Source organism: Paenibacillus cremeus, assembly GCF_007786445.1.
Lineage (GTDB): Bacteria > Bacillota > Bacilli > Paenibacillales > NBRC-103111 > Paenibacillus_G > Paenibacillus_G cremeus.
In genome coordinates this window covers 1-57671 of record NZ_VNJI01000006.1, presented here as the reverse complement: position 1 = coordinate 57671, position 57671 = coordinate 1, and the positions used below count along the sequence as shown (strand labels likewise).

The following is a 57671-nucleotide window of genomic DNA, read 5'->3' as shown; positions in this document are numbered from 1 at the left end:
TATGGTCGATGCCGATCGCGAGTCGTTGATTCGATGCCGCCGCCAAGAGGGCGCTCAGATACTCATACACTTCTCTACGGGACCAGCTGAACGTCCGTGCAGGGCCGCCGCCCGGCGCTATTCGTCGGACATTTCCCTCCTGATCCAGCTCGACCACTTGGATTCCAGACGTCCGCTCATCCGGCTCTCCCCGGCCCGAATAATCAATCCCGATGTAGCGGTCAAACAGCATACCGGTCCCCTTTCCTATTCCCACCCATTGTAATTTAATAGCCCCTGAATAGCAAAAAAAGCCCCTAAATGAATAGGGGCTCTGCTACCTGCTTAATTGCGGATCAGATAATCGAATGCGCCTAGGGCCGCATTGGCACCGGATCCCATAGAAATGATGATCTGCTTATAAGGGCTATTGGTGCAGTCGCCTGCTGCAAACACACCCGGTACGGTCGTTGCGCCGTGCCGATCTACGACGATCTCACCAAAGCGAGAACGTTCCAGCGTGCCTTCCAACCAGTCGGTATTCGGTACCAGACCGATCTGAACAAACACGCCCTGCAGCTCGACATGATGCTCCTCTTCCGTCTCACGGTCGATGTACGTAATGCCGTCGACTTTGTCCGTGCCGGTGATCTCCTTCGTCTGAACGTTCTTGTGAACTGTCACATTCGGGAGACTGTAGAGCCGCTTTTGCAGTACCGCATCGGCCTTGAGCTCCGGCATGAATTCCAGCACCGTTACGTGCTTCACGATACCGGCCAAATCAATGGCCGCTTCGATGCCGGAGTTGCCGCCGCCGATCACCGCTACGTGCTTCCCTGCAAACAGGGGACCGTCACAGTGAGGGCAGTAGGCGACGCCTTTGTTTTTGAATTCTGCTTCTCCGGGAACGCCCACGTTACGCCAGCGCGCACCGGTGGAGATAATCACCGTCTTACTCTTCAGCACGGCTCCGCTCTCGAGTTCGACCTCGATAAGCTCCTTCTTCTCCAAGCGCTTCGCACGCTGGAGCTTCATCACGTCAATGCCGTATTCCTTGACATGCTCTTCAAGACTGGCCACCAGCTTCGGACCTTCGGTGTATTTCACACTGATGAAGTTCTCGATGCCCATCGTATCCATGACCTGGCCGCCGAACCGATCAGCGACTATCCCGGTGCGAATGCCTTTGCGTGCGGCATAGATCGCCGCGCTCGCGCCGGCAGGACCGCCACCGACAACAAGCACGTCAAACGGCTCCTTCTCCTCCAGCTCGGATGCGTCCGGACCGGTTCCCAGCTTGGCGAGGATCTCCTCCAGCGACATGCGGCCGCTGCCGAAGAACTCGCCATTGAGGTATACCGAAGGTACCGCCATGACGTTCTTGCTCTCCACCTCAGCCTTGTACGCCGCACCATCAATCATGGTATGCGAAATACCTGGGTTCAGAACGCTCATGGCATTCAATGCCTGAACGACATCTGGGCAGTTGTGGCAGCTTAAGCTGACGTAAGTCTCGAAGCGATATTCGCCGCGGATACGCTTGACTTGATCGATGAGCTCCTGCTCCACCTTAGGAGGCCTGCCGCTTGCTTGCAGCAGGGCCAGCACTAAGGATGTGAACTCATGTCCCAAAGGGACACCGGCAAACACGATTCCTGTGTTTTCGCCCGCACGGTCCACAGTGAAGCTCGGTGTCCGGGACAATTCCGTTCGCTCCACCGTGATTCTGGAAGATAAGCCGGCGATTTCATCCACCAGCGCCAGCATTTCATGGGATACGGCATCGGACCCCGCACTCACTTTGATCTGCACATCGCCTTCCATGAGCTGCAGGTACTGACTTAGTTGTGTTCTAATATCTGCGTCCAGTGCCATAATCGTTCCCTCCGTTCCTTACTTAGATCTTGCCTACCAGATCAAGGCTCGGCTTCAGCGTTGCAGAACCTTCTTGCCATTTGGCAGGGCAAACTTCGCCTGGGTTGTTCCGAACATATTGAGCAGCCTTAACTTTATTGACGAGAGTGCTTGCATCGCGGCCGATGCCGCCTGCATTGATTTCAACCGTTTGAATCACGCCGTCCGGGTCGATGATGAACGTACCGCGATCTGCCAGACCGTCAGCTTCGATCAACACGTCGAAATTGCGGGAGATCGTATGGGACGGGTCACCAATCATGATGTAAGTAATTTTGCCGATGGTCGCGGAGCTGTCATGCCAAGCTTTATGTGTGAAGTGAGTGTCCGTGGAAACGGAGTATACTTCTACGCCAAGGCTCTTCAAAGTTTCGTATTGGTTTTGCAGGTCTTCCAGCTCAGTTGGGCAAACGAACGTGAAGTCCGCAGGGTAGAAGCATACTACGCTCCACTTTCCTTTGAAATCCGCTTCCGAAACATCGATGAACTTGCCGTTTTGGTAAGCTGCTGCTTTAAATGGTTTTACTTCTGTTCCGATGAGAGACATACTAAATTTCCTCCTTAGATTGGGGTTCTGTTTGCTTATGTAAATATAATAAAGCACACCGTCAGCTCCGTCATGAAGCTAAAATGAAGATCTCATGAAGGTCTGATGAAGATCTTACACTCTTACAGTATGAACTATATTCCATTTTATCATGATGAAACATTGCAAGCAAAGTAAAACGGCCCTCGATTCCCTGCAATTTCGGGACGAAGGCCGCTAAATTTATTTTTAGATTGGCTAGATCGCGGATTGCAGTTCTCTGCTCAGACCTAGTGCTTGCGATGTTGCCTTGTTGATTTCGTTAATCAGCTCAGGCTTCTTCATCAAGGACACGCCGTACGACGGAATCATTTCTTTGAGCTTTGGCTCCCATGCTTTTACTTGCTGCGGGAAGCATTTCTGGATCAATTCCAGCATAACGGAAACAGCTGTAGAAGCACCTGGAGAAGCGCCGAGCAAGGCTGCGATCGAGCCATCGGCGTCACTGACGACTTCCGTACCGAATTGGAGCGTTCCTTTTCCAGCGGCCGTATCTTTAATGACCTGAACGCGCTGGCCTGCGACTAGCAAATCCCAATCCTCGCTCTTCGCGTTCGGAACAAACTGCCGCAAATCTTCCATGCGCTTTTCTTTCGACAACATCACTTGCTGGATCAAATATCTCGTCAGCGACATGTTCTTTGCGCCTGCCGCGAGCATCGTGAAGACATTATTCGGCTTCACGGAGCCGATCAAATCGAACATCGAGCCGGTTTTCAAGAACTTCGGAGAGAAGCCCGCAAACGGTCCAAATAACAGCGATCTCTTGTTATCGATATAACGGGTATCCAAATGCGGCACCGACATCGGAGGTGCACCTACCGGAGCTTTGCCGTAGACTTTGGCATTATGCTGCTCTACAACCTCCGGATTATTGCACACCATGAACAGACCACTGACCGGGAAACCGCCGATATTTCGGCCTTCTGGGATACCGGACTTTTGCAGTAGTGGCAAGCTTCCGCCGCCTCCGCCGATAAAGACAAATTTGGCCGTATGGCGTTCGACTGTGCCGTTCTCGAGATTTCGCACCTTCAATTGCCATTTGCCATCGCTGGTCCGTTTAATATCATCTACACTATGCTTGTACTTGACTTCCACTTGTTTCTTCTTCAAGTGGTTGAACAAGATCCGCGTTAAAGCACCAAAGTTGACATCCGTTCCGGAGTCGATTCGCGTTGCTGCGATCGGTTCATTTAGTTCGCGGTCCTGCATCACGAGCGGAATCCATTCCATCAGCTTGCTCGGGTCATCGGAAAATTCCATCCCTTGAAAAAGGGGATTGCTTGCCATAGCTTCATAACGTTTCTTGAGAAACGCGACATTCTTTTCCCCTTGAACTAAGCTCATGTGGGGCAATGGCATAATAAAGTCCTGAGGATTGCTAATCTGCTTGCTGTTTACAAGATACGACCAGAACTGTCTGGAAACCTGAAACTGCTCGTTAATCTTGATCGCTTTGCTTATATCGACCGATCCGTCCGGCTTCTCGTCCGTGTAGTTCAGCTCGCACAGAGCTGCATGGCCCGTCCCCGCATTGTTCCATTCGTTTGAGCTTTCCTCTCCTGCGGTTGCCAATTTCTCAAACACGCTGATTTTCCAGTCCGGCACTAGTTCCTTCAACATGGCCCCTAAAGTCGCACTCATAATCCCGGCGCCAATTAAGATAACGTCTGTTTGGTTTTGTCTGTCACTCATTTTTACCGTCCCTTACATACTAATATTTGAATATAGAGATATCTGAGTATCTCACTCACATTAATAGATTAAGATATTAACTATTATATGATAGTTAGGAGCTATTTTAAAGACGGTAAATTTCTGGGCTGACAGACTTGCTAAGAAGTGTGAGCCAAACCACAAAATCCCGCGTTACAGAACCAGCTGTGGAACAGGACAGCGTTCACTTTCAGTTTGCCCGCTGCAATGGCGTTGATAAGCGCGGGAAATTCGGCCAACTCCCTCGCACAATTCCATCCGATGAGGCATCCATTTATTTACAGACTTTATTGGAGCCCAAAACATCTTTTTTAAATTTAGCTTGCACATACTACAAACTACGTACCAAGGGTGCCTAGAGGTGAGACGTGTGTGGAAAGTCAAACAACGATACCGTCGAATACGCTTTGATTTGACGGAGACGGAGGGTAAAGAAAGTAGTCATTCACATTCACTATCTGTGGGTGGGCTTATCCTGATTGGGATTGGCGGAATTATTGGGGCCGGGTTCTTCTTAGGCTGCGGCCTCCCCATTCGAACGGCCGGACCAGGCGTACTCATCGCCTTCATGCTTGGGGGACTGATCACGGCTCAGGTCACTGGGGCTCTGACATCGATTGCAGTAGCTCATCCAGTAAGGGGTGGGTTCCAAGTGTTTCCGCAAATGTACTTAGGGTCTTTTGCGGGATATCTCCAAGGCTGGACGTACTACTTAGCAAGCATACTAACGATTTCTAGCGAAGCGGTGGCCATGGCGATTTTCACCCAATTGTGGTTGCCGCGGGTACCTACCCTTCTGCTCTCCGGGTGCTACGCCCTGCTGATCATAGCGATCAACGCGTTCGGAGTGAATAGCTTTAAGCGAATTGAGTCCGTGATGAGTGTGGTCAAAATCGGCGCTATCGTCGGATTTATTGTATACGCCGTGCTGATGCTGTTCGCCGATTTCGGGCAGAGCCACGGCTCCGGGCTCTCTTTTTACCACTCGGGTGGAAAAGGAAGCTTCTTGCCCCATGGATGGGGAGGAGTGCTGCAAAGCATGCTGATTGTGCTGTTCTCCTATGCTGGTATTGGCGTATTCGCCGCCGCTGCGCCCGAAACCGGACGTCCCCGTGATATCGAGACGGCTGCCATCTGGACCCTGTCTTTGCTGAGCTGTCTGTATCTGGTCTCGATTACGCTGCTTTTATGGCTAGTCCCTTGGAAGAGCATCAGTACGTCCGAGAGCCCTTTTGTGATGGTCTTTCAAGCTAACGGACTCCATTGGCTTTCGGTTGTGCTTAACGGCATCATTCTGATCGCCGCTTTTAGTGTCATGGCAGGCGCGCTGTACTCAGCAAACCAGATCATCGTGGCCCTCGGTCAAAACAGGCAAGCTCCAAAACAAGTGGCTACTCTGTCTCAAACCGGTACTCCATGGGTTAGCCTTTTGGTAAGTACCGTTTTAATCGCCATTTTTCTGGTATGCTCCACCGTTCTACCGGCCAACGTATACAATTTTCTAATCAGCGCCTCCAGCTACTTAACGATTCTTAATTACATCTTCATACTATGGACGTTTGTGAAATGGCGGCAAAAAACAACGGAGGATGATCAATTCATCTCTAAGCTTACGTTCGGTCAGCCGGTCTCCACGTATGTGACGATGCTTGCGCTGGTTGGTCTCGGCCTTTTTGCATTGGCTCAACAGGACCAACGCATGGGCTTTTATGTTGCGGTATTGCTTGGTCTACTCTTGACCGTGGTTTATTTCCTCTGGGTTCGTAAAGCCCATTGATGCCGGTACGCCGTACCGAATCAGCATCTGTTTCACCTTTTCAAGGGGATCTTGATTGTGAAGGGATCCCCGGATATACCGCCCTCTCCCTCTCCTAATGATTCAAAATACTGTCCTCGAGCATCGCAAATTTATCTCCATATTCCTTGATAATATGCTTCTCACCCCAGTCGCACAGCGCATGCAAAATGGGCTCCAAGCTGTGGCCGTACTCGCTAAGCTCATACTCGACCTTCGGCGGCACCTGATTATAGACGATCCGATGGACGATGCCGTCCTCCTCCAGCTCTCTTAGCTGCTGGGTCAGCATTTTTTGCGTAATGCCGGGCATTAGACGCTTCAAGTCACTCGTTCGCTTCTTCCCGCGTATCAAATGGCACAAAATCACACATTTCCACTTCCCGCCGATCACTTCTAGCGTCGCCTCTACGCTAATGTTGTACTTCTTTTTTACTGCCCCTTCGTTTGTCATCACGTTTCCCCCTTTGCTTCATGTATGGGAACTTTTTAGTACCTATATCACAAAAAAGTACGTACTATTAAAACTCCACCTTATCCTTCATAATAGCATTCACCGGCCGGAGATCATAATAAAGCATTCAGGAGAGGAATACCATGGCACTCAATACTCGAAAAAGCATTTTGGCACTACTGGCCTTGGCTGTTAGTGCCTTCGCCATCGGAACAACGGAGTTTATCAGCGTCGGCCTGCTGCCGCTCATTGCTGAAGACCTTCATATATCGGTTACCACCTCCGGTTTAACCGTAACATTATACGCCTTAGGCGTGACCTTCGGGGCTCCGATCTTAACGTCGCTCACCTCCCGGATGTCCCGTAAAACGCTGCTGCTCTGGATCATGGTCGTGTTCATCGCGGGAAATCTTCTCGCAGGGGTGGCGAACGGAATTGCCATGCTGCTCATCGCGCGCGTCATCTCCGCCCTGGCCCACGGGGTGTTTATGTCGATTGGCTCCACCATTGCCGCCGACCTCGTTCCCGAGCATCGCCGAGCCAGTGCCATCTCCATCATGTTCTCGGGGCTGACCGTGGCGACCGTGACCGGCGTTCCACTCGGTACCTTTATTGGTGGGCAGCTGGGCTGGCGGGCCGCTTTTATCGCGATCGTCGTGGTTGGCATTATCGCCTTCCTGGTCAATCTGACGCTCATTTCCGGCGCTAATTTACGCCAAGGCACGCCCATGCGCCTGACGGATCAGGCGAAGGTCGTGACGAACGTCCGCATGCTGCCCGCCTTTGCCATTACGGCTCTTGGCTATGGAGGAACCTTCGTCGTGTTTTCCTATTTGTCACCGCTGCTGCACCAAATCACAGGGTTCGCTGAAAACACGGTGGCGCTCATTCTGCTCGTTTACGGCATTGCCATCGCCATCGGCAATGTAATCGGGGGCAAAGCGGCGAATCGCAAGCCAGTCACAGCGCTGTTCTATATGTTTGTGATTCAAGCGGTCGTTTTGTTCGCGCTGTTGTTCACAGCACCATATAAGGCTGCTGGGCTGATCACCATCTTTTTCATGGGTTTATTCGCCTTTATGAACGTCCCTGGTCTTCAGGTGTACGTTGTGATGCTTGCGGAGCGACTGGCCCCCCAGGCCAAAGATGTCGTCTCTGCCGTCAATATCGCCGCGTTTAACGCCGGCATTGCGATCGGCTCTTACTTGGGCGGCGTCATCACCGACTCCATGGGGCTGATTCATACCACCTGGGTCGGTGCGTTGATGGTACTCGGAGCCGCGGCGCTGACGGCAAGGGAGAAAGCTTTGGAAGGCCGCTCGGCGGCAACTAAGTCTGTCCAATCGAATCCCCTGCTGGGATAAAAAATGACTCTACACATTTAGGAGGTATACTCACATGATTAAACATTTACAAGATACCGTACGGTTGCACAATGGAGTGAATATGCCGGGGGTTGGCCTTGGCGTTTTCAAAGAGAAGAAGGGGCTTTACTGATTCAAGCCGTTAAATCCGCGATTGCCCACGGGTACCGAAGCATCGATACGGCCGCCATTTATGGGAACGAAACCGGCGTCGGCCAAGGCATTCGTGAAGCGATGCAGGAGAATGGCATTTCCAGAGATCAGTTGTTCGTCACCTCCAAGGTGTGGAACTCCGATTTGGGGTACGAATCCACCTTGGCAGCCTATGAAACGAGCCTGAGCAAGCTGGGCCTCGACTATCTCGATCTGTACCTAATCCATTGGCCGGTGAAGGGGAAGTATAAAGAGGCTTGGCGCGCGCTCGAAACGCTGTACAAGGATGGTCGGGTCAAGGCGATCGGCGTCAGCAACTTCCAAATCCACCATCTAGAAGACGTGATCAACGACGCGGAGATCAAGCCGATGGTGAATCAGGTGGAATTCCACCCGCGCTTAACGCAGAAGGAGCTGCTTTCCTTCACCCAAGCCCATGACATCCAGCTGGAGGCTTGGTCCCCGCTGATGCAAGGCGAACTGCTGGACAACCCTGATCTGCTCGAGCTGGCGGCGAAATACGGCAAATCCGTAGCGCAAATCATTCTCCGCTGGGACCTCCAGCATGGCGTCGTCACGATCCCGAAATCGACGACCCCGCATCGAATCATCGAGAACGCCGCTTTGTTCGATTTCGAGCTAAGCGCGGCCGATATGGAGCGAATTGATGCACTGAATCAACATCTGCGCGTCGGTCCCGATCCGGACAATTTTGTCTAAAAAAACATGAAAAAAGCCGCTTCCCTCTTTGGGTTGCGGCTTTATTGTATCATTTTATTCAAACACTGGAATGGCCTCTGCATACGATTCTTCAAGCTTCCCGCTGGTGTAATAGATCATACGCTTTTGCATGTCCACGTCGTAAAACCGCACCCTGCTTCCGCCATGTCCGCTTGCTCCAAAATACATGGTTTGGTTATTAGTTATGCTTGTCCGATAGGACACCACTCCGGCATCGAGTAAGGCCTGAAACACTCTAGCCAGCAAGATGGTCGTCCCAATCGAGCCCGGCGGAGAAAGAACCACCCAGCGTTTATCCTGCTCCGGCTGATAGGTGTTCTCAACCAATGTGAAATTGAGTTTCTTCTGTAAAAATCAATCGCCTCATCATACTCCTTGACCGCTTAAGCGATGTGTATAATGGACTGAACCATGGATTGGTTTCCAATTCGTAATGATTAATTAGGGCTATTGTAACTTAACATTAGCGTAGACTAAAATAGTCGTTGACTTAAACCATGGTTTAAGTCGTATCATAATTCTTGTCGGCAGGGAAAGATACTGGAGGTCTCCAAATGAAGTATTGTTCCATCAGCGAAGCTTCAGCTAAATTCAATATTCCGGAATCTACGATCCGTTATTATGAAAAAAAAGGACTACTCCCCCTAATCGAGCGTGATGAGAACGGTAGGCGGTTATTTTCAGAAAACCAAATGGCGTTACTCGAAACCGTGATTTGTTTAAAAAACACGCACATGCCCATAAGCGGTATTAAGCAGTACATGGATTGGATTATTGAAGGGGATCAAACCATTGAACTCCGACTGGAAATGATGAACAATCACAAGCAAGCGGTGCTAGCTGAAATTGCGTTGATGACGGAATCCTTAAAAAGGATTGACTTTAAAATTACACGTTATCAAAACCGAAACTATAATGGAGAAGAGGGACTGGAATGAAACTTTCAGGGAATACAATACTCATTACAGGCGGAAGCACTGGCATCGGATTGGCTTTTGCAGAACGTTTTATCAAAGCCGGGAATCAAGTTATCGTTACGGGACGACGAGAACATGTACTCCAACAGGCAAAAGAAAAACTCCCTAGCCTGATCACCCGGGTAAGTGATTTGAATGTGGAAGCCGAGCGTATAGCCCTGTTTGATTGGGTAACCGAGAACTATCCTGAGGTAAATGTGTTAGTTAATAATGCCGGGATCCAACAACGCTTCCACACGTTAAAAGCGGATGCCAAGACCAACTGGGGGTACTTTAATCAAGAGATTACAACCAACATTGAAGCGCCCTTCCATCTTTCGATGCTGTTCGCACCGTATTTTACAACTAAAGAAGACGCGGCCATCATTAACGTGACCTCGGGGTTAGCTTTTACACCGCTTGCTATTGCTCCGATCTATTCCGCGACGAAAGCGGCGCTTCATTCGTTTACCGTGAGTCTAAGACACCAGCTATCTGCCACGTCCGTGGAAGTCATTGAAGTCGCTCCTCCGGCCGTAAATACCGACTTAGGCGGAGCAGGATTGCATACGCATGGGGAACCACTGGATGACTTCGCAGATGGCATTTTTCAAGGGCTGGAAGAGGGCAAACCGGAAATTGGATACGGTACGTCCGTGGGCCGCTTACGCATGTCACGAGATGAAGTCGATGAGCATGTAACCAACATGTATAAAGCATTGAAGAGTGCGATTGAATAACATGAAAACGGCTGGCAAGGATGATCCTTGATTCAGCCGTTTTGTTTGCAATTTAAAATTTTTAAAGCCTACGGTGTTGAATCTCCATCCACTTCTCCTTCAAGGCTTGCAAATCTTCTACGAAAAACCTTAATAAATTGGGCCGCCTTCTTACGGCAAGCGGATGATAGGTGAAGCTGATTGGCGTACCCTGAAATTCAAACCAACTGCCTCGTAGTTCCTTGACACTGGCGCTCTCCTGATCTGGGAATACGGCTTCTGCTACGACATCGCCAAATCCGAACAATACAAGCGGCTTCTTCTGAAAAAGCTGCAGCTCTAGATGTGGAAGACATGCCGCTCTAGCTTCAGGCTTATTGTAGGCACGAATCGGCCGACATTTCAGCAAAAAAGTGACATAAACATCGGCTGCATCTATCCCCGCCTCCCTCATGCCAAGCTGGAGTGTTTCTCGGGTACCGCACAGAAACGAATTGCCTTGCCGATCCTCCCGAGCTCCGGGATTATCCAGAATCATCATGATCGAGGCTTCTGGATTTCCCTCCCCCCAGACGACTCCGCCTTTGCAATATGGATTCGTTCAGGCGTGTCATAGATGTTCGCTATTATTTCGAATTTATCTGTGTTTGCCACAAAGACCACTCCGATTTGGTTTAGTAGCAATTTGTACATTAAACCGCTTGCTATTATTTATGGTAAGGTTCTCCCCGGTTGATCTTGAACGCACGGTACACCTGCTCCACCAGCACCAGCCGCATCAGCTGATGCGGCAAGGTCATGCGCCCGAAGCTGAGCTTCAGCTCCGCGCGGGCCAACACCTCGGGGGCCAGCCCTAGCGAGCCCCCGATCACAAACGCCACGTGGCTGCGCCCATACGTGGCCAGCCCGGCAAGCCGCTCCGCGAGTTCCTCGCTCGAGAGCGGCTTGCCGTCAATCGCGAGGGCGACGACGTACGCGCCCTCCCGAACCTGCGCGAGGATGCGTTCCCCCTCGCGAAACCGCACCTGCGCCTCCTCAGCGGCGCTCATCGTCTCCGGTGCCTTCTCGTCCGGCACCTCCACCACCTGCACCTTGGCATACGGGCCAAGGCGCTTCACATACTCGGCGATCCCCTGAACCAGGTACGCCTCCTTCAGCTTTCCTACCGCGATGATGGTAATATGCATCGACATCCAACTCCCCTTCCGCATGCAAAAAGAGGCACCCTACGCTCCAACCGAGCACAGGCCTGCCTCCCTGCCATCGTATTAAACCACCAAAAACCGTCCCGGCTCCGAGCACCGCTCACAATGCGCGGGCGGCTCCCAGGCGCTAAAATGCACATCTGCCAAATCCACGATATCCGGCGCGTCCTCAAACTCATCGACAAATTGGTCAATAGCCAATTCTAAGTGTTCCTTACAAACAACGTGCATATATGGATAAGACCCCTTTTAATCGTTTCATTTCACCTATATCCCTAGTCTACCCAACTGTTCCAGTCCTAAATCCCAGCTCCTGAACTGTAGGCCTGTAGCTTACTTATCCTTCAGCTCGCTAAGCGACACCTGAACCGTCGTTTTCTTCGACCCGCGGTAAAAAGTGACCGCCAGCTTCTCCCCAACCTTCTTGCTGCCGTAAATGTACTTGCGCAGCGCCAGCGTGCTGTCCACCGGCTTGCCATCGAGCTCCACGATCACATCGCTGGTTTTAAGGCCCGCATCCTTCGCCGGACCGAGCACATCGAGCACGACGATCCCTTTTTTCACCTCGGCGGGCAGCTTCAAGCTTTCCGTACCGGCGGTGAACGACTGCAAATCCTGCGTGACCACGCCAATGTACGGGCGCTTCACCTTATGATCGGTCAGCAGTGCATCAATAACGACCTTGACCTGATTGATCGGAATCGCAAAGCCTAAGCCTTCGATCCCCGTATCGGCCACCTTCAGCGTGTTGATCCCGACCACCTTGCCGTCCAGATTCACGAGTGCGCCGCCGCTGTTGCCCTGATTGATCGCCGCGTCCGTCTGGATGACGTCCATCTCCCAGTCCAGCTCGCCCTCACGTCCGAGCGACACCGGAATCGTGCGCTTCGGCCAGCTAATAATCCCCTTGGTCACCGTGGGCGCATAGCCCAGCCCGAGCGGGTTGCCGACCGCGATCGCCGTCTCGCCCGCCTTGAGAGCGTCGGAGTCGCCGAACTCCGCGATCTGCTTCAGCCCGGCCCCATCCGTCTCCAGGACCGCCAGATCGGTAATCTGATCCCGCCCGATCAGCGTGGCCTTGCGGCGCTCGCCCGTGATCGTGATCACGTCCAGCTGGGTGAACCCTTCGACCACATGATTATTGGTCACAATCCGCACCTTATCGCCCGCCCGAGCAAAAATAACGCCCGAGCCAAGCCCCATCGTGCCACCCCCGCGGGCGGGCTCCTTTTCGCCTTCCTTCTTCGAGCCGAGAATGCTGACCACCGCAGGAGAAATTTTCTCCGCCGCGCTCACCACCGAATCGCTCATGAGCCGCTCGGAGCCGACCATACCGGAAGCGACGCTGCTCCCCGTGGAAGGCGCCATGGTAGCCAGCGCTTGCGGCTCGACCGATGCTTTCCGTCCTTCTCCTCCGCTAAACACGAGGAACAGCGCAGCCGTCAGCGCAGCGCCCCCGATGGCGGGAAGCAGCCAGGGCGGGAGCCGATCGGGAAAACGGCGAGGCATCCGCCAGGATTCCCGGCGCGAAACCCGCGTGGAATAAAAATCGTCGTCAAACAAACTCACGTCCGCCACCCCCTTCGCTCCCAGGCTGGAGCAATCCAGCCCCCGTAGTACAAGCCTATCCTGCCTATTGTACCCGATAAACTAGCAATCTGAAAAACTAAAATCTTCATCCACTTAGGAATGTTTTGCAGCTTGCTAGACTAGAATAGAAACATAGCCCGTAAACCACCCAATCCCATACACCCGAAAGGATGGCCCCGCCCATGAATACGAACGTCAATATGAATCGCGTGCATTCCCCGCTGGAGGAAATCGAATGGATCGGCAAGCTCGCCGACCTCAAGGAAGGTCACTACCAGCACGCCCTGCTGCTTAGCGCCGTCATCGAGCTCCTGATTGAAAAAGGCATCATCACCGCGCACGAGCTGGCCAGCAAAGCGCACGCCCTGGAGAGCGAGGATGCTGCTGCGACAGCTGGATTTTTTCCCAGCTTCGATCGGACTTAAGACTAAGATTCATCCAGACGATCCCACGCCGTTGACCGGTCATGGTATGTATCCATCAGCTTCGCCCGATGATCGTCCGGCGCCAGCTTATCATCGACTACGTTAGACACCGTCAGCCTGGCCAACTCCATCAGGTTATGGTCCCGGCTTAAATGCGCGAGATACACCCGCTTCGTCCGTTCGGTCATTACATCGACGAGACCTTCGCCTGCCGCCTCATTGGACAAGTGCCCCAAATCGCTCAGAATGCGCCGCTTAATGTTCCAAGGGTACTTGCCCATACGCAGCATCTCAATGTCATGGTTCGATTCTAGCACGAGCACGTCGCTGTCCTGAATCTTCTCCTTCACCTTGGAGCTCATATAGCCCAGATCGGTCGCCAGACTCAGCTTTTGCTCCCCCTCATAAAAGCAGTACCCCACCGGCTCCGCCGCATCGTGCGAGATGCCGTACGACTCCACCTGCAGTGACCCGAACTCGAGGATTTCCCCGGTCTGCATTACACAGCGGTTCGCCTCAACAATCTCGCCGATCTGCTTATCCAGCGCCTCCCATGTCTTCTCGTTCGCATAGACAGGAAGGTCGAACTTGCGCGCCACCGCACCCAGCCCTTTGATATGATCCGCATGCTCGTGCGTCACCAGAATCGCATCCAGGTCCGCCGCCGACATGCCCCGCTCCTTCAGCAGCTGCTCCACCTTCTTGGCGCTGAGGCCCGCATCGATGAGCACCTTGCCCTCGTCCGTGGCCACCACCATGGCGTTCCCCGTGGAACCGCTGGACAGTACGCTAAACTTTATGCCCATCTCCCTAACTCCCAACCCCTTACTTTTTGTTTTTCTGCGGCTCTTCCACCGCACCGTTGAACGCATGCACGAAGTACGAATCGCCGTTGCTCAGCGACACCCTCCACGAAGGCCACATGTTCAGCGTTTGCGAGTTATACACCTGTCCGTGATACCCAAGCTGAACGCCCGTAATGACCGCGCCCTGCGGAAGGAAGTTCTCAATCAAGCTGCGCAGTGCAATATACGCCGAAATGACCTTCTGCTCCTTCTGGTCCCCCTCCGGCTGCACCTCCACATACCCCTGTCGGTAAGTGCTGACCAGCCCAGCTTTCTCCTGCAGCTCCACCTGCACCTCGAACATCGGCAGCCTCCCGTACATTTGATGAAAAATATACGTCCCATTCACGCTCGTCATCGGATCCCATTGGTACATATCGATTTTCGGAATCCCCGTCTTGCTCAGCACGTCTTTAAAAGAGCCCTTAGTAATCAGCGGATCAAATTTGAACGGCTTTTGCAGCGGAATTGGCTTGCCCGGCGTCAGGTTCTCATCGAACTTCGCCACGATCTCCTTCAGCTTTGGCACATCCTTCGGGATTTCTGCCGGCACTTGAATGTTTTTGCTTTTGAGCAGCCGCTGAATCTCCTCCGCCGCACCGCTCGGGTTCGCCTCCAGATCGAGCAGATCCGAACGGCTGGACCACAGCTGGATGCCGAGCACGGCGTTCAGCAGCAAGAAAGACAGAATCAATATCGTCTTCGCCCGGCCCCAATCCATCGCTGCGTCCCCCTCACTCTAAAAATTCGTACGTACCATCCCGCAATTCGACCGCCCAAGCCGGCACCAGCTCCATCGTTTTTTCCATGACAATCGGCCGGTACGCCGGAAACACACCGTAAAACTGCGTTTTCTGCAAGCTGAACTGCTTCAGCTTCTCATCCAGCTGCTCGCCGCCGGCAAGCTGTACTTCATTGCGGGTCACATTCCGCACCTCCGGGGTCATAATAGAACGCTCAAAGTTCGATACAAGCCCCTTTTGCAGCGAGATGCGTATATATCCGATCGTATCGCTCCGCGGATTAATGATCGGGAACGACTGATAATACTGCCGAAAAACAAACGCCTGATTGCCCAACAGCAGCCGCTGCGGCACCTTTTGAACCCCATAGGTCCCGTTCCATCCCCCATGCTGGTTGATGAATTGGACGGCTGACACCAGGTTCCCCAGCAGGTCGATGCGACTATCCGCCGCCGGCGCCACCGGGTCAGAGTACGTCATCCAGTGCGGCTCGTTCTTCAGCTGCAGTCCCCGCTTCCCGTCGGTATAAATCTCCGAGCCGTCCCGCTCCGTCAAATTCCGGGTAATCGCCGGATCCACGAAAAAGGTTCGTTTCATCTGGTCCACGGTAAACTGCGTATAGCCCATTTTGAAGCCCGTCATCGCAAGCGGCTTTAGCGGCAAATAGTAGTCGCCCGGCGTCACTTTATACGGAATAAAATCCGGACTGACCGCCACAAACTTCTCGATATCCTTGACGGTAAAATCGGCCTTCTGAGCCTCATACACCGTGCTCGCCGTATCCGTAAACAGAATCGTGCGCACCTCGTTCGTATCCTTGGCAAAAATCCAAATGCGTGTAATTAGGTCATTCTCGCTGGGCAGGTCGGACTTGATTTGCATGACCCGCTGCAGCACATTGAGCGGCAACCCGTCGCGGAACCGCACTTCTACACCCTGCTGCTTATTGCGGATTTCATCCCAATTCAGCCCCAATGCGGTAGTCGTCGTTTTGCGAAAGCCCTCGAGGTAATACCGCTGCTTGACCGTATCCCATATCTCATTATATTTAGCCGTGTTCGGGTAGACGACCGTATGCTGCTCCTTGCCCAGATGCAGCACCACTTGATCCGGGAACAGCATATCCTCCAAAGCCGCCTGCGTACCCAGCCGCTCGGTCTTCACGTACTCCTCAGGGGACACCGGATCAAACTTCGGATAGCTGTAAGCCAGCAAATAGCTTTGCAGCAGACTGAGCAGCACGAGCAGCGACAATACAGCTGTTTTCAGCTTCTCAATCATCCGGCCGCCTCCTCTTGATTATACGGAAGTGTAAACGTCACCCGTGTCCCCGCTCCCAGCTCAGAGTCCAAGTGAACCGTGCCGCCGTGCGCCTTTACTATTTCCCGGGCAATCGAAAGTCCTAGACCTGTACCACCCATATTACGCGAACGGGCTTTATCCACCCGGTAAAAACGTTCAAAAATACGGCTCAAGTCCTTCTTTGGAATGCCGATTCCATTATCCTGTACGGAAATTTCAAGCAATGGAGATTCCGAGTATCCGGTTTGATCCCCGCTATGCGCTCTAGCGACCAATCCAGCATGGATCCGTATCGACCCGCCCTCCGGCGTATATTTAATCGCGTTGGACACGAGATTGTCCAGCACCTGATCAATCCGGTCGCGATCCAGCATAATCTCCTTCATGCCCGGCACAACCTCGATGTCGATGGTAATCGCTCGCTGCTCCAGCTGGAATGAGAAGCGGTCCGCCACCTCATCCAGCATCTCTGCTACATCGGTCGACTCCTTGCTGATAATCGCCTGCTTGGAGTCCAGTCGCGACAGCTGCAGCAGGTCGGTAACGAGCCGGATCATCCGATCCGTTTCGTTCCGTGCTACGCTCACGAACTTGCCCGCCAGCTGCGGCTCCTCCAGCGCGCCATCCTCCAGCGCCTCGAGGTAGCTCTTGATCGTCGTCAGCGGCGTGCGCAGCTCGTGCGAGACGTTGGCGACGAACTCGCGCCGCGACTGCTCCAGCTTCTCCTGGCCGGTGACGTCCTGCAGCACGGCGATCGTCCCGCCGGAGCCGGAGCCGGAGCCAGCGCCTTTGCCTTTACTGCTGTGAATGCCGGTGAACGTCACCCGCACAAACAGCGGCTCCTCCTCGGCCTCATGGTACAGCTGCAGCATCGTCGTTTTGTCAGCGTCGCTCTCCAGCTCTGGATCCAACGCCTCGCTTCCAACGGAAGCCGCTTTCCCTTTTGCCGATGCGTTCGCTGCCCTAGGTGTAATGCCTAGCAGTGCACCCAGCGGCATGCCCAGCGTCGTCTCCTCATTGACCTGCAAAATCTGCTTCGCCCGCCGATTTATGAGAATGACGCGTCCCCGGTCATCCGCCGCAATTAGCCCGTCATTCATGTTGGACAGGATGGACCCCAGTTTATCCTTCTCCTCTTCATTGAGCGATAGAGCCTCTCTCAGACGCTCCATCATGAAGTTAAACGTGTTGGCCAGCTGCCCGATTTCATCATTACCTAACACGCGTACCTGCTCGTCGAACCGGCCTTCCGCCACCGCCGTCGCCTGCTTCGTGATCGCTTTGATCGGTTTCGTAATCGTCGCCGACAGGATAACCCCCAGCAGCGCGGTCATCACCAGGGCGATCAGCGTACCGGTAATCAAGAACCGGCTGATCCGATTCATCGTGTCGTACACTTCCTCCATCGAGGAAATGATGTACACCGCGCCGTACACCTTGACCCCCGAGCCGATCGGTTTGGCAATAACGACCTTACGGACGCCATCCAAATCCGTGAACATCCGCTGATTGTCCTTGATCCCTTGGAGCGCACGCGTGACCTCGGTCTGCGTATTCTTGCTTCCAACCACCGACTGATTCCGATCCAGCGAGGTGGTCAGCACGACCCCGTTCGCATCGATGACTTGAATCTCCGCTTTGCTAATGACGAACAAGCTGTTGACGAACTGATTCAAATCCTCGTACGATTTCTTGCTTTCGGCGTTCTTGTTGTCCTGATTTTCAATCAGATAGGTCTCCGCATACTGCGCGAGCAGCTGCGCCTGTTTATTCCGATTATCGATAAAATCATTCTTCAGCGAGCTCTCCAGCGTCCGGATAAAATACACCCCGATCAGCTGCATCGCAATCAGGATCAATAGGACGTAGATAATGATCAGCTTCGCTTGAATGGATTGAAAAAAACGAATCCACTTCATCCCCATGGGCATCGCCTCAGTAGCTTCCGGAGGCGGTTTTGGCGCTCTTCATCATGTAGCCGAGCCCTCTCCGGGTAATGATGTATTCCGGGCGGCTCGGGTCGTCCTCGAGCTTCTCCCGCAGCCTGCGAATCGTCACGTCGACCGTGCGCACATCGCCGAAATATTCAAACCCCCAGACCGCCTGCAGCAAATGCTCCCGCGTCATCACTTTGCCGCTGTTCTTGGCCATATACTGCACCAGCTCAAATTCCCGATGCGTCAAGTCGAGCGGCTCGTCTTCCTTGTACACCACATACATATCGCTGTCGATAAACAGGCTCTGAATCCGGATCCCTTGCCGCGGCTCGTCCTCAGTAGACGCCTGCGTATTTGCCGACGGTGCCGGCTTCGTATGTCGGCGCAGATGCGCCTTCACGCGTGCCAGCAGCTCCCGGGTGCCGAACGGCTTGGTCACGTAGTCATCCGCACCCAGCTCGAGGCCCAGCACCTTGTCAATCTCGTTATCCTTCGCCGTCAGCATAATAATTGGCGTATCCAGCTTCATCCGCACCTCGCGGCACACGTCCATGCCGTCCTTGACGGGCAGCATCAGATCGAGCAGGATCAGGTCCGGCTCCTCCGAATAGGCCAGGTCAACCGCTTTCCCGCCGTCATAGGCGCAAATGACCTCGTGGCCCTCTTTTTCCAAGTTGAATTTCAATATATCCGCAATCGGTTGTTCATCGTCGACGACGAGTATTTTGGCCATAGCTCCATCCACCGATCCTTTGTTTTAACATCCAATCCTCCTACTATTTTACCACATCCTGAAGTAAAAAGAGACACAGAAGCGCAGTATCCCTGCATCTTCCATGCCCCTTATCTGTAGCAATTTTTATATCCATCGGATCAAACTTACTACGTTTTTAACGATTCAAATATTTTAACGGATTATCCGGCGCACCATTCTTCTGCACTTCAAAATGCAGGTGAACTCCCGTTGAATCCCCGGTGCTGCCCATAATGCCAATACTCTCGCCTTTTTCTACAATCTTGCCCACGCTTGTATTGATTTGGCTCAGGTGCCCGTACAACGTTCTATATCCGTTCATATGATCGATAATAATATGATTGCCGTAATCGCTCTTGTACCCGGTATAGACGACCTTGCCGTTATCTGCGGCCATAATATTGCGGTTACCTGCCAAATCGACACCCTTGTGGAACGCCCCCCAACGGGTTCCGAACGTACTCGTAATCGTTGCGCCGACGACAGGCCAAGCGAACTTGCCTGATCCTTCTCCCAGCACAACCTTTGTTCCTCGCTTCACGACAGCCTTTACCGGATCCTGGGTGATATTCTCATCCAGCACCTTTTCTTCTTCCAAAAGCCCATTGACCTTTGTCAGCTCTACAGTCACTTTCTTCATCCCGTTTTTCCCCGGGGAGATGACCTGCGTTACACCTACACGCATGCTGGCGTCTTGCTGATATTCAGTATCGTATTGAATCTCTTGATTCTCTACGACCTTCTCTACCGTACGTACCGCCAGTGTCGGCTGAAGCACAGTCAAGTCGAGCTGCTGACCTACTTTAATCATATCGTTATTAATCGAAGGATTGTTCTGATAAATGACCTGCTTTGGAATATCGAGCTTTTTGGCGATACAGGACACGCAATCGCCTTGCTCCACTGTATATTTAGTCGGCTGTACGTCGCCGGTTTCGAGCTTCTTCTGGACATCCTCCGGCTTATTCAGCTCCGATGCTTCGATAGGGACTTCCTTCATCTCCACCTTCTGGACGAAATCCGCCTTCAGAAGCTCTGATTCCGCAACCGTGTTGGCTGGAGCCGCCGAAGCCGACAAAATGCCGACCTTACCGGATTCTTTCTTCTTTTGCAAGGAGGCTACAGCCTCGGATTTGATCTGATCCAGCACTTTTTGAGCGGTACTATTATCCTTTAAAATCCCCATCGGCTTGCCATCGACCATCAGCTGCACACCAACCGGGTGAGCGGAAAAATAGCCGTTCAGCTTGTCGAGCACCACTTCATCGTTAGTTTTAACCATGAAAGCCTTTTCACGTGTGAATTCGATCTTCGGTGCCTGGACGGCCATTTGGACATCAGCAGAGCTTTGGGCAAGCTTCTGTTTCATCGCTTCCTTATACTGCTCTACTTTGCCTTCATCGGATACCGAACCAACGTCTTGGCCGTTCACAATCACGTGATAGTAATCTACCATATTCGCATGAACGTAGTGATTGCCGGCCCACACAACGGCGGTAATGACACCCAGGGTTGTAACCGATTTGGCGATGACCCATTTTTTCAACAGGAGTTGCGACTTCATACCTTCATATGTAAATTTAACGCGTTCTTTTGGGACCGCCGGGAGTGCCGGTTGTTGTTCCTTATTTTCAGACGTGACCTCAGACGGCTTCGAACGAAGCTTACTTAGCACGCTCTTCATTCGATCCGTTATTGTATTAAAATTCATTGTGTTCTCCTTTTAAGTCGTTTTTTGCCGCATTCGAAAATCAGCCTGACCCTACCCTTGTAATTGAGGATGCTGGTTTTCCCTCGCCGGTTGGCGCATCTCTATGAATCTAGCAGCCAATCCAGCCTTGAGACACCCTTTTTCTGGTGTGAAAAAAGTGCACGCTTGTTTAGCGGGCATCTCGCAGGTTCTTACGATGTGCACATAAAAACACCTAAAAATAGGAATCTCACCCTATAAAGGTAAGCACCTTCAACCAATTTACCACAAAAAGTCTACTTTTTTCAACAAAATTGTATACTACCACACACTATGAAAGTAGAAACATGTCGGTCGTGTGAAGGCAGACTATGGAAAGAAACACAAAAACCGCCGATAGACACCAATGTGTCTTCTCAGCGGCTTGACCACAAATATTTTATTAAGGCGCTTGAATCAGCCCCTGCAGCTCCGTATATTCCTCCGGCTTCAAATATTGCTTGAGGATTTGATCCAGCTCTTTGAGCTCCGCTACGGTAATGCCATCCTCTAAGATTAGCGAAATTTTTTGAATCTCCGCCTGCGGTACACGTGACATCAGCACAGAGAACACCTTCGCTTTATTCGCATCTGACAGCTGCTCCTTCTTCTTGGCAAAGTCCTCGCTGGAAATGATCACTCTCCGGTCTTCCGCTTGCGAGCTGCTGCCCTGCGAAGTGGACTGGCGGCTCCAGACGGCTACAGCATCCTCCGGCGGCCTCTTCTCTCCGTCCGTACCTTTGCTTCCCGGTGCGGTCGGCTCGCTCCCATCCTTCTGCTCCTTGGTTCCCGTCTCGGAAGACGGGGTCGTCGTAGTCGCGGATACGGCCACATCCTTCTGCGGCGCCTTTCCACTCCACATTCCGGAGGTCACGGAACTGAACTGCGAGGTAAACCGCCCGACGAACTGGTTCCAATCGATCTTCTGGCCGGCTGGCCGCTGAATATGGTATTGATCGAGCAATAAGTCCACATAAGTGTTTACCGCCGCAAATGTCATTACCACACAGCAAACGGATGTGATGACCGCAGTCAGCACCAGCCTCATCATCCATGTCAACCATTTCATGTCTCGTCCCAGCTCCCTTTGCTGCCACAAACCGTACTCCCAGCGTGTGGCTGATAGTCGGTTGTCACACTATGCACGATATTGAGCAGCAGCTCTGCCCTGCTGAATCTCTCTTCATAGTATTGACCTAATTCTGGCAAACCAACCGGGGTAGAACGACAAAAAAGCCCCCGCTTCCGCATCAAGCTACGGAAATCAGGGGCTGTTCTACATCCTATTAATAAATCGGCTTCACCAAGTTCGTTTGCTCACGGTTACGACCGACCGAGAAGATCGCGATTGGAATACCCGTCAGCTCAGCTACGCGCTCAACATAGCGTCTTGCGTTCTCCGGCAGATCCTCAAGCTTGCGTACTCCCGACAGATCCTCGTTCCAGCCTGGAAGCTCTTCGTATACCGCTTCGCATTCCGCCAGCTGATTCAAGCTAGCCGGATAATGCTTAATAATTTCCCCGCGGAATTTGTAGGCGGTACAAATTTTGACCGTTTCCAGTCCAGCCAACACGTCGAGGGAGTTCAAGGACAAGCCTGTAATCCCGCTTACCCGACGAGCATGGCGTACAACGACACTGTCGAACCAGCCGACACGGCGTGGTCTGCCAGTAACCGTACCATACTCATGGCCTTTCTCACGAATCCAGTCACCGGTTTCATTGTTCTGCTCCGTAGGGAAAGGACCGTCGCCCACGCGAGTCGTATAAGACTTGGCAACACCGATAATTTGCTTAATCTTCGTCGGGCCTACGCCGGAACCGATACAAACGCCGCCAGCCGAAGGGTTGGACGATGTAACGTATGGGTATGTGCCTTGGTCGATGTCGAGCATAACGCCTTGAGCGCCCTCGAACAGTACTTTTTTGCCCTCGTCGATCAGGTCATTCAATACTACCGAAGTATCGGTTACATATGGACGAATGTTCTCCGCATAGCCGAGGTATTCCTCGATGATCGAATCCGCATCCAGCCCCTTGGAGCCGTACACTTGCTCGATAACGACGTTCTTCTCCGCGACAACTTGACGAACCTTGCGCTTGAACTCCTCTGCGTCCATTAAATCCGCGATCCGAATCCCGCTTCTTGCCGCCTTATCCATATAGCACGGACCGATCCCTTTGCGAGTCGTTCCGATCTTGTTGTCACCCTTGCGTTCCTCTTCCAAGCCGTCCAGCAGCAAATGATATGGCATAATGACATGAGCACGATCGCTGATCCGCAGATTGCTCGTCGAAAATCCGTTTTCATGAATATAATTAATTTCATCCAGCAGCGCGCCCGGATTAATAACCATCCCGTTCCCGATGACGCACACTTTATCTCCATAGAAAATGCCCGATGGAATCATCGTCAGCTTATACTTTTTATCGTTGATAATAATTGTATGCCCTGCATTGTTCCCGCCCTGATAACGAGCAACGACATCTGCAGACTCCGCCAAGAAATCCGTAATTTTCCCTTTACCTTCGTCTCCCCATTGGGTTCCGACAACCACTACCGTTGACATGTTCCACTTACCCCCGTGAGGTGTTAACCACCTGAGATTCGCCCTTTACCTTGAAGAAAGCGAAAGAGCGCCATGCACCATGAATAGTTTAGCAGTACACCGTAGTAAAGTCAATAAAAAACGAACAATACACAGCGCCTAATGTGCATCGTTCGGAAATCATTCATATGTATGCCGCGTACGGCGTCCTTCCGTTCGGAAAAACAACCGCCGCTCCGCATATTGCTTTCATTAAGCTTGTTAACAATGTTCCCCGTGCAACAGCTGTCCATGCATCGGCAGGCAGATTAACGCGCCATCGCCATTTCTTGATGCACCCGATCCAGGCCGACGAACTTATTGTAGTTTTTCAAAAAGGCTAGCTCAACCGTACCGACCGGACCATTCCGCTGCTTGGCAATGATGATCTCGATGATGTTCTTCTTCTCCGACTCTTTATCATAGTAGTCATCCCGGTACAGGAACGCTACAATGTCGGCATCCTGCTCGATCGAACCGGACTCCCGAAGGTCAGACATCATCGGACGTTTGTCTTGACGCTGCTCCACACCCCGGCTGAGCTGTGACAAGGCGATAACCGGCACGTTCAGCTCACGCGCGATTTGCTTCAGCGTACGGGAAATTTCCGAGACTTCCTGTTGACGGTTGTCGCCTTTGCCGCGGCCGTGAATCAGCTGAAGGTAATCGATCAGAATCATTCCGAGACCCTTTTCCTTCTTCAATCGGCGGCACTTCGCGCGAATATCGGCTACTGTTACCGAAGGCGAATCGTCGATATAGATGTTGGCCTCTGATAGCGATCCGATCGCCATCGTCAGCTTCTCCCAGTCGTCCGGCTCAAGAAAGCCCGTCCGCATGCGCCCTGCATCTACATTGGCCTCCGCACAGATCATACGCTGTACCAGCTGTGCCGCGCCCATCTCGAGACTGAAGATGGCTACCGTTTCCTTCTCCCTCACGCCTATGTTCTGAGCGATGTTCAGGGCGAAGGCGGTCTTCCCTACGGAAGGACGGGCAGCTACGATGATTAAGTCGGAGCGCTGGAAGCCCGACGTCATTTTATCCAGATCGGTGAAGCCGGAGCGCACCCCGGTCGTACTCCCCTTCTGATTAAAGAGTGATTCGACCTTATCGAACACCTCCATCAGCACATCCTTGATGGCGATGAAGCCCGAGCCGGAGCGCGCCTGCGAAATCTCCATGATCCGCGCCTCGGCATCGCTTAGGAGTGTCCCGACCTCATCCTCGCCGGCATACCCGTTCGTGACGATCTGCGTCGCGGCTCGAATCAATCGGCGTTGAATCGATTTCTCTTCCACGATCTGCGCGTAATAATCGACGTTAGCTGCCGTTGGCACAGCATTGGCCAGCTCCGACAGGTAGCTGATCCCGCCTACCTCTTCGAGCTGCTTCTTGTCCTGCAGCCGCGCGGTCAGCGTCACCAGGTCGACCGGTTCATTCGCTTCAGCGATCTCGATCATCGCTTCATAAATAAATCGATGCGCTGGACGATAAAAGTCTTCGACCAACACCCTTTCCATGGCCGTGACTAACGCGTCGCCATCCAGCAAAATCGCACCGAGCACCGCCTGCTCCGCTTCTAGATTTTGTGGAGGGATGCGATCCATAAACAGATTTTCGTTCATCCGATTTCCTCCCCTAGAGTCTGTCCGACGAATCCATGTTTCATCCTTCAAGGAGACTCTCTAGTATAACCTCGCATATCGTCCCTTTAACGTAGAACGGACCGGCTTACAAAATCCCGGCCGGCCCATCCACTACGCCTCTCCCCTCCCATTGGGAATAAGCGGCTGTTTTATTTTTCTTCGACTACATGCACCTTCAGCTTCCCGCTCACTTCGGGATGCAGCTTCACAACCACTTCCGTCACACCCAAGGTGCGGATCGGATCGTCCATGACAATTTTGCGCTTGTCCAGCTTGAAGCCCATTTTTTCCAGCGCTTCAGCGACTTGCTTATTCGAGATGGCGCCGAACAATCGGCCATCCGCTCCGGACTTCGCCTTCACCTGCACGCTCAGTTCGCCCAGCTTGCGACCCAGTTCTTGTGCGTCCGCTTTTTCCTGAGCCTTCTTCTTTTCTTCCGCCTTCTTCTGCAGATCCAGCGTCTTCATTGCGCCTTCACTGGCCGGTGCAGCCAGCTGCTGCTTGAACAAAAAATTATTGGCATAGCCCTCGGAAACTTCTTTAACCTCGCCTTTTTTCCCTTGGCCTTTAACGTCCTTCAATAAAATGACTTTCATTCGAAAAGTCCCTCCTCCGCTTGAATCTCGCTTAATACTTGCTTGAGCCGCTGCGTCGCACCGCCTACCGAGCCCTCGAGCTGTGTAGCCGCATTGGTCAAATGCCCACCGCCGCCCATCCGTTCCATCACGACTTGGACGTTCATTTGACCAAGTGAACGGGCACTGATGCCGATCAGCCCGTCCTGCCGCTCGCTAATGACGAACGACGCCATAATACCTGTCATAGTTAACAATGTATCAGCAACTTGGGCGATGAGCAACTGAGAATATTTACGTCCCGGCTCATTGACGGCAAGTGCGATATGGTCGAAAATCACCACGGCATTCTTGATGATCTCCGCCTTCTGAATGTAAGAGTCCAGATCCTCTTTTAAGAGCCGCTGAATCATGGACGAGTCTGCCCCATTCCGCCGTAGGAACGATGCCGCCTCGAACGTTCTAGCGCCCGTACGAAGGCTGAAGCTCTTCGTATCGACGACAATCCCCGCCAGCAACGCGGTAGCTTCGAGCACCCCCATCGTCAGCCGCTCGTGGAAATACTGCAGCAGTTCCGTAACCAGCTCGCACGTGGATGACGCGTAAGGCTCCATGTACACCAGCGTCGCATCGTGAATAAAGTCCTCGCTTCGACGGTGGTGATCCACCACCACCTTACGCGTGGTCAGCTGAAGCAGCTTCGGCTCCGGCGTCATCGAGGCCCGATGCGTATCTACAACGACGGCAAGCGACTTTCCATTCATGATTTGGACCGCCTGCTCTGGCGTAATAAACCAGCGGTTCAGCTTCTCGTCCTCGTAGATCGTTTCCATCAGCTTCTGGATCGAAGGGTTTACGCCTTCCAGCACGATGTACCCTTCTTTATTGCTCACGTGTGCCATCTTTAGCACACCGATCGCGGCACCGATCGAATCCATATCCGGCACGCGGTGGCCCATGATGACGACCTTGTCGCAGTCCTTGATCAGATCCCGTAGTGCGTGGGAGATAACCCGTGCTCTGACGCGCGTACGCTTCTCGATCGCGTTCGTCCGGCCGCCGTAGAACGAGAGCCGTTCGCCGACCTTCACCGCTGCCTGATCACCGCCGCGCCCCAGCGCCATGTCCAAGCTGATCTGCGCCCATTGTCCAAGCTCGATCAGCGACGAAGTGCCCGAGGCAATCCCGATACTCAGCGTCATCGGCAGCTTGTGCTCGATCGTAATATCGCGCACCTCGTCCAGGATCTCAAACCGCGACTGTTCGAGCGCCTTAAGTCCCTTTTGATCCATCAGAATCATGTAACGGTCGGAGGAGGTACGACGCAGGAACAGCTGGTTTTTCTGTGCCCACTCCGTAATTTCCCCCGTAACCTTCGCCATCAGAATGCTGCGTGTCTGATCGTCGAGCCCTTGAGTGGCTTCATCCAGGTTGTCCATCATGACAATCCCGAGCGCCAGCTTTTCTTCCTCGTATCTCGCTTGCAGCGATTTTACCGTCGTAATATCCGTGAAATACAGCAGCTTTTCATCCGGCCGCACTTGTACCTCGAACTTCTTCTTTTGAACGGTAATCTCAAGCTTTAGCTCTTTGTCCTTCCGCGTTTTGAGCGCAGGAAACAGCTCCATGACCGATTCGCCGATCAAGGTGTCCTTGCCAACCATTTTGGCGACAAAAGGGTTATGCCACTCGATGACCTTCTCCTCGTTATACAGCAGAATGCCCAGCGGCAGCTCATGAATCACCTCACTGCTCGCCCGTTTGACCCGATGCGACAGCGTGGCAATGTAGCGGTTCAAATCTTTACGGAATGCCTGCTCCGCCTGCAGTGTGAAGTACCCCAGTACTCCGCACAACAGCAGGGCCGCTACACTGATTTGCCATTGATACCAAAACAGGATCATGATCAGGATCGTAAGCAGCGCATAAATCCATATGATATGCATCCCATGCCAACGCTTTAACAGGAACTTCGGCATTTCATTCGCTCCTAATCCCTATATGGTCACTTGCGGGTCAACCGGTCCCGGATCGGGAACGCAACATCAAACACACCGAGCAAACTGAAAATAGAACACGCCGGCCAAAAGAACACCAGCAGCAAAATGCCGATAATCGGCAGCGTCTTGTTCCAGCGGTTCACGTGCGCCACATAAAAAAGAAAGGACAACGCCTGAATCGCAAAAGCCGCTGTGAGCAGTGGCGATAAATTGAGCAGAATCGTAAAAATGATGGAGTTCGAGTCGTGTATGAACATCCACAAGACCAGCGAAATCAAAAACAGCCATACGAACGACTTCGGCAGCATCCAATCTCGGATCGGCTTAAAGCTAGGAATCGATTCCCCCGAGCGCACCAGGATCTTGCGGGCCAGCCAATGGGTAACAATTGCATAAATGAGCGAAATCCCGATCATATAGCAAGGTAACATCTGGACGGTGAGCTGAAGCAGTGTATCCAGATCAATCGCTATCATGCTCTGCAGCTGCGACGGCAGCGTTTGAATGCTCTCCGCCATAATCTGCTTCATTTTGTTGACTGGCTCCAGCCCTAGCATATTGCTCACGATGAGGCTCAGCAGCAGCTCGGCCAGTAGCGTAACCGTACCCGCGGTCATAACCGAGCGTGCCGTGGCCCGCTTTCTGTACAAGTTGCCCATCTGAACGACTGGGGGGAGAAAAAAGAGCGAAACCGACACCAGCAGCGCTCCCACCCATCCGGCAAACATCAAGGAAGTCGCAAAATAAACTACCGCCAAGCAAATCACATAATGCAGTGCAAACTGACGCGTGCCTAGCTTTACATACATCACCAGCACCGGCACCAGTAATAGAAAGGCCGTAATGAGGTTGATTAGCGGCAGGATGATCGATAACAAGATTAAAATGTAGGCGATGCTCCACCCGAGCATGCGCGACTTTTGCGTTCCTTCCAAGCACTTCACCTCTTACGCCAATGATCTTCCACAGCACCACTACCGCTGTACCCTACTGCCCTTTACAAGCGATAAAATGATTAGTTAATTATACCACACTTTTATACTTTTTGTTCGGACTGCCACAGCTTAAAGCAATAATCAATAATTTCTCTTCTTCGAATAATCCCTATAAAGACTCCGTTATCGTCAATGACAGGAACATAGTTCTGATTCGTGGCCAGCGTGATCAAATCTTGCATCTGCTGATCGATTCGCACCGGCTTTATGGTCATATGCTGCGGAACATCCTTGAGCTGAATCTTATGGGCATTATCAAATCCCACATCCGGCGCATGCTTCAGCTTCCACAGGAGATCCCCCTCAGTAATCGTGCCCACATACTTGCCTTCTTCATCAATCAGCGGGACGGCCGAATACCGGTGATACTCCATCCGTTCCAAAGCTTGGCGCATCGTGGAATGAGGAGATAAATAGATAACATCATCCTTCGGCACCAGAAAAAAAGCAATGTTCAACGGTTCTCCCTACCTTTCCGTCGCCACCCCAATGGCGAGTTTCTACCCCTCCATCATACCATGTTACGCCCCTCGAAGAAAAATAAGCCGCTCCCTCGGATAACAAAAAAAGGGACCGCCGATAATACTCGGCAGCCCCTTCTCTGTATATCTTATTCCGTTGTGTACGGCAGCAAAGCGATTTGACGTGCGCGTTTGATCGCGATCGTCAATGCGCGCTGATACTTCGCAGAAGTACCAGTTACACGGCGAGGAAGGATCTTCCCGCGCTCGCTGATGAACTTCTTGAGCGTTTCAATGTCTTTATAATCAATGTGCTTGATTTTGTTGACAGTGAAGTAACAAACTTTACGGCGCTTGCCGCCTTTTTTGCCACGTCCGCTGAACTTTCTTTCGCCGCGCTCGCCACGGTCTTCGGAACGTTCTCTTTTTTCAAATGCCATTGTTCTCCATCCTTTCTACGCGAATAGTTCATTTACCGGTCGATTAGAACGGCAAATCATCATCGGAAATGTCAATCGGCTTGCCGTCATCCTGGAATGGATCCTGGTTGTTTCGTCCTCCGCCGCCATAGCTTCCACGGTTACCGCCGCTATTGCCGCCGCCACCACCAAAGTTGTTGTTGCCACCGCCCATATCCATACCTTCTTCGCGGTTACCGCTGTTCGCCGATTCCAAGAATCGCACATTGTCAGCAATGACTTCCGTAACATAAACGCGACGGCCTTCATTGTTGTCATAGTTACGCACTTGAATGCGGCCTTCCACTGCGGCAAGACGTCCCTTGCGAAGATAATTCGCGCAGGTCTCCGCTAGTTGGCGCCACGTGACAACCGGAATAAAATCCGCTTCTCTTTGGCCGCCTTGACCTGAAAATGGCCGATCAACTGCAAGTGTAAACTGGGTTACAGCCACACCCGCTGGTGTATAGCGCAATTCGGGATCCCTAGTCAGCCTTCCGATCAGAATCACACGATTCAACATCCGTATTCCCTCCCGGATAACTTCGATTACGGCTCAAGGCCTTAAGCTACTACGTCTCTTACGATCAGATAACGAATGACTTCGTCAGAAATCTTCATTACGCGGTCAAGCTCGTTAACAACGTCATTGTTAGCGTTGAAATGAACCAACACATAATGACCGTCACGAATCTTGTTGATCTCATACGCAAGACGGCGCTTACCCATCAGGTCTTGTTTCGTAATTTCGCCACCGTTGTTGATGATGTTAGAGAACTTCTCCACTGCAGCTTGAACAGCTTCCTGATCAAGTTCAGGACGGATAATGTACATCACTTCGTATTTGCGCATGTTGCCACCTCCTCTTGGACTATGGCCCCCGGTCGGCTTGTACCGTCAGGAGCAAGGAGCGAGTAAAAATAAAGCTTCCCTAAACTCGCACCATAATACTATAGCAAAAACAGCCCGCCAAAGCAAGAAAAACAATTCGCCTTTCTTCAATAATGGCGATGGTAATTATTAACCCTCATGGTCCCCTCCGTTTAAGGAAAATCTAACGCTACACCAATCACAGGAGGTGACCTTCCATGGGTGAATGGAGTCAATTCCGTCAAGGCGACCGAGCGCCGAACGACGGTGAGTATATGGAAGTTGGCGAAGACGCCTTCCATACAGGGATTAATAACCCTCAGATCATCACACTGAAAAAGGGTGACGAATTCCCGGCCTTAACCAACCATAATCGCAAGTGGAAAAAAGTATTTCGCGGGTAGCATCGCCCTCCCCTCTCTGCCGTTAGGCAGTAAGGGGAATCCACACCATTTCTCGTAAAAGGAGAGGAGATCCCTTATGCGTTATAAATATACATCTTGGCTCACATTAATCGGAGTCGCGCTATGCATCCTTCATTATTTCGGTCATGAATATGACCCGATCTATTTGCTTTTTTATGCGCTCAGCGTGCCGGCTTGGTTTTATCCAATTTTCAAATATACGAACATCAACCCGCTCATCCTCTATATCCTCACGATTGCTTCTTGGGCGGTCATCGGCTATTGTATCGATCGGTTTGCGGTCTATCGTCACTCTCACTCACGAGACCATCATTAAACCCTTCTGTGGATAGGTCAAAATCAAGGGTTGCTCAGCGTTATCCACATGTGTATAACTCTCCCGAACAACACTTATACTCATGTGTACTAGTCACATAAAAGAGGCTACCCGGTTGCATTCATTCCGAGTAGCCTCTTTTGTTTGTTTCTATTTCGTCAAACCATAAATCTTGTACATATCATCAAGCAAAATATTCGCGGACAGTACGCCACCACTCGTATTCCAAGTCGCGTCACTCACTTTGAACACCTTGTTGGTTTTTGCTACCTTCAGGTTTTTCCACAGCGGGTCATTCATCCACGCCTGCTCCTGCTTCGTGCCTTTCCCATCCCCCGTGTCGTATGTGAAGTAGAACACACGGTCAGCTGCCTCCAGCTCCGGCAAGCGTTCTTTTGTGATATCATCGAATGCTTTCTCGTCACTCTTCGGATCCGAACGCGGCATACCGATTTGCTTGAAGATCGCTCCGGTAAACATATCCCCGTAATAAAATCTCGTTTTGTCGGCCATGAAGCGAACAACCGCTACTTTATCCTTCAGCTGATCTCCGGCTTTCTTCTTGAAATCTTCGATCCGCTTGTCGTAATCGGCAATAACTTTATCGCCCTCAGCCTTCTTATTTAGTGCGTCAGCAAACAGCGAGAAATTCGACTTCCACTCGCCACGCAGCGTTTCTGCGAAGACCGTCGGTGCGATGGCGGATAACTGCGGGTAAATTTTCTCTTGGCGCATTTTGTTCCCCAGAATCAGGTCTGGCTTAAGACTTGCGATCAGCTCCAAATTCACCTGGGACTCTCCTCCAAGCGCCTGCACGCCCGTTAATTGAGGCTTAATATGATCGAACCAAGGGTCACCATAGGCCGAGTTTACCGCGCCTACAGGCTTTACACCGAGAGCCAGCAGCGTTTCTGTTCCTTCCATTGTCAGAATCACTACACGCTGAGGGTGAGCCGGTACTTCCGTTTCGCCCATCGCATGTTTGATTTTCCTTGGTGCATCTGCATTTGCAGCTGTTCCGTTCTTCGCCGGCGCCGCAGCTTGCGGAGCCTCTGCTTTGCTTCCACACGCGGCGAGAAGTACGGACAACATCATCATTATGGCTATTAGTGCAGCTGGTTTAAAATGTAATCGAAAACTACCTGTATTCATCTTTGGTGTGCCCTCCTGGCTTCATCTTTAAAATTTAGATAATAATAATCATTCTCATTTACAAGTTAAAATTTTACTTCAACCGGGTCGTGATGTCAATTGTTTTTCTGTAAGCTCTGAGGAACACCCACGGGTTCTCACCCACTTTCCCATACAACAAAAAAACGATCCTCATCGGATCGTTTGAGTTTGTTATGTATGGCGGAAAGAGTGGGATGCGCCCGCTTTGCGGTCGACTGCGATGCCATTCCTATCGAAGCCTATGCTCCGACGAACCTCTGGGGTTCTCACCTACTTTCCCATACAACAAAAAAACGATCCTCATCGGATCGTTTGGTTTGTTATGTATGGCGGAAAGAGTGGGATTCGAACCCACGCACGGCTTGCGCCGCCTAGCTGATTTCGAGTCAGCCCCCTTGGGCCTCTTGGGTACCTTTCCGCGTCCAAAAGGGACAAGTAATAATATAGCACGGCTTGCTCATGATTGCAAGCTTTTTATGCTACTTTATTATTGAGCGCCTTCTCCCTCCATTGGAGCTGGACTTGCTGCGGAGCGCAGCACCTTTTTCAGCTTACTCTCGAATTTCGCCCTAGGCACCAGAACACTGTGCTTGCAGCCGACGCATTTAATCCGAATATCCATGCCCAGCCGAATAATCTCCATCTCATTGGTCCCGCATGGATGGGGCTTCTTCATTAATACGATATCGCCCAGCTGATACTCTTTCTTTTCCATTGCTATCCCACCTTTGCCGATCTAGGATATCGTAACCACCTTCGGGTAAGGGATCTCGATGCCGCCTGTTTCAAACGCTTTCTTAATCTCCGCATTCAGCAGCCTCGCTACGGCTGCCTGCGTATTGGGCTTGCATTCCGCCGTCACGCGCAGGGTCACTTCCGATGTGCCCAGCATCTGAACACCTAATACTTCCGGCTCCTTCACCAGATTCGGGCTGGATTCGAAGTGCTTCTTCACCGTCTTCTCTAGCAGCTTCATCGCTTCATTCACATCCGCTCCATAAGCCACGGACACGTCCAGAACCGCTAAAGAATTATGAATCGAGAAATTCGTCACCTGGGCAATCGCCCCGTTCGGAATAATATGTACCTCACCTGTCCAGCTTTTGATTCGGGTCACCCGCAGGCCAATCTCCTCTACCTTCCCCTTGAACGTCCCAATCTGTACTACATCGCCGACAGCGAATTGATCCTCAAATATTATAAAAAATCCGGTAATAACATCTTTCACCAAACTCTGAGCACCAAAACCTACAGCTAATCCGACGACCCCTGCTCCCGCCAGCACCGGCGCTAAACTGACTCCAAATTGGCTCAAAATCATTAATATCATAATGAAATTAACTACATACGTTACGATATTCCCCATCAGTTTGCCAATCGTTTTGGTTCGTCGCGGGTCAAACTTGAGCGGGCTCCTCTCACGTTCAATCAACATATGCTGCAATGCGCTGTTGGCGATTTTAATAAGAAGGCGTGCGGCAATAAAGATGAGTGCAATTTTTAAAAGAGAGATCAATAATCCAGTCCATATTTCCGGATTCGTGACATAGCTGACGGTCTTGGTCTTAAACTCCAGCCATAGCTCCATCCAGTTTTTTTCCGCGTTACCTTCGGCTTGAAGCTTCTTCATCATTTCATCCATGTATGTGCCTCCCTTACAACTCTATCATAACATACCTATTTTCCTTTTTGCTAAAAATGCCACGAATCTCTACACGCTCATCTCTAATGATTTCTTTCACCGTGACTAAGGCATCCTCCGGGAACTCCAAAGAGAGCGCACAGCCGGCCGTGATCTCCTTGGGGGTCGGGCACATATCGTTCTCGATGTCCGCATACTCTAACAGCATTTCCGCTCTTAGTGCTTGCTGGGTAGAATCAAAGGCCATTAAAAGCACAACGTCCACCTCATCTCAGAATTTATAAATTCAAGTATAAAATGATCCTATCATTCGTATACTAGTAACAATTATTCCCTATCCTTCCAACCGAACTCTATAAATTCCTACTAGGAGGCTGCGATAATGAAACTGCCATTTACTAGAGAGCCAATGAAAAAAGAGATTGAAAATTTAAAAATTTCGCACGCTGAAGCCAATTGTGTTGAATCGATTTCCGATCGACTTTTGAGCTCTCTTCAGCACGTTCCTTCCCATCAGCCCATTGTGGTGGTTTGCGTAGGCACAGATCGCTCTACAGGTGATTCCCTCGGCCCCCTAGTAGGTACTCAGCTGCAAAAGAAAAAAATCGACGATCTTCACCTCTATGGCACTTTAGAAAATCCGGTTCATGCCATGAATCTAAGTGAAACGCTCACTATGATACAACAGCATTTTAACAATCCCTATATTATCGCTGTAGACGCTTGTCTCGGCCAACTGACCAGTGTAGGCTGCATTCAAATCGGCCAAGGTCCAGTCAAGCCAGGTGCCGGTGTGAACAAAGAACTCCCTCCTGTTGGTGACATGCACGTAACAGGAATCGTGAACGTCGGCGGATTTATGGAATACTTTGTCCTCCAAAATACACGGCTTAGCTTAGTCATGAATATGGCCGAAGTGATTTCCCGATCGTTCTACTCTGCACTGACCAATCGTCGTCGGTTTACACCTACTTCTTTGGTACAGAACGAGTGATCGCCTCTTTTTCTTCCGGTGACAGGGTGTAAGAAGACTGCCCCTGCTCAATCGGTTTCGCGTATACATACGTATGATCACGGCTGTGAATGCCTGTAAGCACGACCCCATCCTGCTTTTCATCCAATACGGCAACTGAAAAACTTAAATCACTGCCGCTTTCGGCAAACGCATTATAACGATGGATACCAATATGGGATTTCATTGAACGCAATTGATCTTGCATCGCTTGAATCGAACGTTCCGACGCTTCGATTCTTTCCGTTTGTCTATTCCCCTTGTCTTGCATACCTATCAATACTTCTTCTACATTTACCTCTCCACTGCCGTTTAATAGCGAGGTATAATTTTTGCGCAGCTTATTTAGCTTTACCCAAAACGAAATTAGTACAATTAGAAATAGCAATAATATAATCCCTGTCGCAAGCAGCAATACTTCCATTGGAATTTCTACTAACTGTTCCCCCATTGAAGCTCCCCCTACTATCCATCTATCTAGGTGTAATGCGCGGCAATCTCCCTCACCGCATGGATCAGCTGTTCTACCTCGGCTTCCGTGGTGAAATAACCTACGCTTGCCCTTACGGCCCCTCTTGCCATCGTACCCGCCATTTCATGAGCCAACGGCGTGCAATGATACCCGGCTCGAACAGCGATCTGAAACGATTGATCCAGGACAAAAGCGACCTCCGACGAATCAGCATCAGCGATGGTAAAGGATACGATTCCTGTTTTATTTTGCCCTAAATCAGGTCCCAATACAGTAACACCAGTAACTCCCATGAGCCCTTCCATCATGCGTTGAGTAAGTGCCCACTCCTTCAGGTGAATCTGCTCTACACCTTCCTGCAGGACAAACTTTACCCCCTCCGTCAATCCGGCAATGCCTACGGTATTCGGAGTACCAGCCTCATAACGATCTGGCCGTACTGTCGGCTGTTCGATCGCTTCCGATTGGCTGCCCGTACCTCCATGCATAAGTGGCTCCAAGTCAATATCCGGATGAATGTACAATCCACCAGTGCCTTGCGGTCCCAGCAAAGCTTTATGGCCAGGAAAAGCAAGCATATGTATTCCCATCAGCCCTACATCGATCGGCAAAGTCCCTGCGGTTTGCGCGGCATCTACCAGAAGCTTTATGCCTTTATCCCTGCACAACTGTCCAATCTCTGCAACTGGCAAAATGCTTCCCAGCATATTGGAGCTATGTGTACATACAATCAGCTTCGTTTCCGAAGTCACAGCACGTGCTACATCATCAATTGTGAGCTCGCCCTTAGGGTTAGTTTCTATGTATGTTACTTTTATATCTCGGGTACGCTTCAAGTATTCGAGGGGTCTTCGAACAGAATTGTGTTCCACTGCCGTACATATGACATGTTCCCCTGGCTTAACAAATCCTTTGATCGCCATATTCAAGGACATGGTGGTATTTAATGTAAATGCAATGTCGTTCGGATTCTTTATTTTGAATAATTTAGCCAAGCTTTTTCTTCCTTCGAAAAGCACCCTGCTGGCTTTTACGGCCATCTCATGGCTACCTCTACCTGGATTTGCACCGAACTGTTCTATACTTTGAACCATGGCCTCCATTACTTTGGGCGGTTTCGGCCAAGATGAAGCTGCATGATCTAAATAAATAACGGCCATTTCGTTATCCCCACCTTTCTGCAATTTCATTAACCACAAAAATATAGCATACCTAGTTTGCCTGTGCATTACAAGCAATATCCGGGTATGCTGAATGGTTTGATTAGGATGTTTTTCCTTGAAGCAGCTCAAGCAGACGATCCAGATCATCCTTAGAATAGTATAACAACTCAATCTTTCCTTTGTTATTGCTATGTCTAATTTTCACCGTTGTTCTATATACTTCGCGCAAGTTTTCTTCGAGTTCATTAATGTATGGATCTTTCCGCTTCGGCTTAAGCTTGGCTTTTTTGTTATCAGCCTTTTCTTCCAGCTTTTTAACCTCTTCTTCCAGCTCACGAACACTCCATTGCTCTTTAATAGCCGTATCCGCGAGTGCTTTTATAACTTTTTTATCCTTAATACCGACAATCGCCTTCGCATGCCCCATGGATAATGTTCCACGTGAAACATACTCTTTCACTTCCTCAGGCAGCTGCAGCAACCGTAAAAAATTCGCAATGTGCGAGCGACTCTTACCCACTTTAACAGATAAAACTTCTTGCGTCAGCGAAAATTGGTCTATGAGTGCTTGATAAGCAATTGCGATTTCCAACGCATTGAGATCTTCTCTTTGTACGTTTTCAATCAGTGCGATTTCCATAACCTGTTGATCAGTAAATTTTTTAATTACGGCAGGAATGGTCGCATTACCGCATACTTGCGATGCACGAAAGCGACGCTCACCAGCAATAATTTCGAAGCCTTTAAGCACACTTCTAACAATAATCGGCTGGATTACGCCATGTTCTTTGATTGAGGCTGCCAGCTCTTGAATCGATTCATCGTTAAAATTCCTTCTCGGCTGGTATGGATTCGGTCTAAGCTGTGGTAATGGAATTTCAACTACTTTATCATCATCATTAATACTTAGCGCAGGAAGCAGTGCATCTAATCCTTTGCCTAAGCCTTTTCCTAATCCCTTACTCAAAGTGAGATCACTTCCTTTGCCAATTCCATGTAAACCTCGGCGCCTTTCGATCTAGGATCATAGGTAATGATCGATTGCCCATGGCTCGGCGCCTCGCTTAATCTCACATTTCTTGGAATAATCGTTTGGTAAACCTTTTGCTGGAAATATTTTTTCACTTCTTCAATAACTTGCATGCCTAAATTCGTTCTCGCATCAAACATCGTGAGCAATACCCCTTCGATTTGAAGCGTAGTATTCAGATGCTTTTGGACAAGACGAACTGTATTCAGTAATTGGCTTAAGCCTTCCAGGGCATAATACTCACATTGAATTGGAATAATGACCGAATCTGCTGCCGTTAATGAATTGACTGTAAGGATTCCGAGCGAAGGAGGACAGTCGATTAGAATGTAATCAAACATATGCTTGACCAACTGGAGCGACTTCTTCAGCCGTACTTCACGAGAGATTGTAGGAACAAGCTCAATCTCAGCTCCGGCTAATTGAATAGTTGCAGGAATGATTTTCAGGTTGGGAATCGCTGTTTCGCACATAGCATCCTTCGGATGGACATCGTTAATAATCACATCATAGATGCAGTACGTTACATCCGCTTTATTAATACCAATCCCGCTTGTTGTATTCCCCTGTGGGTCTATGTCTACCAAAAGCACCTTTTTTCCCAAAGACGCTAGAGAAGCACCTAGATTTACAGAAGTAGTAGTTTTGCCTACTCCACCCTTTTGGTTGGTGATGGCGATCGTCTTAGACAAAATGATTTCACCTCAAATACTTAACTTAATGAAATATCAATATACATTAGTACTTTAGTCTAGTTCATACCCTAAATTGTCGAAAAAAAAGTGTCATTGAGGAGGCAAAATATCTCCCAATGACGTTTCCGATTTTACCTTAGTACAATTTCATGTTCGTAGAAAACAAAAGCCTCATCCGAGGCCAGTGTAATATTCTATATGAAACTATAACTATACTATTCTATTTTAACGCTTTGGAATACGAATTACAATCTCATAATGATCTTCATGATCTTGTTCCGTCGTATTAATCGTAAGCCCTGAAGATGTTACCATATCCACCGATTGCCTAATGGTATTCAGCGCTAGTCTAACATCTTTAGAGAATGAAACTCGTTTCGCTTTGGCCTTTGCTTTAGCCGACTCTTTGATAAAAGCAATTCGCGCTTCCGTTTGCTTTACATTCAGCTCTTTGCTGATTACATCATCAAGAACTTTGATTTGCTGATCTTCCTGATCAATCGCAAGCAAAGCTCTAGCATGACGCTCTGTAATTTTGCGTTCCATTAACGCAACCTTAACCGGCTCAGACAGGTGTAGCAATCTGATTTTATTTGCAATCGTAGATTGGCTTTTGCCTAGCCGTTGAGCGAGACTTTCTTGGGTTAAATTGTGCATATCGATAAGCTGCTGATAAGCAATCGCTTCTTCAATCGCTGTAAGTCCCTCGCGCTGCAGATTTTCGATCAGCGCAATGGACGCAGCCTGAGAATCATTGAAATCACGAATGATCGCAGGAATCGTGTCATAGCCCAACTTTTTGACGGCACGCCAACGCCGTTCTCCTGCAATCAGCTCATAGCGATTGTTTCTAACCCTTACAACAACCGGTTGAATGACACCGTGTGTCTTAATCGTCTGACAAAGCTCCTCTATCCGTTCATCATCAAAAATCGTTCTAGGCTGATAGGGGCTAGGAACGATATCGTTGACAGGAACATTTTTCACTTCGTCAGTCGAAGTTTTATCAGTTAGTCCGAACAATTTGGAAAGTTGTTCCTTCATTACGATAACCACCCGATCTTTTCACCGATGAATAATGAACTACTATAATAAATTCTCCAAAACATATAAAAATCCTGCTCCAGAAGAAAAGAAGTTTGCTTCATAAAAAACATTTAACATACATTATGTTCCACGTGAAACATATTAAATCAGAGGTGATTTTAGCGGTACACCGGCTTTACGTGGATATTTACGTGGCGTCGGGGCCGTTTTCTTCACAATGACAATATGACGCGTTGACTCTTCCACTGGAAGCTCAAATCGCTGTGTTTGGATCCAGTCACCCTTAAGTTCTTTAAGACTAAATTTTGATTCGTCCAGCTCAGCTTGCACCTCTTGACCTTTCATAGCAGCGAACATACCGCCCGGTTTCACAAATGGCAAGCAAAATTCATTCAATACTGCTAACCGCGCAACTGCTCTCGCCGTTACGAGATCATATGAATCTCGATGCGCAGAATTTTGTGCCACATCTTCCGCACGCCCATGCACGCAACGAACGCCGCTGACACCCAGCACACTGCACAAGTGATTCAAAAATTGAATTCGTTTATTTAACGAATCGATAATCGTCACTTGAAGCTGAGGAAATGCAATCTTAAGAGGAATACTTGGAAAGCCTGCGCCGGAACCGATATCCGCAAGTGTTACCACTTGATCAATCGGCACAAAAAAAGCAAGAGAAAGGGAGTCATAGAAATGCTTAATATAAACCTGCTCCCTCTCCGTAATCCCTGTCAAGTTCATCCGTTCATTCCAATCCACAAGCTCTCTATAATAACTCTCGAATTGGCCTAATTGATGCTCCGACAGAACAATTCCCTTATTTTTTAACAAATCTGTAAAATGCTTCTGAATTGCATCCATTATGATCTTGCCGCCAATACTTTATTATAGTGCTCCAAATGAACGAGCAAAATCGAAATGTCCGCAGGGGTAACACCGGCAATTCGGGACGCCTGACCAATCGAAATTGGACGAATTTTCGCCAGCTTCTGCTTTGCCTCGGTTGCAATCCCGTGAATATCCTCATATATAATATCGTCAGGAATCCGCTTTTTCTCCATCTTACGAAGACGCTCTACCTGCAGAAGCTGCTTCTCAATATAGCCGCTGTACTTCACCTGAATCTCAACCTGCTCAATCATTTCCTCCGTCAATGCCGCTGGCGATGGCGAGATTGAATGCAGATGACCAAGCGTTACTTCCGGACGACGAAGCAAGGAAAGCAGATCAACAGAATTGTTCAATTCTGCACTATCGAGCGATGCGAGCATCTGCTGAACCTCCGGTGTCGGCTTCACCTTGGTTGTTTTCAAACGCTCAATCTCTTCTTCCACCAAACGAACCTTTTCCTGATAACGCGCAAATCGCTCTTCACTGATAAGTCCAATTTCGCGGCCAATCGGAGTTAAGCGCAAATCCGCGTTATCGTGACGGAGCAATAACCGGTACTCAGCTCTGGAAGTAAGCAAACGATACGGCTCACTAGTTCCTTTCGTTACCAAATCGTCAATTAGGACGCCGATATATGCTTCTGAACGATCTAAAATGACCGGTTCTTTCCCCTGCACCTTGCGCGCAGCATTAATGCCAGCCATAATTCCTTGCCCTGCCGCTTCCTCATAGCCCGATGTACCATTGATTTGGCCCGCGGTGAACAGTCCGTCAATGACTTTCGTCTCGAGCGAAGGCTTCAGCTGCGTTGGAATGACTGCATCATACTCAATGGCATACCCCGTCCGCATCATCTCTACCTTTTCCAGTCCAGCAATCGAACGCAGAATTTGCAGCTGCACATCCTCCGGCATACTCGTCGAAAGCCCCTGGACATAGTACTCCTTCGTATTCCGGCCTTCCGGCTCTAGAAAAATTTGATGCTGAGGTTTGTCACTAAATCTTACAATTTTATCTTCGATTGATGGGCAATAGCGCGGCCCTGTCCCTTCGATGGCACCTGAAAACATTGGAGCTCTATGAAGGTTATCGTTAATAATTTGATGCGTTTTTTCGGAGGTGTAGGTCAGCCAGCATGGCAATTGATTCGGCACTTCCTGCGTCGTTTCGTAAGAGAAAAATTTCGGCTTATCGTCCCCCGGCTGAATCTGCGTTTTGGAAAAATCGATCGAGTCCTTATGCACGCGCGGCGGCGTTCCTGTTTTGAAGCGGACGAGCTCAAGACCGTGACTGCGCAGATTTTCCGATAACTTCACCGCAGGCTGCTGGTTGTTCGGACCGCTTTCGTACATCAATTCGCCCATGATGATTTTGCCGCGGAGATACGTTCCCGTTGTTAGAACAACGGATTTCCCCATGTATTGAGCACCGGTTTTCGTAACGACACCTTTGCATACACCGTCTTCGACGATCAGTTCCTCAACCAAGCCTTGGCGAAGAGTGAGGTGCTCCTGCTTTTCAATCGTTTCCTTCATCGTGTGCTGATACAGAAACTTATCCGCCTGCGCACGCAGTGCGTGAACCGCCGGACCTTTGCCCGTGTTGAGCATCCGCAATTGAATGTACGTTTTATCTGTATTGCGCCCCATTTCCCCACCAAGTGCATCAATTTCACGAACTACATGCCCTTTAGCAGGCCCGCCTACAGACGGGTTACATGGCATAAAAGCCACCATATCCAGGTTTATCGTAAGCAGAAGAGTTTCACAGCCCATCCGTGCGGCAGCCAAGGCCGACTCGCATCCGGCATGCCCTGCTCCGATGACGATTACATCATATTCACCAGCAACATATGTCATAATTTCTTACCTCCCAAACTCTATTTTCCTAAACAAAATTGTGAAAAAATTTGATCGATCAACGAATCGCTCACCGAGTCTCCAATAATTTCGCCCAAGTGCTCCCAAGCACTGCGAATATCGATCTGGACCATATCGATCGGCACATAATCCTCTGTCGCCGTATAAGCTTCGGTCAGAGCATGCTTCGCCTGCTTCAGCAAATGAATATGCCGTGCATTGCTGACGTAGGTTAAATCGCTCGACTCCACCTGGCCACTGAAGAAAATACCGGCGATCGCTTTTTCCAAGGCGTCAAGTCCTTGCTGATTCAGCAGCGACAAATGAACCACATGCTCAGGTCCAAAGGTCAGCTTCAAGGCTTCTTCCTCAATCTGTTGCGGCAAATCCAACTTATTGATGATCACGATCACTTGCCTGCCCTTGAGCTGTTCAATGAGCTTGAGCTCATCCGGCTGAAGCGGCTCAGCACCGTTAAATACCAGCATGATCAAATCGGCATCCGCCAACGCCTGGCGCGATTTCTCGACCCCGATTTTCTCCACCACATCCGACGTTTCACGAATCCCAGCTGTATCAAGCAACTTTAGTGGAATCCCATTCACATGTACGTATTCTTCCACAACATCTCGTGTTGTACCGGCAATGTCCGTCACAATCGCTCGTTCCTCTTGGACAAGTGCATTCATTAACGATGATTTGCCCACATTTGGCTTCCCGATAATGGCTGTAACGAGACCTTCTCGTAAAATTTTGCCCTGCTGCGCGGTCGTAAGTAACCGTTCGATTTCCACTAACGCATCCGCACATTTGGTTTTGATAAACGCATTCGTCATCTCTTCTACATCGTGCTCCGGGTAATCAATATTGACTTCAATATGCGCCATAAGCTCGATAAGCTGATGCCTCAGCTCTTTGATCTTCTTCGATAAGCTGCCTTCCGATTGCTTCAGCGCGATGCGAAAGGCCCGATCACTCTTGGCACGAATAAGATCAATGACAGCCTCTGCCTGTGACAAGTCTATCCGTCCGTTCAAGAAGGCTCGCTTCGTAAATTCCCCCGGCTCCGCTAGACGTACCCCGTTCTCCAGAAGCAGATCGAGCACCTTTTTAACCGAAACGAATCCCCCATGGCAGCTGATCTCCACCACGTCTTCCTTGGTAAAAGAGCGCGGCCCCCGCATCACCGTCACCAAAGCCTCTTCCACCCTGGCTCCGGACTGCGGCTCCCGAATGTAGCCATAGTGTACTGTATGCGTCGGTACCTCAGTCAGCTGCTTGCTGCCCATCGAAAACAGTCGCCCGCATACCGGCACTGCTTCATCCCCGCTGACGCGAATCACCGCAATGCCCCCTTCACCCATCGGTGTGGCGATCGCTGCAATGGTGTCTTGAATCATCATTTTCCTCCTGCTGACCGTTCAAATCGCACTTCGACAACGTCGATTCGAGCGTCCTGCTATAAATAAAATAGGTTGTATTAAAGAAAAAGCAATGAAGTCATATTCATGACATCATTGCAAGTGGAAATCAACGCAAAACAATAACGACTCTCCGGCCAGGCTCTTCGCCCCGGCTGAAGGTACGAACCTTCGGATGCTGCTGCAGCTGCGAATGGATCACCTTGCGCTCCTGCGGCGACATCGGCTCCAGTACAACTTCCTTCTTCGAGCGAATGACACGATCAGCCAGCCGGTCGGCCAACTCCTGCAGCGTTTTCTTACGACGCTCGCGAAACTGCTCTGCATCCAGAACAATCCTCAAGTGATGGTCCGCGTAGCGGTTAGCAACAATATTGACCAAATATTGCAGGGCATCCAGCGTTTGGCCGCGGCGCCCGATCAGCATTCCTAGGTCCGTACCGTGCATATGCAGCTCGATGCCGTCCTTGTCCTGCTTTTGTTCAATCCGTACCTCTAGCTGCATCGTTTGCAGAACATCTCGCAAGAAAGCGATGGCCTCTTCGATCGCGTCCGGAAGCAGCTCCAATTCTACCTTGGCATCCTTCGCTCCAATCAGACCGAACAAACCTTTTGAAGGCTGCTCCAGAACGTTAACCTTCACCCGTTCTTGCGGGACGCCAAGTTGCTGTAAACCGTTTCTTACGGCATCATCAATTGTTTTGCCCGAAACCACGATTTTTTTCATGTCATCCGGCCACCCTTATTTTTTAAGTCCACCCTTATTAGCTCCACGGTGATAAATAAAGTAAGACTGAACAATCGTGAAAGTATTACTGTAAATCCAGTACAACGGAAGTGCCGACGCAAAGTTCATCGCCATCACAAAAATCATGACCGGGAAAATAAACATCAGGCTTTGCATTTGCGAATTCATCTGCGAGGACATCATTTTTTGCTGAAGGTACGTCGTCAAGGCTGCGAGCAGCGGTAAAATATAATATGGATCCTTTGTGCCCAGCTGCATCCAGAGGAACGAGTGCTCTCCAATATGATGGTTACGCATAATGGCGTTATACAAAGCAATCAGAATCGGCATCTGAACCAACACCGGGAAGCAGCCCGCAAGCGGATTCACGCCTTCCTTTTGGAACAGCTTCATCGTTTCTTCCTGCTGTTTCTTCGCATCGTCTTTAAACTTCTCTTTAATCTTCTTCAATTCCGGCTGCAAATCCTGCATCCGCTTCGAGCTGCGATACTGCTTAAGCGTCAGCGGCAGAATGATGCATCGGATAATAATCGTTACGACCAGGATGGACAAACCGTACTGTCCCCATAACAAGTTGGCGAACCAATCTAAAGTTCCTGCTAAAGGCCCGACAAAAAACTTGTCCCATACGCCGTTCTTGGGGTCAATAGGCGTACTCGCAGATGGGGAGCATCCCGCAAGCAGCAAAAATACCGCCAGTAACGGTGCATATTTCAGTAATCGACGCGTCAAAATCATATCCTCCCAATTGAGCGACAGCTCTTCTTTTCCAATAATAAACTATACCATAACTTTGGGCACAATGAAACTAACGTCCCTCGCTATGGCATCAGCTTTTCATCTCTTCTTTACGCAGCAGCAGTGAGGCGCGTTTCAACACATGAAGCACGCTTTTCTCCATCTCCTGATATGACATCTCCGCCGCAGGCTTCCTCGCAATAAGAATGAGATCATAGCCTCCTGGGAGCCGCTCCGCATTTAATCGGACGATTTCCTTTAATAATCTGCGGATCCGATTGCGCACTACGGCATTGCCCAGCTTCTTACTGACCGATACCCCCAAGCGGAATGACTCCTGTTTGGGCTGTACCATATAATAAAGAACGAATTGGTGATTCGCGGCCGATTTTCCGTAGCGGTAGACCTTGTCGAAATATTCTCTTTTCGTCAGACGATTTTTCTTCTCCACTCTCGCATCCGCTCCATCCGCAGCAAATCCATCCCTATCGTTAACGAAATTCCGCGCTTTTAAACGAAAACAAACAAAAAAGACCACCTTTCAGTGGTCTTTAGTCTTATGCGCTCAATACTTTTCTTCCTTTAAGACGACGAGCTGCGAGTACTTTACGACCATTCTTCGTACTCATTCTCTTACGGAAGCCGTGAACCTTGCTGCGCTTTCTAACGTTCGGTTTGAAAGTCGGTCTCATCTATCATTGCACCTCCTTGCGAATTACCTATCCAAAAATACCTCTTAACATTAAACCATCTTGAAAACAAAAAGTCAACTTGGAGCAGGCAAAAAGTTATCCCCAAAGCCTGTCCAATTTTTAACTCGCGGGGCTGTGAATAAAAAAAATCGGAATTTCGTCGATTCTGTCGAATTATAAACACATTATTAACAATATGTAGTGCTGTTGATAATTGTTACACACAACCACTAGGGTATGTGGATAAATCCAAACATTCCATTGCAGACACGGGTTCTTTTTGATATTATGAATATGTTTTCGATTGTGGATACGTGAAAATCTCAACAAAATTATCAACAACCTGTGGATATCTTTGTGAACAATTTACAACACACCTGCATAACGTCGAGCCCTCGAACCTGCATGGTGTGGATATATCCGACAGGTTTTTGCTTTTTCCTACATGGGTCGCGGCTTACGCCACACCGGTTATTTTTTTGAAGGAGTGAATAGATTGTGGAAAGCCATCCTAACGACCAGTGGCAGCAGGTACTCTCCATATTGCAAAAAAGAGTGAGCAAACCAAGCTACGAAACATGGCTTGCCTCCACTAGAGCAGTCGTTTTTAATGAGACAACCGTCGTCATCTGCGCCCCGAACAAATTCGCGAGAGAATGGCTCGAAGATCGATATACTAAGCATATTAAAGAAGCCGTGTTTGACATCAAAGGAAAAGAAGCCGAGATTAAATTCGTCATCGAAGATGATCCGGAGGCTGTCAGCGCCTCTTCCCCTCCTGTCGCCATTCCCGCAAAAGTAGTAGCTCCGCCAAGTGCTCCTGAGGAGACCTTCAGTCATATGATGAACCCCAAATACACGTTTGATACGTTTGTTATTGGGGCTGGAAACCGATTTGCCCACGCGGCTTCGCTGGCTGTAGCGGAAGCGCCGGCCAAGGCTTACAACCCGCTGTTTTTGTATGGGGGCGTAGGGCTTGGTAAAACGCATCTAATGCACGCGATCGGTCATTTTGTGTTGGAGCATAATCCGAATGCACGTGTGATGTACCTCTCATCCGAGAAATTTACGAATGAATTCATTAACGCCATTCGCGATAATCGCGGGGAAAGCTTTCGTAACAAATACCGCAATATCGACGTGCTGCTTATTGATGATATTCAGTTTCTCGCCGGAAAAGACGGGACGCAGGAAGAATTTTTTCATACCTTTAACGCCTTGCACGAGGAACGCAAACAAATCATCATCTCCAGCGACCGGACGCCGAAAGAAATTCCGACACTGGAAGAGCGGCTGCGCTCCAGGTTTGAATGGGGTCTCATAACAGATATCCAACCACCGGATCTCGAGACTCGGATTGCGATTTTGCGGAAGAAAGCGAAGGCCGAGAACCTGGATATCCCGAACGAAGCTATGGTGTACATAGCGAACCAGATCGACTCGAACATCCGTGAGCTGGAGGGTGCGTTGATCAGGGTTGTAGCTTATTCCTCTCTAATCAATGAGGACATCACTACGCATTTGGCCGCGGAAGCGCTCAAAGACATCATTCCGAGCCGCCGGCCGAAGGTCATCACAATCCAGGACATTCAGCAGAAAGTCGGCGAGTTTTACGGACTGAAGATTGAGGATTTCAAAGCGAGGAAACGAACGAAGCAGGTTGCCTTCCCGCGGCAAATTGCCATGTACCTGGCTCGGGAGATGACGGACTTTTCGCTGCCGAAGATTGGAGATGCTTTTGGCGGAAGAGATCACACCACGGTCATTCATGCGCATGAGAAAATATCCGACGCCCTGAAATCAGACCAGGAATTATATAAGGTCCTCCAAAATATTACCGAAAAGATCAAAAACGTCACGGTTTAAAGTTATACACAGCCGTGAATACATCTGAATAACGGGAAGCCTATACACAAACTATTCACATGTGGATAGGCTTTTCTTTTGCCATGTTCAATCACATATCCACATATCCACCGGGCCTACTACTATTACTAATTAAAAACATGTTAATATATAAGTATATGCCTGCGTCCCCATTTTAGAACTTTTAGGAGTGACAGTATGAAGCTAAAGGTATTGAAAGAATATTTAAATGAGTCCATTCAGCATGTTTCCAAAGCCATTTCGAGCAAAACGACCATTCCCATTTTAAGCGGGATCAAAATAGACGTGGATTCGACCGGAATGACGCTCACGGCTAGCGATACGGATATTTCTATTCAAAGCTTTATTCCGATGGAGAAAAATGATCTGCAAGTGATCGATTTGAAGCAATCAGGCAGTGTGGTTCTCCCTTCCAAGTTTTTTGTAGAGATCATTCGCAAGCTGCCGGCTCAGCAGATCGAAATCGAAGTTAAAGATCATTTTCAAACTACGATCCGTTCAGGTTCCTCAGAAATTCAGTTGGTTGGCTTAGATCCGGAAGAATATCCGATTATGCCGGGCATTGAAGAGAATAAGCTCGTTCAGATCCCGAGTGACCTTTTGAAAACGATGATTAAGCAAACCTCGTTTGCGGTTTCGACCAATGAAGCGACGCCGATTTTAACAGGGGTGTTGTGGACGATTGCGAACGGACGCTTGAAGTTTACCGCCTGTGACCGCCACCGCTTGGCGAGCCGGGAAACGAACATCGATACGGATTCGGACTTTACCCTTAGCAACGTGTCGATTTCAGGGAAGACGCTCAATGAGCTGTCCAAAATTTTGCCGGATCAGAACACGCTGATTGATGTTGTATTTGCTGAGAACCAAGTGTTGTTCAAAATGAGCTCGATCTTGTTCTATACGCGCATCCTGGATGGCACCTATCCGGATACCTCCAAGCTGATTCCACAATCGTTCCAAACGGAGCTGACCGTGAACACGGACGACTTGGCCGACGCGATCGACCGTGCTTATTTGCTGTCCAAGGAAGAAAAGACGAACATCGTTAAGCTTGTGATGCGTGAGGATGAAACGATTGAAATTTCTTCAAGCTCCTCTGAATTGGGGAAAGTAACCGAAGAACTGACTACGACGCGGTTGACCGGGGAGCTGCTGCGCATCTCGTTTAACTCCAAATATATGCTCGATGCCCTGAAAGTCATGGACAGCGAGAATATTAACATTGGTTTCACCGGTGCGATGCAGCCGATCATCATCCGACCCGATGAGGATTCCAGCCTGCTTCAGCTCATTTTGCCATACCGGACGACTAGCTAATTTCTAGAGGAGTGTGAGGTTCACACATGAAACCGATCTCCATTCATACCGAGTACATTACCTTGGGACAATTTCTGAAGCTGGCGGACTGTATATCCACAGGTGGACAAGCCAAGAGCTTCCTTCAAGATGCCGTCATTGCGGTCAACGGAGAACCGGAGAACCGCCGGGGGCGTAAGCTTAGAGCGCAGGACATCATTAAGGTGGAAGGCTGCGGAGAATTCCAAGTTGTTCAAGGCTAACGCGGCTCTGCGCTCACTAAGCCCAGCCGTTGTTTTCGATGTGGCTTAGCTTACGCTAAGCCTTTAGGAGGTTCCATTTTGCTACTAAAAAAGCTGTCTTTGCAGCACTACCGCAACTACGAGCATCTGGAGTTTGAGACCGACCGTATGGTCAACATCATTGTCGGACCGAATGCCCAAGGGAAAACGAATCTGCTGGAATCGATTTTCGTGCTCGCCCTAACCAAATCGCATCGGACCCATCAGGACAAGGAGCTCATTCGCTGGAATGCCTCCTCCGCCCTGCTGCATGGGGAAATCGAGAAAAAGTACGGAGCGGTCAAGCTCGACCTGGCGATCTCGAATCAAGGCAAGAAGGCGAAGGTCAACGGGCTCGAGCAAAAAAAATTAAGCAATTTTATCGGCTCGCTGAATGTGGTGATGTTTGCACCGGAGGATCTTGAAATCGTTAAAGGCTCTCCGGCTGTTCGGCGTCGTTTTTTAGATATGGAGATTGGGCAGGTATACCCAGCCTATTTATATGACCTGTCGCAGTACAATAAAATTTTGCAGCAGCGTAACAATTTGCTGAAGCAAATGTTCTCTTCCACCGGCGCGGCTCCCCTTCTTGAAGTTTGGAATGAGCAGCTGGCACAATGTGGTATTAAAATTATGAAAAAACGTCAAAGCTTTATAAAGAAGCTGCAAAACTGGGCGGAGAAAATCCACAGCGGAATCACGAACGGCCTGGAGCAGCTGCGCATTGAGTATGACAGCTCGCTGTCTTCGGCCCTTGAACAAGAAGAAGCTGTTTTATTTGACCAATTTATGATAAAGTTATCAATGGTGAAAGATCAGGAGATGCGCCGCGGTGTCAGTCTTGTAGGGCCGCATCGGGATGATCTGCGTTTTTTTATAAACGACAAGGAAGTGCAGACGTTTGGTTCCCAAGGACAGCAGCGGACGACGGCACTTTCGCTGAAGCTGGCCGAAATCGAATTAATTCGGGAAGAGGTCGGCGAATATCCGCTACTCCTCCTTGATGATGTACTCTCCGAGCTTGACCGGTACCGCCAGACGCAATTGATCGAGACATTCCAACGCAAAGTTCAAACCTTCATCACCACAACTGGGATTGAAAGTATAGACTTATCTAAGCTGGAAGACGCTTCTGTCATTCAGGTGCACAGCGGAAGCTTGACTTAGATTGCAACGGTTACATCTGTTACATCCGATAGGAGTGGGCCAGCATGTTTATCCATTTGGGCGGGGAAAAAATTATTCGCGCATCGGAGCTTGTCGCTATCTTTGACTTATCCATAGAAAAATCATCTAAAATATCGAAGCAGTTTGTCACGTATGCAAGTAAAGAGAAGCGCGTAGAAGTCATTGGTGAAGAGGAAAGCAAATCGCTTGTCGTAACGCAGACGAAAGTATACTATTCTCCCATCTCATCTATGACTTTAAAGAAACGGGCTCATCAGCTGTTAACGAACTAGTTATCACGGAAAAGTGGGTGTCAGTATGTCTGTAAATCCTGGTACGAGCTATGACGAAAGTCAGATACAGGTGTTGGAAGGACTGGAGGCGGTTCGCAAAAGACCGGGGATGTATATCGGTTCGACGAGCGCCCGCGGCCTTCACCATCTGGTCTGGGAAGTGGTGGACAATAGTATTGACGAAGCGCTCGCAGGCTTTTGTACGCGAATTGACGTTATTGTACACAAAGACAACAGCATTACCGTTATAGATAATGGGCGCGGAATCCCCGTCGGCGAGAATGCAAAGTTGAAGCGTCCGACCTTGGAGGTCGTGCTTACTGTGCTTCATGCCGGTGGTAAGTTTGGCGGCGAAGGCTATAAAGTGTCCGGAGGACTGCATGGTGTCGGTATCTCTGTTGTGAATGCCCTTTCCAAAAAAGTGATCGTTCAGGTCAAGCGCGAAGGGAAAATTCATGAGCAGGAATACAGCTGCGGAATTCCGCAATATGACGTAAGAGTTATCGGAGATTCGGAGGAGACCGGCACGACGGTTACGTTCTGGCCGGATGAAACGATTTTCACAGAAACTACCGAATATGACTATGATACGCTGCAATCACGTATTCGCGAGCTGGCGTTCTTGAATAAAGGCATCGAAATTTCGCTGATGGATGAGCGGACCGATGAGTCGAATACGTTCATTTACGAAGGCGGTATTATTTCATTTGTCGAGTATTTGAATCGCAACCGGGAAGCGCTCCATGAGCCGCCGATCTACGTCGAGGGCAACAAGGACAATATCCAAGTGGAAGTCGCTCTGCAATATAACGACAGCTACTCGGAGAATATTTATTCCTTTGCGAACAATATCAACACACACGAGGGCGGAACGCATGAGTCCGGGTTTAAGAGCGCGCTCACTCGGATTTTGAACGACTACGCCCGTAAACATAACGTGATTAAAGAAAGCGATGCGAATTTATCCGGGGATGATGTGCGTGAGGGCATTACAGCGATCATTTCCGTGAAAATTCCGGATCCGCAGTTTGAGGGCCAGACAAAAACCAAGCTTGGAAACAGCGAGGTTCGGGGTATTGTTGAATCCCTGTTTGCCGAGAAGCTGCAAGAGTTTATGGATGAGAATCCGGCCATCGCGAAAAAAATGGTCGAGAAAGGCGTCCAGGCTGCAAGAGCACGGGAAGCGGCTCGAAAAGCTCGTGAGCTAACGCGTCGGAAGAGCGCTTTGGAAGTCAGCTCGCTGCCAGGGAAGCTGGCGGACTGTTCCTCCAAGGATGCATCCATCAGTGAAGTGTACATCGTTGAGGGTGACTCTGCGGGCGGATCGGCCAAGCAGGGGCGTGACCGTCACTTTCAGGCGATTTTGCCGCTGCGGGGGAAAATTCTGAACGTAGAGAAAGCCCGTTTGGACAAAATTTTATCCAATGCGGAGATTCGTGCCATTATTACGGCATTAGGTACAGGGATTAGCGACGATTTTGACATTGCCAAGGCTCGTTATCACAAAATCATCATCATGACCGATGCCGACGTCGACGGTGCGCACATTCGTACCCTGCTCCTCACCTTCTTCTATCGCTACATGCGCAAGCTGATCGAGGTCGGCTACGTTTACATTGCCCAGCCGCCGCTCTATAAGCTGGAACGCAACAAGACGGTGCGGTATGCCTACAATGATAAGCAGCGTGAAATCATCATGGCTGAGTTCGGCGAGGGCGCCAAAGTCAATGTACAGCGGTATAAGGGTCTTGGTGAGATGAACCCTGGACAGCTGTGGGAGACGACAATGGATCCGGAAAGCCGTACCCTGCTGCAAGTAAGCATTCAAGATGCGATCGAAGCAGACGTTGTTTTCGATACGCTGATGGGTGACAATGTCGAGCCGCGGCGCGATTTCATTCAACAGCATGCTAAATACGTTAAAAACCTGGATATTTAACATAGATGACACGCCTAAAAAAATACAATGTACAGTGGGTTTTAGCGATTTTAGTGCTGCTGCTGGCACATAGTCCGTTCTATACACCCGACCCGGTTTGGTATACAGACCGGGTCGCTGTAATCGCCTATCATCACATCGACGATCAAATACAGGGCGACGTTACAATTACGACACAACGCTTTCATGATCAGTTGACGGATTTACTGCAGCGGGGATATCACTTTATTTCTCTCCAGCAGTTTCGCGAGTATTTGGCCGGTGGAGCAGTCACTCCGAACGCCGTGCTGGTGACCTTTGACGACGGATATCGCAGCTTTTATACGAATGCATTTCCGATTCTCGAGCAGCTCCAAATTCCAGCGGTTAACTTTGTGATCACTAAAGACCTGGAGAACCCGCTGCAAAGCCGTATTCCTTCCCTGTCTCGGGAAGAGATTCGAACGATGGCTCATGCCATGGACACCCTCGACTTTCAGTGCCATACCGATAGCCTGCACGATCTCGGGCCGGATGGCGGTGCGCTCTTTACTTCCAGGTTAAAGAAGGGTGACAGGGTTGAAACGGAACAGGAGTTTAACAACCGGATCATTGACGATACCAAGAAGTGCCGCGCTAAGCTCAGTGAGTTGTATCCGAAGCCTGTAGATGCGTTTGCCTATCCTTTCGGCATCTACGATAAACAGTCGGATGCACTCATACATAGCGCCGGTATCCGTTATGCATTTACAACAGCTATCGGCTTTGCCGAGCGTGGTGTAGATCCGATGCAAATTCCGCGTTTTAATGCGGGGAGCCCATTTATTAAAGCGAACTCATTAAACAACTTGATCATACACAAGCTTCATCAAACGCAGAATCAATAGAAAAGAGGTACAAGATGTCGGAAGAACCTCGTTCGCAGATTAAAGAAATAGATATTGGCTCAGAGATGCGTACATCCTTTATGGACTACGCTATGAGTATCATTGTCAGCCGGGCACTCCCGGACGTTCGGGACGGACTGAAGCCGGTGCATCGGCGTATTTTATATGCGATGTCTGAGCTTGGCATGTCTCCGGACAAGCCGTATAAGAAATCCGCAAGAATCGTAGGCGAAGTCATTGGTAAGTACCATCCTCATGGCGATTCTGCCGTGTATGAGACGATGGTGCGGATGGCACAGGACTTTTCCTTGCGCTACATGCTGGTCGACGGACATGGGAACTTCGGTTCGATTGACGGTGATGCGGCGGCAGCGATGCGGTATACGGAAGCGCGTTTATCGAAGATTGCCATGGAACTGCTTCGTGATATCAATAAAGAAACAATCGATTTCGTTCCTAACTATGACGGTGAAGAGCAAGAACCGGCAGTAATGCCTTCACGGTTTCCAAACCTGCTTGTCAACGGTATATCAGGGATTGCTGTTGGGATGGCCACGAATATCCCGCCGCATAACTTGACAGAAGTCATTAATGGCGTCCAGCAATTAATTCAGAACCCCGATATTTCGTCGCTGGAACTGATGCACTCGATTAAGGGCCCGGATTTCCCTACTGGCGGATACATTTTGGGTCGCGAGGGAATTAAGCAAGCCTATGCTACCGGCCGTGGTTCTGTGACCATGCGAGCTAAGGCCAATATTGAAGAGAACGGCAATAAAGCCAGAATCATCGTCAATGAGCTTCCGTATCAGGTGAATAAAGCCCGGTTGATCGAAAAAATTGCCGAGCTCGTTCGCGACAAGAAGATCGACGGGATCACCGACCTGCGGGACGAGTCCGACCGCAACGGAATGCGGATCGTAATCGAGCTGCGCCGCGACGTGAACCCGAATGTAGTACTGAACAATTTGTTCAAGCAGACAGCGATGCAATCCAATTTTGGGATCATCATGCTGGCGCTGGTCAAAGGTGAACCGAAGGTGCTCAATCTGCGGGACATGCTGTTCCACTACCTGGAGCACCAGAAGGAAGTCATCCGCCGCCGTACGGAATACGATCTGCGCAAGGCAGAGGCCAGAGCGCATATTTTGGAAGGCTTGCGAATTGCTTTGGATCATCTGGATGAAGTCATTTCGCTCATTCGGGCATCACGCACAACGGAAGAAGCACGCGATGGGCTGATGAACCGGTTTGGGCTCAGCCATGACCAAGCCCAGGCGATTTTGGATATGCGTTTGCAGCGCTTGACCGGCTTGGAACGCGAGAAGATTGAAGAGGAGTACGCTGAGCTTCTGAAGAAAATTGCTGAATACAAAGCGATTTTGGCTAGTGAACAGCTGGTTCTCGAAATTATTAGCAATGAATTGAACGAGATCAAGGAAAAATTCGGTGACGACCGCCGTTCGGAAATCACAATCGGTGAAGAAAGTATTGAGGATGAAGACTTGATCCCTCAAACCGAAGTCGTTATCACGATTTCCCATACAGGCTATATCAAACGCTTGCCGGTGACCACCTATCGCAGTCAAAGACGCGGTGGCAAAGGCGTCATGGGGATGGATACGAAGGACAATGACTTTGTCGAACATTTATTCGTAACCAACTCGCACCATTACCTTATGTTCTTTACGAACAAAGGAAAAGCCTATCGCCTGAAGGCGTATGAAATTCCGGATCTAAGCCGTACCGCTCGAGGGACTCCAATTATCAACCTGATTCAGATCGAACAGGGTGAGACGGTTAATGCGGTGATCCCGGTCGAAAGCTTTGATTCCGACAAATATTTGTTCTTTGCTACCAAGAACGGTATCGTCAAAAAAACACCTCTGGACGACTTTGTCAACATTCGTAAAGGCGGACTGATCGCCCTGAACTTGCGTGAGGATGACGATTTAATCGGCGTTCGCCTGACCGATGGTAACCAGTCCATCGTGATGGGGACCAAGCAAGGGATGTCCATTCACTTCCCAGAACAAGACGTTCGCCCAATGGGCCGCTCAGCGACTGGGGTTAAGGGCATACAATTGGACGATGACGATGCCGTGATCGATATGGACGTCGTGCGGGAAGATAACAGTGTATTGATCGTAACCTCCAAGGGCTACGGCAAACGGACACCGGTTTCCGAGTATCGTATGCAGACTCGAGGCGGTAAAGGGATCAAGACACTGAACGTAACGGCTAAAAACGGCCCTGTAGTCGGTCTCAAGATCGTAGAGGATGACGAAGACCTGATGATCATTACAGCACTGGGTACCGTCATCCGGACCAGCATGTCCGGTATTTCACTGATGGGACGTAACACCCAAGGGGTTAAGCTGATCAACATTCGCGATGAGGATGAAGTGTCCACTCTAGCCCGTGTAGATAAGAGCGAAGAACAGCCGGATGAGGACGAGGACGGTTTGACAGCGGAATCGGAAGCGACGCAAGACGGCGAAGATAACGTTTAGAGAATATAAATTTTCCACGATATGAAGAATGGGGGTTACATCCCCATTCTTTTTCGCTTATAATAACAGCAGATATGGGTCTAAAGTCGGAGTTACTGTCGAAGCAGCGTAAAGTGAGGGACTTTTATGACAACCGTTCCCGTTTCCCAATTAAAAGTCGGTGAAAAGCTTAGTGAGAACGTCCTAACCAAATATAGCAATGTCCTTTTTTCCAAGGGGAAATTGGTGATGGAGCGGGATATAGAGATTTTAAAGGCATTTCTTATCCCGTCTGTTCAGATTGAAACCAAATCCGGAGAGGCCGACACCTCGGTAGAAGAGGTTCAAATTGAAGAATCCAACCGAAGCGTTCTCCCATTCTATGAAAACTATAGCAAGCTGCTTCAATTGCTGCGCAAAGTGTTCACTGCTACAAGCTCGGGCGGGCAGAATCTACCTATACTAGAGATCAGGACGACGCTTGCAGACTTGATACAGCACATTTCGCACTATAACGTGCTTACATTCAGCCCCAAAAACTTTCAGTTAAGTGAATTTTTATATCATAATAGCATTATGGTGAGTTTAACCTCCTACAATTTAGCGAGATGGCATGGTTACCCTACAAAAGATTTAATGCCGATCGCACTGGGCGGGTTGCTGCACGATATCGGTAATGCCAAAGTTGACTCCAGCATCCTGTTCAAGCCAAGCAGATTAAGCCCGGTAGAAGTGGAGGACATGAAGCGCCATACGATTATCGGCTATAATTTGCTGAAGAGTGTTCCTGCGATTAACGAAGGTGTGAAGTTTTGCGCGCTGCAGCATCATGAACGTGAGGATGGGTCAGGCTACCCATTGGGTGTGGGTGGGGACAAAGTACACCCCTATTCCAAGATCGTTGCGATAGCAGATATGTTTCATGCGATGACCACTGACCGGTTTCATAAGAAGGGCTCATCCCCCTACTTGGTACTAGAGCAGCTGCTGAATGATTCCTTTGGAAAAATGGAGCCGGCACTCGTCCAAACCTTTATACATAAAGTGACCGCATTCCATAACGGAACCCTTGTGAAACTCAGTGACAGTCGTATCGGTGAGATTGTGTTCTCAGATCGATCCAATCCTACTCGGCCTTGGGTCAATGTCAATGGAAAAATCGTTAATCTAACGCTTGAACGTAGTTTGTATATTCAAGAACTAATTCATAAATTATAAGCCAAGGTTTGACATACCAGATTGAGTTATGCTAAATTAGTTTTCGCTGCTGTAGCGGCGAGAACTTTTTTTGTTTTATAATGAAATTTTAAAAAATGAAAAAAAGTACTTGCATTGCTATAGGCATCTATGATATATTGTTTAAGTCGCCGCTGAGACAAGCGGTACAGAACAAAAGAAATTGTCCTTTGAAAACTGAACATCGAGTGAGTGCTTTAAATAAGAGAATGCAAATTCTCGCCAGTTTTAAATTTTGAGCATTAATCAGCTTTTCTTTAATGGAGAGTTTGATCCTGGCTCAGGACGAACGCTGGCGGCGTGCCTAATACATGCAAGTCGAGCGAGGGTCTTCGGACCCTAGCGGCGGACGGGTGAGTAACACGTAGGCAACCTGCC

Annotated in this window: 57 protein-coding genes, 1 tRNA gene, 1 rRNA gene and 3 pseudogenes (1 of these 62 running past the window's edge); 19 read left to right on the top strand and 43 right to left on the bottom strand. The window is 49.8% G+C overall.

Features of this window, described 5'->3' with window-relative positions; translation table 11 throughout:
• The 4 genes from FPZ49_RS06400 to FPZ49_RS06385 form a co-directional block, all read right to left on the bottom strand.
• On the bottom strand, positions 1-232 hold the 5' portion of the coding sequence (locus FPZ49_RS06400; RefSeq protein WP_144844699.1) for a hypothetical protein. 560 nt of this gene lie to the left of the window's left edge; 232 of the gene's 792 nt are visible here — the first part of the coding sequence; its start codon is at positions 230-232; its stop codon lies beyond the left edge, outside the window.
• Positions 233-324: 92 nt separating this feature from the next.
• Positions 325-1854 (bottom strand): alkyl hydroperoxide reductase subunit F, encoded by a 1530-nt coding sequence (gene ahpF, locus FPZ49_RS06395; RefSeq protein ID WP_144844697.1) that lies wholly within the window; start codon positions 1852-1854, stop codon positions 325-327.
• A 22-nt stretch (positions 1855-1876) separates the two neighbouring features.
• The gene (gene ahpC, locus FPZ49_RS06390; protein WP_144844695.1) at positions 1877-2440 is read right to left on the bottom strand and encodes an alkyl hydroperoxide reductase subunit C; all 564 of its coding nucleotides are present in this window, start codon (positions 2438-2440) and stop codon (positions 1877-1879) included.
• Between the two features lie 237 nt (positions 2441-2677).
• The gene (locus FPZ49_RS06385) at positions 2678-4177 is read right to left on the bottom strand and encodes a malate:quinone oxidoreductase (RefSeq protein WP_144844693.1); all 1500 of its coding nucleotides are present in this window, start codon (positions 4175-4177) and stop codon (positions 2678-2680) included.
• 391 nt (positions 4178-4568) lie between these two features.
• Between FPZ49_RS06385 and FPZ49_RS06380 the strand changes: the two genes are divergently transcribed.
• Complete coding sequence (locus FPZ49_RS06380; RefSeq protein ID WP_222429877.1) at positions 4569-5975, top strand: amino acid permease; 1407 nt, start codon at positions 4569-4571, stop codon at positions 5973-5975.
• Positions 5976-6069: 94 nt separating this feature from the next.
• Here FPZ49_RS06380 and FPZ49_RS06375 read toward each other — a convergent pair whose 3' ends face one another.
• On the bottom strand, positions 6070-6447 hold the full coding sequence (locus FPZ49_RS06375) for a winged helix-turn-helix transcriptional regulator (RefSeq protein ID WP_144844689.1): 378 nt from the start codon (positions 6445-6447) through the stop codon (positions 6070-6072).
• Positions 6448-6590: 143 nt separating this feature from the next.
• Between FPZ49_RS06375 and FPZ49_RS06370 the strand changes: the two genes are divergently transcribed.
• Both FPZ49_RS06370 and FPZ49_RS06365 read left to right on the top strand, forming a co-directional pair.
• The gene (locus FPZ49_RS06370) at positions 6591-7811 is read left to right on the top strand and encodes an MFS transporter (RefSeq protein WP_144844688.1); all 1221 of its coding nucleotides are present in this window, start codon (positions 6591-6593) and stop codon (positions 7809-7811) included.
• A 34-nt stretch (positions 7812-7845) separates the two neighbouring features.
• A pseudogene (locus FPZ49_RS06365) lies at positions 7846-8684 on the top strand (aldo/keto reductase).
• Between the two features lie 255 nt (positions 8685-8939).
• Here the strand turns inward: FPZ49_RS06365 and FPZ49_RS06360 are convergent.
• A pseudogene (locus FPZ49_RS06360) lies at positions 8940-9064 on the bottom strand (VOC family protein); the annotation flags it as partial.
• Between the two features lie 195 nt (positions 9065-9259).
• On the opposite strand from FPZ49_RS06360, the gene FPZ49_RS06355 reads away from it, so the two are divergent.
• Both FPZ49_RS06355 and FPZ49_RS06350 read left to right on the top strand, forming a co-directional pair.
• Positions 9260-9643: a MerR family transcriptional regulator gene (locus FPZ49_RS06355; RefSeq protein WP_144844686.1), complete on the top strand. Its 384-nt coding sequence runs from the start codon at positions 9260-9262 to the stop codon at positions 9641-9643.
• The gene (locus tag FPZ49_RS06350) at positions 9640-10401 is read left to right on the top strand and encodes an SDR family oxidoreductase (RefSeq protein ID WP_144844684.1); all 762 of its coding nucleotides are present in this window, start codon (positions 9640-9642) and stop codon (positions 10399-10401) included. The genes FPZ49_RS06355 and FPZ49_RS06350 overlap by 4 nt, the downstream gene beginning before the upstream one ends.
• Before the next feature lie 61 nt (positions 10402-10462).
• Here the strand turns inward: FPZ49_RS06350 and FPZ49_RS06345 are convergent.
• The 4 genes and pseudogenes from FPZ49_RS06345 to FPZ49_RS06325 form a co-directional block, all read right to left on the bottom strand.
• Positions 10463-10957, bottom strand: a pseudogene (locus tag FPZ49_RS06345) (uracil-DNA glycosylase); the annotation flags it as partial.
• A gap of 130 nt (positions 10958-11087) precedes the next feature.
• Positions 11088-11567, bottom strand: coding sequence for a 23S rRNA (pseudouridine(1915)-N(3))-methyltransferase RlmH (rlmH, locus tag FPZ49_RS06335; RefSeq protein WP_144844941.1), 480 nt, complete (start codon positions 11565-11567; stop codon positions 11088-11090).
• 81 nt (positions 11568-11648) lie between these two features.
• Positions 11649-11816 (bottom strand): CxxH/CxxC protein, encoded by a 168-nt coding sequence (locus FPZ49_RS06330; protein WP_144844680.1) that lies wholly within the window; start codon positions 11814-11816, stop codon positions 11649-11651.
• Between the two features lie 102 nt (positions 11817-11918).
• Positions 11919-13154 carry a S1C family serine protease gene (locus FPZ49_RS06325; protein ID WP_186445649.1) on the bottom strand — a complete coding sequence of 412 codons (1236 nt, stop codon included), beginning with the start codon at positions 13152-13154 and terminating at the stop codon, positions 11919-11921.
• Between the two features lie 203 nt (positions 13155-13357).
• Between FPZ49_RS06325 and FPZ49_RS06320 the strand changes: the two genes are divergently transcribed.
• A complete protein-coding gene (locus tag FPZ49_RS06320; protein WP_261381290.1) occupies positions 13358-13600 on the top strand; it encodes a hypothetical protein in 243 nt (80 codons plus the stop codon).
• A gap of 2 nt (positions 13601-13602) precedes the next feature.
• On the opposite strand, the gene FPZ49_RS06315 is transcribed toward FPZ49_RS06320, so the two are convergent.
• From FPZ49_RS06315 to rpsF, 16 genes are all read right to left on the bottom strand, one after another.
• Positions 13603-14406: an MBL fold metallo-hydrolase gene (locus FPZ49_RS06315; protein ID WP_144844678.1), complete on the bottom strand. Its 804-nt coding sequence runs from the start codon at positions 14404-14406 to the stop codon at positions 13603-13605.
• A 19-nt stretch (positions 14407-14425) separates the two neighbouring features.
• Entirely contained in the window at positions 14426-15166 is a 741-nt protein-coding gene (gene yycI, locus FPZ49_RS06310) for a two-component system regulatory protein YycI (protein ID WP_144844676.1), read from the bottom strand.
• A 13-nt stretch (positions 15167-15179) separates the two neighbouring features.
• Positions 15180-16469 (bottom strand): YycH family regulatory protein, encoded by a 1290-nt coding sequence (locus FPZ49_RS06305; RefSeq protein ID WP_144844674.1) that lies wholly within the window; start codon positions 16467-16469, stop codon positions 15180-15182.
• Entirely contained in the window at positions 16466-18409 is a 1944-nt protein-coding gene (gene walK / locus FPZ49_RS06300; protein ID WP_144844673.1) for a cell wall metabolism sensor histidine kinase WalK, read from the bottom strand. The genes FPZ49_RS06305 and walK overlap by 4 nt, the downstream gene beginning before the upstream one ends.
• Before the next feature lie 16 nt (positions 18410-18425).
• Complete coding sequence (gene yycF, locus FPZ49_RS06295; protein ID WP_144844671.1) at positions 18426-19160, bottom strand: response regulator YycF; 735 nt, start codon at positions 19158-19160, stop codon at positions 18426-18428.
• Between the two features lie 157 nt (positions 19161-19317).
• Positions 19318-20892 carry a M23 family metallopeptidase gene (locus FPZ49_RS06290; RefSeq protein WP_144844668.1) on the bottom strand — a complete coding sequence of 525 codons (1575 nt, stop codon included), beginning with the start codon at positions 20890-20892 and terminating at the stop codon, positions 19318-19320.
• A 421-nt stretch (positions 20893-21313) separates the two neighbouring features.
• On the bottom strand, positions 21314-21979 hold the full coding sequence (locus FPZ49_RS06285) for a hypothetical protein (RefSeq protein ID WP_144844666.1): 666 nt from the start codon (positions 21977-21979) through the stop codon (positions 21314-21316).
• Between the two features lie 217 nt (positions 21980-22196).
• Positions 22197-23480: an adenylosuccinate synthase gene (locus FPZ49_RS06280; RefSeq protein WP_144844664.1), complete on the bottom strand. Its 1284-nt coding sequence runs from the start codon at positions 23478-23480 to the stop codon at positions 22197-22199.
• 287 nt (positions 23481-23767) lie between these two features.
• Positions 23768-25126, bottom strand: a complete 1359-nt coding sequence (gene dnaB, locus FPZ49_RS06275) for a replicative DNA helicase (protein ID WP_144844662.1) — start codon at positions 25124-25126, stop codon at positions 23768-23770.
• 170 nt (positions 25127-25296) lie between these two features.
• On the bottom strand, positions 25297-25743 hold the full coding sequence (rplI, locus tag FPZ49_RS06270) for a 50S ribosomal protein L9 (RefSeq protein ID WP_144844660.1): 447 nt from the start codon (positions 25741-25743) through the stop codon (positions 25297-25299).
• Positions 25740-27701: a DHH family phosphoesterase gene (locus FPZ49_RS06265; RefSeq protein WP_144844658.1), complete on the bottom strand. Its 1962-nt coding sequence runs from the start codon at positions 27699-27701 to the stop codon at positions 25740-25742. Before FPZ49_RS06265 ends, rplI begins: the two co-directional genes overlap by 4 nt.
• 26 nt (positions 27702-27727) lie before the next feature.
• The gene (locus FPZ49_RS06260; protein WP_144844656.1) at positions 27728-28657 is read right to left on the bottom strand and encodes a DUF2232 domain-containing protein; all 930 of its coding nucleotides are present in this window, start codon (positions 28655-28657) and stop codon (positions 27728-27730) included.
• Positions 28658-28758: 101 nt separating this feature from the next.
• Positions 28759-29175, bottom strand: a complete 417-nt coding sequence (locus FPZ49_RS06255) for a CBS domain-containing protein (protein WP_144844654.1) — start codon at positions 29173-29175, stop codon at positions 28759-28761.
• A 152-nt stretch (positions 29176-29327) separates the two neighbouring features.
• Positions 29328-29618 carry a 30S ribosomal protein S18 gene (rpsR, locus tag FPZ49_RS06250; RefSeq protein ID WP_062410209.1) on the bottom strand — a complete coding sequence of 97 codons (291 nt, stop codon included), beginning with the start codon at positions 29616-29618 and terminating at the stop codon, positions 29328-29330.
• A 43-nt stretch (positions 29619-29661) separates the two neighbouring features.
• Positions 29662-30159, bottom strand: a complete 498-nt coding sequence (gene ssb, locus FPZ49_RS06245) for a single-stranded DNA-binding protein (protein ID WP_144844652.1) — start codon at positions 30157-30159, stop codon at positions 29662-29664.
• A gap of 41 nt (positions 30160-30200) precedes the next feature.
• Entirely contained in the window at positions 30201-30488 is a 288-nt protein-coding gene (gene rpsF / locus FPZ49_RS06240) for a 30S ribosomal protein S6 (RefSeq protein ID WP_144844650.1), read from the bottom strand.
• A gap of 236 nt (positions 30489-30724) precedes the next feature.
• On the opposite strand from rpsF, the gene FPZ49_RS06235 reads away from it, so the two are divergent.
• Both FPZ49_RS06235 and FPZ49_RS06230 read left to right on the top strand, forming a co-directional pair.
• Complete coding sequence (locus FPZ49_RS06235; RefSeq protein WP_144844648.1) at positions 30725-30910, top strand: YjzC family protein; 186 nt, start codon at positions 30725-30727, stop codon at positions 30908-30910.
• Positions 30911-30986: 76 nt separating this feature from the next.
• Positions 30987-31247 carry a hypothetical protein gene (locus tag FPZ49_RS06230; RefSeq protein WP_144844646.1) on the top strand — a complete coding sequence of 87 codons (261 nt, stop codon included), beginning with the start codon at positions 30987-30989 and terminating at the stop codon, positions 31245-31247.
• A gap of 150 nt (positions 31248-31397) precedes the next feature.
• On the opposite strand, the gene FPZ49_RS06225 is transcribed toward FPZ49_RS06230, so the two are convergent.
• The 5 genes from FPZ49_RS06225 to FPZ49_RS06205 all read right to left on the bottom strand — a co-directional run bounded on the left by FPZ49_RS06225 (position 31398) and on the right by FPZ49_RS06205 (position 34309).
• On the bottom strand, positions 31398-32399 hold the full coding sequence (locus FPZ49_RS06225) for an ABC transporter substrate-binding protein (RefSeq protein WP_144844644.1): 1002 nt from the start codon (positions 32397-32399) through the stop codon (positions 31398-31400).
• Positions 32400-32747: 348 nt separating this feature from the next.
• Positions 32748-32838: transfer RNA gene (locus FPZ49_RS06220), tRNA-Ser, on the bottom strand.
• Positions 32839-32907: 69 nt separating this feature from the next.
• Complete coding sequence (locus tag FPZ49_RS06215) at positions 32908-33135, bottom strand: DUF951 domain-containing protein (protein ID WP_144844642.1); 228 nt, start codon at positions 33133-33135, stop codon at positions 32908-32910.
• 21 nt (positions 33136-33156) lie between these two features.
• Positions 33157-34062 carry a mechanosensitive ion channel family protein gene (locus FPZ49_RS06210; RefSeq protein ID WP_144844639.1) on the bottom strand — a complete coding sequence of 302 codons (906 nt, stop codon included), beginning with the start codon at positions 34060-34062 and terminating at the stop codon, positions 33157-33159.
• 13 nt (positions 34063-34075) lie between these two features.
• Entirely contained in the window at positions 34076-34309 is a 234-nt protein-coding gene (locus FPZ49_RS06205; RefSeq protein WP_186445648.1) for a DUF3343 domain-containing protein, read from the bottom strand.
• Between the two features lie 135 nt (positions 34310-34444).
• Between FPZ49_RS06205 and yyaC the strand changes: the two genes are divergently transcribed.
• The gene (gene yyaC, locus FPZ49_RS06200; protein ID WP_144844635.1) at positions 34445-35056 is read left to right on the top strand and encodes a spore protease YyaC; all 612 of its coding nucleotides are present in this window, start codon (positions 34445-34447) and stop codon (positions 35054-35056) included.
• On the opposite strand, the gene FPZ49_RS06195 is transcribed toward yyaC, so the two are convergent.
• From FPZ49_RS06195 to rpmH, 12 genes are all read right to left on the bottom strand, one after another.
• Complete coding sequence (locus FPZ49_RS06195) at positions 35031-35525, bottom strand: DUF4446 family protein (protein ID WP_144844633.1); 495 nt, start codon at positions 35523-35525, stop codon at positions 35031-35033. The genes yyaC and FPZ49_RS06195 overlap by 26 nt on opposite strands.
• A gap of 26 nt (positions 35526-35551) precedes the next feature.
• Positions 35552-36706: an aminotransferase class V-fold PLP-dependent enzyme gene (locus FPZ49_RS06190; protein WP_144844631.1), complete on the bottom strand. Its 1155-nt coding sequence runs from the start codon at positions 36704-36706 to the stop codon at positions 35552-35554.
• A 103-nt stretch (positions 36707-36809) separates the two neighbouring features.
• The gene (locus FPZ49_RS06185; protein ID WP_144844629.1) at positions 36810-37676 is read right to left on the bottom strand and encodes a ParB/RepB/Spo0J family partition protein; all 867 of its coding nucleotides are present in this window, start codon (positions 37674-37676) and stop codon (positions 36810-36812) included.
• Positions 37673-38431: a ParA family protein gene (locus FPZ49_RS06180; RefSeq protein WP_144844627.1), complete on the bottom strand. Its 759-nt coding sequence runs from the start codon at positions 38429-38431 to the stop codon at positions 37673-37675. Before FPZ49_RS06180 ends, FPZ49_RS06185 begins: the two co-directional genes overlap by 4 nt.
• Positions 38432-38659: 228 nt before the next feature.
• Positions 38660-39478, bottom strand: a complete 819-nt coding sequence (gene noc / locus FPZ49_RS06175; protein ID WP_144844625.1) for a nucleoid occlusion protein — start codon at positions 39476-39478, stop codon at positions 38660-38662.
• 144 nt (positions 39479-39622) lie between these two features.
• Positions 39623-40345, bottom strand: a complete 723-nt coding sequence (rsmG, locus tag FPZ49_RS06170) for a 16S rRNA (guanine(527)-N(7))-methyltransferase RsmG (RefSeq protein WP_144844623.1) — start codon at positions 40343-40345, stop codon at positions 39623-39625.
• Positions 40345-42234, bottom strand: coding sequence for a tRNA uridine-5-carboxymethylaminomethyl(34) synthesis enzyme MnmG (mnmG, locus tag FPZ49_RS06165; protein ID WP_144844621.1), 1890 nt, complete (start codon positions 42232-42234; stop codon positions 40345-40347). Before mnmG ends, rsmG begins: the two co-directional genes overlap by 1 nt.
• Before the next feature lie 20 nt (positions 42235-42254).
• A complete protein-coding gene (gene mnmE, locus FPZ49_RS06160; RefSeq protein ID WP_144844935.1) occupies positions 42255-43634 on the bottom strand; it encodes a tRNA uridine-5-carboxymethylaminomethyl(34) synthesis GTPase MnmE in 1380 nt (459 codons plus the stop codon).
• Positions 43635-43764: 130 nt separating this feature from the next.
• Entirely contained in the window at positions 43765-44382 is a 618-nt protein-coding gene (gene jag, locus FPZ49_RS06155; protein ID WP_144844619.1) for an RNA-binding cell elongation regulator Jag/EloR, read from the bottom strand.
• Between the two features lie 15 nt (positions 44383-44397).
• Entirely contained in the window at positions 44398-45135 is a 738-nt protein-coding gene (yidC, locus tag FPZ49_RS06150) for a membrane protein insertase YidC (RefSeq protein WP_144844617.1), read from the bottom strand.
• Between the two features lie 97 nt (positions 45136-45232).
• Positions 45233-45592, bottom strand: coding sequence for a ribonuclease P protein component (gene rnpA / locus FPZ49_RS06145; RefSeq protein ID WP_144844615.1), 360 nt, complete (start codon positions 45590-45592; stop codon positions 45233-45235).
• A 106-nt stretch (positions 45593-45698) separates the two neighbouring features.
• Positions 45699-45833, bottom strand: coding sequence for a 50S ribosomal protein L34 (rpmH, locus tag FPZ49_RS06140; protein WP_014372796.1), 135 nt, complete (start codon positions 45831-45833; stop codon positions 45699-45701).
• A 498-nt stretch (positions 45834-46331) separates the two neighbouring features.
• Here rpmH and dnaA point away from each other — a divergent pair, with 498 nt between their 5' ends.
• The 10 genes from dnaA to FPZ49_RS06090 form a co-directional block, all read left to right on the top strand.
• A complete protein-coding gene (dnaA, locus tag FPZ49_RS06135) occupies positions 46332-47699 on the top strand; it encodes a chromosomal replication initiator protein DnaA (RefSeq protein WP_144844613.1) in 1368 nt (455 codons plus the stop codon).
• Between the two features lie 198 nt (positions 47700-47897).
• A complete protein-coding gene (gene dnaN, locus FPZ49_RS06130; RefSeq protein WP_144844611.1) occupies positions 47898-49040 on the top strand; it encodes a DNA polymerase III subunit beta in 1143 nt (380 codons plus the stop codon).
• A gap of 26 nt (positions 49041-49066) precedes the next feature.
• Positions 49067-49282 carry a S4 domain-containing protein YaaA gene (yaaA, locus tag FPZ49_RS06125; protein WP_144844609.1) on the top strand — a complete coding sequence of 72 codons (216 nt, stop codon included), beginning with the start codon at positions 49067-49069 and terminating at the stop codon, positions 49280-49282.
• A 78-nt stretch (positions 49283-49360) separates the two neighbouring features.
• Positions 49361-50467: a DNA replication/repair protein RecF gene (gene recF / locus FPZ49_RS06120; protein ID WP_144844607.1), complete on the top strand. Its 1107-nt coding sequence runs from the start codon at positions 49361-49363 to the stop codon at positions 50465-50467.
• A 44-nt stretch (positions 50468-50511) separates the two neighbouring features.
• Positions 50512-50760 (top strand): extracellular matrix regulator RemB, encoded by a 249-nt coding sequence (remB, locus tag FPZ49_RS06115; RefSeq protein ID WP_144844605.1) that lies wholly within the window; start codon positions 50512-50514, stop codon positions 50758-50760.
• Positions 50761-50785: 25 nt separating this feature from the next.
• Positions 50786-52699, top strand: a complete 1914-nt coding sequence (gyrB, locus tag FPZ49_RS06110; RefSeq protein ID WP_144844603.1) for a DNA topoisomerase (ATP-hydrolyzing) subunit B — start codon at positions 50786-50788, stop codon at positions 52697-52699.
• Positions 52700-52704: 5 nt separating this feature from the next.
• A complete protein-coding gene (locus FPZ49_RS06105) occupies positions 52705-53565 on the top strand; it encodes a polysaccharide deacetylase family protein (protein WP_144844601.1) in 861 nt (286 codons plus the stop codon).
• 14 nt (positions 53566-53579) lie between these two features.
• Complete coding sequence (gene gyrA, locus FPZ49_RS06100; protein WP_144844599.1) at positions 53580-56078, top strand: DNA gyrase subunit A; 2499 nt, start codon at positions 53580-53582, stop codon at positions 56076-56078.
• A gap of 126 nt (positions 56079-56204) precedes the next feature.
• Positions 56205-57275, top strand: a complete 1071-nt coding sequence (locus FPZ49_RS06095) for an HD-GYP domain-containing protein (RefSeq protein WP_144844596.1) — start codon at positions 56205-56207, stop codon at positions 57273-57275.
• Positions 57276-57550: 275 nt separating this feature from the next.
• A 16S ribosomal RNA gene (locus FPZ49_RS06090) occupies positions 57551-57671 on the top strand; the annotation flags it as partial.

What these genes read in the sequence shown, in the direction of transcription:
- yycI (WP_144844676.1), bottom strand. Translation starts at nt 15,166, where the DNA reads ATGGATTGGGGCCGGGCGAAGACGATATTGATTCTGTCTTTCTTGCTG.
- rpmH (WP_014372796.1), bottom strand. Translation starts at nt 45,833, where the DNA reads ATGAGACCGACTTTCAAACCGAACGTTAGAAAGCGCAGCAAGGTTCAC.
- mnmG (WP_144844621.1), bottom strand. Translation starts at nt 42,234, where the DNA reads ATGACATATGTTGCTGGTGAATATGATGTAATCGTCATCGGAGCAGGG.
- noc (WP_144844625.1), bottom strand. Translation starts at nt 39,478, where the DNA reads ATGAAGGAACAACTTTCCAAATTGTTCGGACTAACTGATAAAACTTCG.
- FPZ49_RS06210 (WP_144844639.1), bottom strand. Translation starts at nt 34,062, where the DNA reads ATGGATGAAATGATGAAGAAGCTTCAAGCCGAAGGTAACGCGGAAAAA.
- rpsF (WP_144844650.1), bottom strand. Translation starts at nt 30,488, where the DNA reads ATGCGCAAATACGAAGTGATGTACATTATCCGTCCTGAACTTGATCAG.
- FPZ49_RS06290 (WP_144844668.1), bottom strand. Translation starts at nt 20,892, where the DNA reads ATGAATTTTAATACAATAACGGATCGAATGAAGAGCGTGCTAAGTAAG.
- FPZ49_RS06235 (WP_144844648.1), top strand. Translation starts at nt 30,725, where the DNA reads ATGGGTGAATGGAGTCAATTCCGTCAAGGCGACCGAGCGCCGAACGAC.
- FPZ49_RS06230 (WP_144844646.1), top strand. Translation starts at nt 30,987, where the DNA reads ATGCGTTATAAATATACATCTTGGCTCACATTAATCGGAGTCGCGCTA.
- gyrA (WP_144844599.1), top strand. Translation starts at nt 53,580, where the DNA reads ATGTCGGAAGAACCTCGTTCGCAGATTAAAGAAATAGATATTGGCTCA.
- dnaB (WP_144844662.1), bottom strand. Translation starts at nt 25,126, where the DNA reads ATGAACGAAAATCTGTTTATGGATCGCATCCCTCCACAAAATCTAGAA.
- FPZ49_RS06190 (WP_144844631.1), bottom strand. Translation starts at nt 36,706, where the DNA reads ATGGCCGTTATTTATTTAGATCATGCAGCTTCATCTTGGCCGAAACCG.
- rplI (WP_144844660.1), bottom strand. Translation starts at nt 25,743, where the DNA reads ATGAAAGTCATTTTATTGAAGGACGTTAAAGGCCAAGGGAAAAAAGGC.
- FPZ49_RS06225 (WP_144844644.1), bottom strand. Translation starts at nt 32,399, where the DNA reads ATGAATACAGGTAGTTTTCGATTACATTTTAAACCAGCTGCACTAATA.
- jag (WP_144844619.1), bottom strand. Translation starts at nt 44,382, where the DNA reads ATGAAAAAAATCGTGGTTTCGGGCAAAACAATTGATGATGCCGTAAGA.
- FPZ49_RS06330 (WP_144844680.1), bottom strand. Translation starts at nt 11,816, where the DNA reads ATGCACGTTGTTTGTAAGGAACACTTAGAATTGGCTATTGACCAATTT.
- FPZ49_RS06375 (WP_144844689.1), bottom strand. Translation starts at nt 6,447, where the DNA reads ATGACAAACGAAGGGGCAGTAAAAAAGAAGTACAACATTAGCGTAGAG.
- mnmE (WP_144844935.1), bottom strand. Translation starts at nt 43,634, where the DNA reads ATGATTCAAGACACCATTGCAGCGATCGCCACACCGATGGGTGAAGGG.
- FPZ49_RS06215 (WP_144844642.1), bottom strand. Translation starts at nt 33,135, where the DNA reads ATGGAAAAGAAAGAGTATCAGCTGGGCGATATCGTATTAATGAAGAAG.
- FPZ49_RS06280 (WP_144844664.1), bottom strand. Translation starts at nt 23,480, where the DNA reads ATGTCAACGGTAGTGGTTGTCGGAACCCAATGGGGAGACGAAGGTAAA.
- FPZ49_RS06350 (WP_144844684.1), top strand. Translation starts at nt 9,640, where the DNA reads ATGAAACTTTCAGGGAATACAATACTCATTACAGGCGGAAGCACTGGC.
- rlmH (WP_144844941.1), bottom strand. Translation starts at nt 11,567, where the DNA reads ATGCATATTACCATCATCGCGGTAGGAAAGCTGAAGGAGGCGTACCTG.
- FPZ49_RS06265 (WP_144844658.1), bottom strand. Translation starts at nt 27,701, where the DNA reads ATGCCGAAGTTCCTGTTAAAGCGTTGGCATGGGATGCATATCATATGG.
- FPZ49_RS06105 (WP_144844601.1), top strand. Translation starts at nt 52,705, where the DNA reads ATGACACGCCTAAAAAAATACAATGTACAGTGGGTTTTAGCGATTTTA.
- FPZ49_RS06315 (WP_144844678.1), bottom strand. Translation starts at nt 14,406, where the DNA reads ATGGGCATAAAGTTTAGCGTACTGTCCAGCGGTTCCACGGGGAACGCC.
- FPZ49_RS06305 (WP_144844674.1), bottom strand. Translation starts at nt 16,469, where the DNA reads ATGATTGAGAAGCTGAAAACAGCTGTATTGTCGCTGCTCGTGCTGCTC.
- yyaC (WP_144844635.1), top strand. Translation starts at nt 34,445, where the DNA reads ATGAAACTGCCATTTACTAGAGAGCCAATGAAAAAAGAGATTGAAAAT.
- remB (WP_144844605.1), top strand. Translation starts at nt 50,512, where the DNA reads ATGTTTATCCATTTGGGCGGGGAAAAAATTATTCGCGCATCGGAGCTT.
- FPZ49_RS06095 (WP_144844596.1), top strand. Translation starts at nt 56,205, where the DNA reads ATGACAACCGTTCCCGTTTCCCAATTAAAAGTCGGTGAAAAGCTTAGT.
- ahpC (WP_144844695.1), bottom strand. Translation starts at nt 2,440, where the DNA reads ATGTCTCTCATCGGAACAGAAGTAAAACCATTTAAAGCAGCAGCTTAC.
- ssb (WP_144844652.1), bottom strand. Translation starts at nt 30,159, where the DNA reads ATGTTGAATCGTGTGATTCTGATCGGAAGGCTGACTAGGGATCCCGAA.
- yycF (WP_144844671.1), bottom strand. Translation starts at nt 19,160, where the DNA reads ATGGCCAAAATACTCGTCGTCGACGATGAACAACCGATTGCGGATATA.
- gyrB (WP_144844603.1), top strand. Translation starts at nt 50,786, where the DNA reads ATGTCTGTAAATCCTGGTACGAGCTATGACGAAAGTCAGATACAGGTG.
- walK (WP_144844673.1), bottom strand. Translation starts at nt 18,409, where the DNA reads ATGAAGTGGATTCGTTTTTTTCAATCCATTCAAGCGAAGCTGATCATT.
- ahpF (WP_144844697.1), bottom strand. Translation starts at nt 1,854, where the DNA reads ATGGCACTGGACGCAGATATTAGAACACAACTAAGTCAGTACCTGCAG.
- FPZ49_RS06285 (WP_144844666.1), bottom strand. Translation starts at nt 21,979, where the DNA reads ATGAAATGGTTGACATGGATGATGAGGCTGGTGCTGACTGCGGTCATC.
- dnaN (WP_144844611.1), top strand. Translation starts at nt 47,898, where the DNA reads ATGAAGCTAAAGGTATTGAAAGAATATTTAAATGAGTCCATTCAGCAT.
- FPZ49_RS06195 (WP_144844633.1), bottom strand. Translation starts at nt 35,525, where the DNA reads ATGGGGGAACAGTTAGTAGAAATTCCAATGGAAGTATTGCTGCTTGCG.
- FPZ49_RS06385 (WP_144844693.1), bottom strand. Translation starts at nt 4,177, where the DNA reads ATGAGTGACAGACAAAACCAAACAGACGTTATCTTAATTGGCGCCGGG.
- yaaA (WP_144844609.1), top strand. Translation starts at nt 49,067, where the DNA reads ATGAAACCGATCTCCATTCATACCGAGTACATTACCTTGGGACAATTT.
- FPZ49_RS06355 (WP_144844686.1), top strand. Translation starts at nt 9,260, where the DNA reads ATGAAGTATTGTTCCATCAGCGAAGCTTCAGCTAAATTCAATATTCCG.
- rpsR (WP_062410209.1), bottom strand. Translation starts at nt 29,618, where the DNA reads ATGGCATTTGAAAAAAGAGAACGTTCCGAAGACCGTGGCGAGCGCGGC.
- FPZ49_RS06370 (WP_144844688.1), top strand. Translation starts at nt 6,591, where the DNA reads ATGGCACTCAATACTCGAAAAAGCATTTTGGCACTACTGGCCTTGGCT.
- FPZ49_RS06205 (WP_186445648.1), bottom strand. Translation starts at nt 34,309, where the DNA reads ATGGCCTTTGATTCTACCCAGCAAGCACTAAGAGCGGAAATGCTGTTA.
- rsmG (WP_144844623.1), bottom strand. Translation starts at nt 40,345, where the DNA reads ATGGATGCAATTCAGAAGCATTTTACAGATTTGTTAAAAAATAAGGGA.
- FPZ49_RS06320 (WP_261381290.1), top strand. Translation starts at nt 13,358, where the DNA reads ATGAATACGAACGTCAATATGAATCGCGTGCATTCCCCGCTGGAGGAA.